The following is a 49,802-nucleotide window of genomic DNA, read 5'->3' as shown; positions in this document are numbered from 1 at the left end:
CTCACTCGTTGTTCAGTTTTCAAAGATCAAACTTCTTTTTTCATCACCATTTTGTCTCAGCGGCGACTTTTATAATATATCATACTTCGTTTGTTTTGGTCAAGCCTTTTTTTGAAATTATTTTTGAAGTTCATAATGAACTTCATTTGTTTCAAGCAAAGCGTGTAACCAAGCAAGCAAAGCAACGAGATATAATGTACCATATATATTGCTCGGTAGTCAACTACCCGAATAAAGAAATTTTCAACCCCAATAACAGACCAACCCCCGGGAGTCCCAGAACAGTAATTGTACCTATTGTTGCAGGATTTAAAGGGATATAAATTCCTGTTATCCAACCCGAGTAATTTACGACATATATCCCAGCAGCCGCAAGCACCACATGAATTCCGATTGATGTAAAGATTGATAACCCTAAGCGTTTTCTAAACAAAACAACAACCAGTGCCAACAGAGAGGCAACCAATATGCTTCCCAGAATAACACCCTTCATACATTCCACCTCCAGCTATATATAAAATCACCTGTATACTCAGCCACCTTACTCTAATTACACACTGAGTCCTCGATCGGTAGTAGTCACATCCATCCCAATCAACCGTTTGGCCCGTTTCAAATGAATTTGATATTTCCTCTCGGCCGCTTCAAGGACATAGATGGCATAATCGATCTCATCCTCTCCCAGAGCATCCTCAAACTGTCGCATCGCACGTTCCCACTCTTGTTTGGCCTTCTGCACATCCACATAAACCAACTCCGCCTCCAGTTTCGCAAGCTCTCTCTTCTTCCCGTCCCTTAAGCTACGCTTTTTTCGCCATATCAACATAAACACCCTCCCTTATCCATCCGTATAGCACACTCTCATACATATCAAGGAAGGGACAAACTTAGAACTCGGAGATCTACTTTTATAATAAAAAAAAGAGAGAGCTCACGGCTCTCTCTTGCAATATAAATCAATTTATTGGATTGTCTTCTATACGAACGACACCCTTATCAAGCTCACACGCAACTAGATACATTAGCGCATCTCTCTGCGTCCTTCCAGCGCCTTCGAAAGTGTAACTTCATCTGCATACTCCAGATCGCCGCCCACGGGTAATCCGTGAGCAATACGGGTCACACTAATTTCAAACGGACGCACTAGGCGGGAAATGTACATCGCCGTAGCTTCTCCCTCAATATTGGGATTAGTCGCCAAAATCAATTCTTTTACCCGCTCATCACTCAAACGAGTTAACAGCTCTTTCAAGCGTATATCATCCGGACCAATTCCCTCCATTGGAGAAATTGCCCCCTGCAACACATGGTAGTACCCATCGAATTCCTTAGTCCGCTCCATAGCTACCAGATCTTTCGAATCTTGGACTACACAGATGACGGACACATCTCTCGACTTATCCTGACATATCCGGCAAGGGTCTGTATCTGTAATATTACAGCACACAGAACAGTAATGGAGATTACGCTTCACACTCACGAGCGCTTTGGCAAAATCAATAACGTCATCTTCCTTCATGTTAAGCACATGAAAAGCTAAACGAGCCGCTGTCTTCGGACCCACCCCAGGAAGACGGGTGAAGGCATCAATCAGCTTGGCTATCGGTTCAGGATAATACAATCGGTTGTGTCTCCTTTTGACAGGATCAGTTTATACTAAAATAACCCCGGAATTTTCATGCCACCCGTGAATTTACCCATATCCTGATTCGCAATTTCATCTGCTTTTGTCAAAGCATCATTCACAGCAGTCATGACAAGGTCTTGAAGCATTTCAACATCATCCGGATCTACGGCTTCAGGCTTGATCGTGATGGCAAGCAGTTTTTTATGCCCGTTAACTTCAGCAGTTACCACTCCGCCGCCAGAAGTACCTTGAACCGTTTTGTCCGCGAGTTCTTCCTGCGCCTTCAGCATTTGCTCCTGCATTTTCTTCACTTGTTTCATCATTTGGTTCATGTTATTCATATCCGTCATCTCCTTTAATATAGTTATCTCAAATTATACACATTACATCGTAATGTACTACTCTTTAATGACTACGAGATCTTCGCCAAATAACTGAATAGCTTCATCAATCCAAGGCTGTTTATCGCCTGAACCACCATCTTCATGCTCTGGTTCAAGCTTAAAATCCTCCTTTGGCGTTTCAGAAGCTCCTTCCATCGCACCAGTCCAGTCCCTAAGCATCATCGTCACAAGTCGAGCCGGACGCCCAAGCTGTTCCGAAAGCACCCGCTCAATGACATCACGATTCGCCTGTTTTTCGGTTGTTTCACGGTGGATGTTGTTCTTAAAAGCAACCAGCACATTGTCTTCGAGCAGTGAAACCGGCTCTCCATCCATAAACCAAGCATGAACCGTAACTTTCTCTTCTTTGACACGTTGCAAAATCTGGCTCCATTTTTTGCTGATCTCCGTGAATTCTGAAGATCCTTTGCGCGCAATATATTGATCCAAATTCGCCGGAAGCTTCACTGGAGCGTTCGCTCTGGACATTGGCGCACGTGTTGCCGGTCGTGCAGGAGCATTTGAAGCCGCATCCCCACCTGACAGACCACTCTTGAGCGCTCGATCTAGCTTTTTCTCCAGCTCAGCAAGCTGCTGTTTCAATCGATTGATCTCTCCAGTATCAGCGGGTGCAGAAGGAGAAGTCACTCCAACCGATGAAGCAGCTCCGCCCATAGCCGGGATACTACACAGTTTAAGCAGAGCCACCTCAAACAATGTCTGCGGCTGAACTGCATATTTCATCTCACTCTGGTACCGATTCAGCGTATCGATCATCTGAAACAACTGTTCCTTCGTAAACGATTCCGCCATATCTCGAAACGATTCCGGGTTCAACACCCGATCCGTCAGTTTGTCCGCATCTGGCACCATCTTGATCATCAGTAAATCCCGGAAATAGTAGAGCAGATTCTCCATACATTTGTCCGCACTCTTGCCTTCATGCATAAAGCCCTCGATCATCTGCAAAATATGACCGACATCCCCTTTGAGCAAGGAGGATGCGAGCTTGGCAAATTGTTCTGAAGGAATACCGCCTGTCATGTCCATAACCTGCTGATACGTTACTTTCCCATCGGTAAATGAAGAGATTTGATCCAGCACACTGAGCGCATCCCTCATCCCACCATCAGATAGACGGGCAATGTACTGCAACGCATCTTGATCCGCTTCCATCCCTTCCTGTTCACAGATCAAAGTCAATCTGGCTGTCTGTTCTTCCAGAGATACGCGGCGAAAATCAAATCGCTGACAACGCGATATAATGGTAGCAGGCAGACGATGCGGTTCTGTCGTTGCTAAAATAAACATTACATGTGGCGGCGGCTCCTCCAATGTTTTGAGCAAAGCATTGAACGCCTCTGTCGTCAACATGTGCACTTCATCAATAATATAAACTTTCTGCCGGACTTCGGTAGGGGCATACTTCACCTTTTCCCGAAGATCACGGATTTCCTCGACGCCCCGATTGGAGGCAGCATCAATCTCCTGCACATCCATAACAGCGCCATTCGTAATTCGGCGGCAAGCCTCACATTCGTTACAAGGCTCAGTTGCAGGTCCGCGTTCACAGTTTACAGCCTTGGCCAATATTTTGGCCGCACTTGTCTTCCCCGTCCCTCGGGGACCGCTAAACAAATAAGCGTGGGAGGTCCGCTGTTCACGAATCGCGTTCTGCAAGGTCTGAATAATATGTTGTTGTCCCACCATATCCTGGAACGACTGAGGACGCCACGCCCGGTATAACGCGATATGCTCCATGATGCGTTACCTTCCTTCCACTTCGCATTCGAGTCCGTTGTCGTCACCCCATTATACTATATTCCAGAGTGAATCCAAACTTTATCTGACTCATTTCATACGCGGTTTTTTAACATATCAAAAAAGACCCCTGCATTTATACTGCTGCAAAGGTCTCTACAATTTAAAAGGTTAAGCCGTGCACCTGCTATCGATATTTGCGATCCAAGCGGCACCCCTGAACAATAGCTCAGGCTAGGCAACCCTCCGGCACAAGAGTGATCTCACTTATGGCTGCTTCCTTCCGGACCTGACCAGGTTCATGAGTACTCATTGCGGAGGACCCAACCGTCAACACCACGTTCAGGGACCAAACCTCACATCGACAAAACCTCTAACAGGAATTCAACCTCGCTATAGCGGATTGCGAGTTACAGGGCACCGCTACCTCCCCATCTAGCACGGTAAGAAATAGTATAACGCAAGGTAGTCCAAAATGCAACCGGCTGGAAAATGGAAACCACACACTTCTCTGTATAAGTAACTAAAAACCCCTGCCAAAATAGCAGGGGTGATTGGGATACAATAATTAGACAATCCACAAGGAATTGTACGATTAGATTCCGTATTTCTTTTTGAAACGGTCCACACGGCCGCCAGCATCGATAAACTTCTGTTTACCTGTGAAGAACGGGTGGCACGCGGAGCAAATCTCTACACGAAGTCCTTCTTTAACCGAACCAGTCTCAAAAGTATTACCGCATGCGCAGGATACTTGACCAATCGTGTATTTAGGATGAATTGCTTCTTTCATTACCTTTCACCTCTTTCCGCCCTGAGCCTCAAGCGGACCCAGAGTAAATGGCACAACACAGCAGATTATAACACGGCCTAAACCCGGTTGCAATCTAATTCATTCAAGAGGTAATTAGCTTTTTGGGACGAGCCATCCCAGCCGGTGGAACATGCGTATACGACCCGATGACAACATCCGGCAACTCTTCCGCAAATATCTCCAGCATCTGCTTCATTCCCAATATATCTCCCTGTGCTGGCGGAATTAACTCCAGATAGCTCTCCGGGTCAATATTCAGGTTACGCATCTGAATCAATCGCAGGTTGGTGCGGCGTGCAAATTCAATCATTGCCTCGATCTCTTCCTCACGATCGGTTACACCCGGGAAGATCAGATAGTTAATGGAGGTATATACCCCTTGCTCCGCAGCGTACTTCATTGATTTCTCTACATTAGCCAATGTATATCCACGAGGTTTGTAATACGCGTTGTAATGATCATCCAATGCACTGATCGTACTCACACGCATCAGATCCAGCCCCGCATCCACAATTCCGCGGATATGATCATTCAATCCAGCATTGGTATTAATGTTGATGTAACCCATATCCGTAATGGAGCGCACTTCGCGAATAGCTTCGATGATCAGCTTGGCCTGTGTGGAAGGTTCACCTTCACACCCCTGTCCGAAGCTAATAATAGATTCGGGTGTTTTCAGATGTTCCAGCATCACTTCAACGATCTCATCTACACGAGGACGGAAATTCATCCGTGTTTGAGGTGATACAAATCCACTGTCATCCGGCTGTTCAGAGATACAACCGAAACAACCAGCATTACATGAGTATGATACAGGAACGCCGCCTTCCCAACGATTCAAGAATGTGTTGGAAGACGTGAGACACTCATAACCCAGTGCACAATTGGACAGGTGGGTGTATAAACGGTTCTCTGGATACTTCTCCGTAAATCGTTTAACCCCAGAGCGCACATCGTCACGATCACAGTTCATCGGATTCCACTTCTCAGGAATATCGGACTGGGAAGCCGTAACGTAGAAACCGCCATCTTTCCAAACGACAGCCGAGTATCCAAACAACGGCAGCTTGTAATCCTTATCCGTTTTTACGTAACCCGGCAAGCACAGACGCGTAAAACCTTGCGGCAACAGAGCCCCTACAGCTTGTGTATCACTCGGCAACGGCAACATCTCGCCTGTATCCGGGTCCATACCGATAGGACGGGTGCTTGGAAGACCAACCAATGTTGCACCGTCCGGCAGAGGAATCAACTCATCCTCCATTATCTCGACAATCATATCTCCACTACGGGCGAGTCCGTACAGGGAGGGATGATCAAAAACATTACCTTTTTCATCTGCGTATACTAAATACATGATGTTCTCCTCACATCTATTGGGTTAAACCTGACGACGAGTATATTATATTGCAGTCAGTTGATTGTACAGTCAGCCACATCTTTATCTTACAACGATCATGGCTACGTTATACGAATTCAAACTGCAGTTCAAATGTTAATTCGATGTTCCTGATGTAGCCGTTTGTCTTGGGGAACGGCGAGTTGTCGTCGTTCCAGCATTGCTGGAGGGCGCATTGCCAGCCGCGTCAAACGCAGCCAGGAACTCGGCATTCGTTTTACTGTTGCGTAGTTTTTTCAGGAAACCTTCAACGAAGTCATGGGAATCATTCATATTTTTACGAATAGCCCAGATCGTATCCAGCTCTTCCTTGCTAAGCAATACCTCTTCACGGCGTGTACCGGAACGGCGAATATCGATGGCAGGGAAAATACGGCGTTCAGCCAATTTGCGATCCAGATGAAGCTCCATATTACCCGTACCTTTAAATTCTTCATAAATGATGTCATCCATACGCGACCCCGTATCAATCAACGCTGTTGCCAAAATAGTCAAGCTACCGCCTTCCTCCACGTTACGAGCAGAACCAAAGAAACGCTTTGGACGATGGAATGCTGCTGGATCAATACCACCACTTAGTGTACGTCCAGATGGTGGAATCACCAGGTTATATGCACGAGCCAGACGTGTGATACTATCGAGCAAAATAACGACATCCTTTTTGGCTTCAACCAAACGCAGAGCGCGCTCCAGCACCAGTTCCGCTACTTTGATATGATTCTCGGGCAACTCATCAAACGTGGAAGCGACAACTTCACCTTTTACCGAACGAGACATATCCGTTACTTCTTCTGGACGTTCATCAATCAACAGGACAAAAAGTTCAATTTCTGGATTGTTAGTTGAGATGCTGTTGGCAATTTCTTTGAGGAGAAGCGTTTTACCGGCTTTGGGAGGTGCTACGATCAATCCACGTTGTCCCAACCCTACAGGGGCAAGCACATCCATAATACGTGTGGATAAATGGCTCGGGGATGTTTCAAGAACCAGTTTCTTCTGCGGATACAATGGGGTTAATGCCGGGAAGTGAAGTCTCTCCGCAGCCGCCGATGGATTCTCACCATTCACAGCGTTAACTTGCAATAAACCGAAATATCTCTCATTTTCTTTTGGCGTTCGACACTTACCTGATACAAGGTCACCCGTTCGTAAATCAAACTTGCGAATCTGTGAGGCCGAGATATAAATATCTTCTGTACTTGGCAAATAGTTGATTGGCCTCAAGAAGCCGTAACCTTCAGGTAAAATCTCGAGCACGCCCTGCATAAACATCAAACCACTTTGTTCCGCTTGCGCACGGAGTATTGCAAAGATTAATTCTTTCTTTTTAAGGGTCCCGTAATAAGGAATCTGGTATTTTTTCGCCAGCTTATAGAGGTCCGTTAATTTCATTTCTTCCAAATCGGAAATTTGCAGATCCATATAATAACCACCTATTCAATTAATGAGTCCGTGAAATGGATAGTTTCGTTAGCTAATTCAAGCCATAGAAAGCAGTTCTACCACAATCTCTTCTATCCATTGTACGGAATGTAACCGTTATAATGCAAATACATGTCTTGGTGTGTAAGTTTCCGGGTGGAATGGCCATTACATGGCATAATCCTTAATGAGTGAACTCCAAACATGGGGCGATCGATCCGGGAAGACCGGCTATGAAGCGCAGGTTCAAACAAATCCGGGGATTGGAGAAAGGGAATGATTTTCAAAAACAATATAAGAAATGATGTGTTCTAAAGCCTTATGATGTTTATTTCAAAAAAAGACCCTCCGAAACGAGAACCTGTTACAGTTCATCATATCCGGAAGAGAATACAAAATCTATTAGAATAGTATACCCTATTCTACTATAGGTTATGCAGCACCGCTACAAAACACGCTTCAAGCGGGAATATTTGCGATGCTGCGCCTTAATCAATACCTATTCGGTTTCCCGCCACACGTCTGCACCAAGCAAACGTAGGTTGGTCACCAAATGATCGTAACCACGATCAATAAACTCAACTCCCGTCACCTCAGTAACTCCTTCACTGACGGTAAGTCCCGCGATGACTAGTGCTGCACCAGCACGAAGATCCGACGCTTTTACTTTAGCCGCATTCAGTGCACTGCCTTCAATAATGGCTGATCGGCCTTCCACACGGATTTTGGCGCCCATACGAACCAGTTCAGGCACATGTTTGAACCGATTGCTGTATACAAAGTCACTCAGTACACTTACACCGTTCGCTTGTGTTAATACACTGGTCATTGGGGACTGCAGGTCGGTAGGGAATCCTGGATATACCAGCGCCTTTACATCAACATGACTGTACTGCGGCTGTCCAATAACCCGAATACTTTCGTCCAGCTCCTCGATACCCACTCCCATCTCCAGCAACTTGGCCGTTAAAGCCTCCAGATGTTTGGGGATGACATTATCAATGAGTACATCTCCGCGCGTGGCCGCCGCAGCGATCATATACGTGCCCGCTTGAATCCGATCCGGAATAATGGAGTGACGGCAACCCTTAAGCTCCGAGACCCCTTCGATTCGAATCGTTTCTGTACCTGCACCTTTGATGCTGGCACCCATAGAATTCAAAAGTGTTGCTACATCTATAATCTCAGGCTCTTTAGCCGCATTTTCAATAATTGTAGAGCCTTTGGCACGAGTGGCCGCCAGCATAATGTTGATGGTTGCACCAACACTGCTTACATCAAGATATATTTTAGCTCCGCGTAGCTCTTTGGCATACAAATGGATAGAGCCATGTTCATTCGTCACGGTTGCGCCAAGCGCTTCAAACCCTTTGATGTGTTGATCAATTGGACGAGGTTCAAAATTACAACCTCCGGGCAAACCTATTGTTGCTTCTTTAAAACGTCCAAGCAGTGCTCCCATCATATAATAAGAAGCACGAAGTTTCTTCACAGGACCGTTTGGCATCGGAATGGATTTAATATCAGAAGGATCAATTTTCATCTGACTACCTTCCCAAGTCACACGCGCCCCAAGTTCCTCCAAAATTTCTGCATATACGGCCACGTCACTGAGTAATGGCAAGTTATCCAACACGACCTCTGACTCGGCAAGCAATGCTGCAGGAATAAGCGCAATGGCGCTGTTTTTGGCACCGCTTATAGTTACAGTTCCCTGTAACGGACGTCCGCCACTAATCATTAATTTTTCCATAAAGCTTAATGTCCCCCTACGTGTTTTGCAGCCGATGAACGGCAATACGTGCTGATGGCTAACGATGTAGAAATAAGGTGTGAAAATGGAAAGACACCGGCTAGGCGGTGTTCTTCCATTTCACAGTATGGAACTTTTAAAGATAAATTACGCTTTGTTGTTGGAACCAAACTCACGGATTTTACCTTTAACAGTTTCTTTGATTGCATCACGGCCTGGTACGATGAACGTACGTGGATCGTAAGCGTTTGGTTTTGCTGCAAGCACTTCACGAACTGCTTTTGTGAACGAGATTTGGTTCTCTGTGTTCACGTTGATTTTGGAAGTACCCAAAGAGATTGCTTTATCGATATCGTGCTTAGGAATACCTGTACCACCGTGCAATACGAGTGGAACTTGTACCGCGTCACGAACTTCTTCCATTTCTTTGAAGCCGAGGTTTGGCTCGCCTTGGTAAGGACCGTGAACGGAACCCAGAGCTGGTGCCAAAGTATCGATACCTGTTTCTTTAACGATGCGGATACATTCGTTCAAGTCAGCGTATTGAATACCACCGATAACGTCGTCTTCTTGTCCGCCTACAGTACCAACTTCAGCTTCTACAGAAACGCCTTTAGCGTGTGCGTATTCAACGACTTTTTTAGTCATTTCGATGTTCTCATCGATGGAGTGATGGGAACCGTCGATCATAACGGATGTAAAGCCAGCATCGATTGCTTCTTTACATTTGTCGAAGCTTGAACCGTGATCCAGATGGATTGCAACTGGTACGGAAATTTTCATGTCAATCAAGAGTCCTTCTACCATTTTAACTACAGTAGTAAAGCCGCCCATGTGACGTGCTGCACCTTCGGATACGCCCAGAATTACTGGGGATTTCTCTTCTTCAGCAGCAGTAAGAATCGCTTGAGTCCACTCAAGGTTGTTGATGTTGTATTGACCAACTGCATATTTTCCTTCAAGTGCTTTGTTCAACATGTCTGTCATAGATACTAATGGCATGGTTTCAATCCTCCTAGGGGTTTGGGTTGTGTCTATGGTTTTTAGCCGAAATCACATACGGGCTTATTATACCACATCCCATGTCAAATACTAAACAAGCTTTTGCAAAAATGCTGTGCTTTGCAGCACAGTTTTCACAGACACGGCATGATGGCGTTACCATTTCCAATATTCCCTACACTAACAGGTGAAATACTCCATTTTCTCATGATTACATGTGGTTGGTGGTTGACGCAAAAAAATCCTGTATCGACAGGATTTAGCTGCATTTGTTCGCAGCGCCATTGCGAAGTTGCATATTAACGGCCACACGCATCTCATCAATATCAAACGGTTTCGTAAAATGCATGAGCGCGCCAAGATCGGTAGCTTCCTTGATCATGTCAAGTTCTCCATACGCCGTCATCATAATAACCTTGATATCAGGGTCAATCTCCTTGATATGCTTCAGTATTTCAAGCCCGTCCATCCCCGGAATTTTCATGTCCAGCAGAACGAGATCCGGCTTGTCCTTATTGACGATTTCGAGCGCAATCTTGCCGTTTGCCGCCTGAAATGTGTTATACCCTTCGCTGCTGAACACTTCCATCAGTAGAATACGAATACCGTTTTGGTCATCGACAATCAGAACTTTTTTCTCTTCCACGCTGTAACCTCCTAGAATTAGGAAAGCATATACACATTACATCTGGATAACTATCCCATAGTCGTCATGATAAGTATTCTACCTCTTCCAGTAAAATCCTTCTATTATCTCAAATTGACAAAGGGTAAATCAATCTACATCTTTATTAAAAAGAAAAGGACGTTTCCGCGCTATAATAGCAGCCAGAAACATCCTCATAATACTAGGGTTTTCAATGATTCAATTTATTATTTCTCCGCGTTCTCCAGAGAAGCTTTCACAAACTCACGGAACAATGGTTGCGGACGGTTCGGACGGGAAGTGAATTCCGGATGGAACTGTACTGCCAAGAACCAAGGGTGTCCAGGAAGTTCCACAATCTCAACCAGGCGTCCATCCGGTGATGTACCGGAAATAACAAGACCTGCTTTTTCAATCGCTTCACGGTATTCGTTGTTAAACTCGTACCGGTGACGGTGTCTTTCGTATACCAACTCATCGTCGTAACATGACATCGCCAAAGAACCTTCCTGCAGCTTACAAGGGTACAGACCAAGACGCATCGTACCGCCCAGATTTTCAATATCTTTTTGCTCAGGCAGCAGGTCAATTACCGGGAACTCGGTAGCCGGGTTAATCTCCGAACTGTTTGCTCCGTTCAAACCAACGATAGAGCGTGCATATTCAATGACAGAAACCTGCATACCCAGGCAAATTCCGAAGAACGGAATATTTTTTTCACGGGCATAACGAATTGCCGATACTTTGCCTTCAATACCGCGATCACCGAAGCCACCAGGAACAAGAATACCACCAATACCATGCAACATGTCGCCTACATTCTCATCGGTAATATCTTCAGAAGGAACCCAGCGGATCTTCACGTCCGCATTGGATGCAAACCCTGCATGTGACAGGGACTCTACAACACTCAGGTACGCATCATGCAATGCCACATATTTACCAACGATTGCAATCTCGACCGTACGCTCCAGCTTGCTGATCCGGTTCACCAGACCTTCCCACTCGCTCATATCCGGTGCAGGAGTAGTCAGTTTCAGATGGTTAACCACGATTTCATCCAGACCCTCTTCACGAAGGTTAAGTGGTACTTCATACAACGTGCTTGCATCACGGCATTCAACGACTGCATTCTCGTCAATATCACAGAAAAGTGCGATTTTGGCCTTCATGTCCTTGGACAGCTCATATTCCGTACGACAAACGATAACGTTTGGTTGGATACCAATGCTACGCAATTCCTTCACACTGTGTTGTGTCGGTTTTGTTTTGACTTCACCCGCTGCTTTGATATATGGAATCAGTGTAACGTGAATGTACATCACGTTGTCACGACCTACATCACTCTTGATCTGACGAATCGCTTCCAGGAATGGCAAACTCTCGATGTCACCCACCGTTCCGCCAATCTCGGTAATAACAACATCCGAACCCGCTTCACGTCCAGCGCGGAATACACGCTCTTTGATCTCGTTTGTGATATGTGGAATGACTTGAACTGTACCGCCCAGATACTCTCCGCGACGCTCTTTGCTGATTACAGAAGAGTACACTTTACCTGTCGTGACATTGCTGTTTTTGGAAAGGTTGATGTCGATAAAACGTTCGTAGTGGCCAAGGTCCAGGTCCGTCTCTGCGCCATCATCCGTTACGAATACCTCACCATGTTGATAAGGACTCATGGTTCCCGGGTCAATGTTGATGTATGGATCGAATTTTTGGATTGTTACTTTGAGTCCTCTGTTCTTCAGCAATCTGCCCAGCGAGGCTGCTGTAATCCCTTTGCCCAGGGAGGACACAACTCCGCCCGTCACGAAAATATACTTTGTCACTGTTATTACCCTCCTAATATAAGTACAGAAATTCAGGCGATATATGGTGTTATCGTAACCCGTTTCCCAGGTAATCATCGTTAAAAAGAGCAATGGCAGAAATTAACTGCATCTGCGAACTGCCCTTTCCAGCGAAGACGGCTTTAACTAACACATCATTCCTGGCAAAAAATAATGCAAACTTTCCGGGAGCCTTCATCCACGCTTGTCCCACTACAAACCTCGTCGGTAGTTCCATTTTCTTTGTTTGAACATACAAAAAAACAGGCCGAAAAGGTTTGGCCGGAAGCAGTCGGAAAAGTAATCGTTTGGCATCATTCTGCCTCTAAAAATACAAAAAGAAAGTACTCCCGCAGGACGGGGCACTTTCTCTAAAAAAACATAAATATATTGTCGCTCATTCATAAGCCCATGCAATAGTTTACCCGTTACCCCGTCTGCTGTCAAGGCTGACTATCGGGGAAAAAACGGGCAATTTTTCGTCAGCAAAAAGGATTACCGATTATCGGAATCGTCGTCAAATTCATCCTCGTCTTCGGACTCTTCTTCGTCTTCTTCGAGGTCTTCGTCTTCCAAATCGTCATCTTCAACCAGCACTTCTTCTTCACTGTCTTCTTCATCAAAGATGTCATCATCATCGTCATCTTCGTCTTCATCTTCGTCTTGATCATCATCTGTGCTGTCGAAGTCTTCGTCACTGTTGTAGCTGTCGTCCTCTTCACCGAAGTCTTCGTCTTCCAGATCATCATCTTCATCGTTGATGATACGCGGACGCTTCGCACCCGTCATGGAATCTTCCGATCCAACAACCGGATACCAGCGTTTCAATCCCCAAAGACTCGTACCGACGCAAGCAAAACGGCCATCGATATTAATTTCGGTATACAGCTGGGCGATATACTCGTTGATCTCTTCATCTGTCATTCCGCGCTGTTTCGCTACCTCATTCATCAAATCCCGGTAGTAATACGGCGTGTTTGCCGCTTTCAGCACCATAAAGGCCAGATCCACCAAAGGGATCTCTCTTACCTTTTCTTTATCAATTTTCAAATTGAGCGAGGTACTCACTGAAGACACTTCCTCTCACACATAATTCACTTTATATCCCCTGCAAACTGGATCGTTACGTATAACATATCCATTAACAAACCTAAGTAAAACCTATTTAGCGTTAAAAAGCAAGTTTTTATGTAAGCATGTCCCATATTTACACATCCGTCCTTTGATCCATATCCCGATCTTCTCACTTCGAGAGACAGAATGATAAGGAAGCAATGAATAATATGTACGCTATCTCTATGAACAAAAGCCCAAACCATATGTAAAAGACGGAGTCCCCTCCGCCTTCTGACTGTATACCCTCGTAGGATTGCTCCTCACCAGGTTCCCCGCAAGAGCCCTCTAGCCCTCCATCCATCATATGTACCTGCGCCCGTTTTGACACGGAGAGAATGTGTTTTTATAAAAAAAGGGCAAGTTCCCCATGCGCCGGGATGAGCGCATTCATAGAATACCTCAGCATGTTCATCCCGAAGGGGGCAGCCCATAATGGACTATACCGGTTTATTGCATCAGTTGATTGACGGAATGAGATGCCCCGAACCTGAACACGGGGGACGTTATCTGATTCGATTCGCCAAACCGCAGCAGTACGAGGCCTGTCTCGTTGAATTATCCCGAATGCGCAATGAATTCACCGATCTGGGAGGCGTTCGAACCTCAAGGCTTGCCAGAACTCTCATCGCTCCTGTCCAGAGCCCGGACGTGTTATATCGATACGGGGACGACATTACGTTAGAGGAAGACACTCCTGTCTCGCTGCATTCTACTGCACTCCACAACAAACCCAGCACCCCTCAAGGCATACCCTGGGGTGTGAAGCAAATTCGAGCCCCTAAAGTATGGTCTGTTTCAACAGGACACCGAATCAAAATTGGTGTTATTGATACAGGAGCAGATTACCATCACCCTGATCTACGATACTCCCTTGCCCGTGGCATTAATCTGTTGAACCGAAGCTTGCTTCCCCATGATGACAACGGTCACGGTACCCATATTGCAGGAACCATTGCCGCAGCCAACAGTACCGAAGGCATGATCGGCGTTGCCCCGCGTTCATTAATCTACCCCGTCAAAGCCTTTGATCACAACGGCTCCGCTTATGTCTCGGACATCGTACTCGGCATCGACTGGTGTGTACGCAACAAGGTGGATATTATCAATATGAGTTTCGGTATGAAAACACGAAGTAAATCTTTGCTTGATGTGGTCAACCGTGCATATCAAGCAGGAATCGTCATTGTGGCTTCGTCAGGAAATGACGGCAAGCGCCGCAGCATCGATTATCCTGCTCGATATCCGCAGACCATCTCGGTTGGGGCTACCGACAAAAACAGACGTATTGCTTCATTCAGCAATCGCGGTGCTTATGTGGACGTCTATGCTCCCGGGGACAAAATTGTGTCCTCCTGGGTGCAAGGCAAGCACCATGAGATGAGTGGAACATCCATGGCCACCTCCCATGTGAGCGGCGCAATCGCATTGCTGCTCGCCAAACATCCCGGCTTGTCTCCAGCCGAGATCAAGACGCTTGTGAAGCGCGCGACGGTTCCGCTGCGCGCCCGTAAAAGCACCACCGCGAAGAGTAAAGTCCGCGGTGGCGAGCTAGACGCCCTCAAGCTGATGCAAGAGGGCGGGGGGTGACTTGGCGGCGCATGCTACACGCCGCCAGCACCTGTGCTGCGCAGCAACGGGTGCCGGCCACTGCCGGGCACGCCTTGCGCAGCAGGCAAGAGCGAGAGCAGGCACAACCGAGCCTGCTCTTGAAGCAGTGCCCTGCGGCTGTGCCGATGGCAGGGCACTGCTGGGTGCCCGCGGCAGGCGGCAAGCCTGAGCCCTTTACGGGTACTTGGCGAGCATCGCCAGTACCCGCAAGGGCCAGGTGCTGGCCACCGCCAGCCACGGGCACAAAAAAGTCTCCATGCCCGCGCGCGTTAGCAACTGCTCGCGCGGGGCATGGAGACTTTGCCTTCGGCCGAGCGGCAGGAAGCTGCCCGCCGCTTGGCCGAAGGGATTACATTTTGTCTGGTGCGGATACGCCCACCAGACGGAGCGCTGTTGCGATGACGGTGCGAACGGCACCGATCAGCGCCAAGCGCGCCTGGGTCTGCTGCGCGTCTTCGGTAATGACGCGATCAGCCCGGTAGTAACTATGGAACAGGGATGCCAGTTCGTAGACATAACGAATGATGCGATGCGGCGCATAACCTGTAGCCGCTGCAGCAATCTCTTCAGGTAATTCTCCCATTTTACGAAGAAGGTCATACTCGTGCTCGGTAGTCAGCTTGGACAGATCGATCTGTGCCAGTGGCAACAACTCGATACCTTGCTCTTCGGCTTGACGATACACACTGCACACACGCGCATGTGCATATTGTACGTAGAATACCGGATTTTCATTGGATGTCGAAATCGCCAAATCCATGTCAAAGTCCAGATGGGAATCCATGCTACGCATCGTGAAGAAATAACGAATGGCATCAATGCCAACCTCATCCATCAGGTCTTCCATCGTTACAGCTTTACCTGTACGTTTGGACATTTTTACTTTCTCGCCATTCTGGAACAAGCTAACCATCTGTGCAATCAAAACTACCAGCTTGTCCGGATCGTTGCCCAGCGCTTGCATTGCTGCTTTCATACGCGGAATATAGCCGTGGTGATCCGCTCCCCAAATGTTGATCATCGTGTCATAACCACGGGAGTATTTATCGCGGTGATATGCAATATCCGGTGTCAGATAGGTATACGTACCGTCGTTTTTGATCAGAACGCGCTCCTTGTCATCACCATATTGCATCGTTTTCAGCCAAGTTGCGCCGTCTTTTTCATAAATCTCGTTGCGGTCACGAAGCTCGTCCAGCACGCGAAGCACTTCACCGTTATCATACAGCGATGTTTCGCTGAACCAGATATCGAAGTTCACACGGAAGCGGTTCAGGTCGCGTTTGATCTTGTCCAGTTCTTTCTCCAGACCATAATCACGGAAGTATGCCGCGCGATCTCCCGGGTGCATAGACAGCAAGCTGTCTCCTTTTTCAGCAACCAGTTCCTTCGCGAAACCTTTAATGTCTTCACCATGGTAGCCATCTTCCGGCATTTCGGCTTCTTGACCCAGCTCTTGCAGATAACGCGCTTCAATAGAACGGGCCAGATTAAATACCTGGTTACCCGCATCATTAATGTAATATTCACGAGTTACATCGTAACCTGCGTAATCGAGGATGTTGCACAGCGCATCCCCTACAGCTGCTCCGCGGGCATGGCCCAGATGCAGACTGCCTGTCGGGTTGGCGCTGACAAATTCCATCTCTACCTTTTTCCCCGCTCCAACTTCAATTCTTCCGTAGTTCTCGCCTTGCTCATGCACCAAGTTAAGCACGGGATAGAGATAACTCTTGTTCAATTTGAAGTTAATGAATCCTGGTCCCGCAATCTCCGCCTTTTCAATTCCGGCTTCTGCAAGATTCAGGTTAGCGATGATTTCCTCGGCAATCTGACGAGGGTTCCGTTTGGCAATCTTGGTCAACTGCATCGCTGCATTGGTAGCCAGATCGCCGTGGGACTTCTCGCGCGGCACTTCAAGTGTAATAGCTGGAAGCTCTTCCTGTGTTACGATACCAGCAGCAACAATCGCATTGCCAATGGCTGTACTTACCCGTTCGTTAATCGTATCTAGTGGATTACGTGTCATGAATTTGGTTCCTCCTGTATATGCAAACTAATCGCAAAATGTCCGGCTTCTTCATCAAAGCGGTAAAAGTCGTAGCTCCACGCTGCGCGTGCGCTCAATCCCTGAATGGAAAGTTCCAGCTTCTGTGTATGCGTGGACAGGGCAAACGACATATATGGTGAACGGTAGAAACCTGGAAGCTTTCGGTTTAATTCAAACGTCTGCTCCGACTCCACCTCACCATGACGTATAATCTTGATGGATTGTCCGCCCAGCTTCAATGTTGTACGAGTGATGCCTCCCTCGGGTCCAGCCTGTGGCTCTTCGTAACGAACATACAAGTATGCTCCCTTGACCACAGCTTCTCCCTGCATTTCCTGCAGTACATCTTCCCCTTCATAACGGCTGTGCAGCCGGATCTGAACCGGTCGCATCTTCGACATGAATGTTAACCTCCATTATATTCGAGGCGACGCAAAATCAGGACAGCTGGTGAGAACAGCCCTTCCTGAATGGTTGTGTCGCTATACACGCTCATATTCCGAATAAACTTGCTCTCCTACACTCTACTGTATAACTATATCCAGTTCACCCGCTCAATTCAAATCCAAATTCAGAGTTTTTTTGTTATGACATCAAAAAGGAGAGCTGCACCCGTATCGTGCAGCCCTCCCTTAATTCACATCTATCTCGTTATCTTGCTTCATCATCTGGCTGTCTGACTTCATTCACTTTGCCACTTTGCTTCATTGGGCTTGCTCTCTTACTACATTATAATGAAACGTATCTAGGCAATATAACAACATACTTGTTTACCCAGTTTCAAACATAAAATGATGAACTCTGTTCATGCCCACTGCGATGCATACGGATAGGGACAGGTGGAGTCGGCCAGTTTCGCGCGCACTTGTACAAGGCAGCCGCAGTGCCGGCATGTTGTTCCATATTGCAGATCAGGGCAGCCTGAGCAGATCGCAAGGCGACGCTCATACTCCTCATCCTCTACCGTAGTGCGTGAGCGTGAAGCGATCTCCACCAGACGGGCCATTTTGGCATCACTGATATGAATATCATACTGGCTGTCACAACCCTTACAGGGTTCGTTTCTTCCCTCACGGGGCTGCTGTTGGTATTGGTGATTGCTAGGCTTCATACCTTAACCCTGAACAGCGACCACACCAACGGAAGCCGGAGGTAACACAAAACGCAATGTATTATTCTCCAAAACAAGCCCTTCCCAAGCTACAAGTTTCACCTGATCTGGCTGTTCAAACGTATTAAATGCCCCAAAGTCAGTGTTATGGAGCAACTGTCCCGATACGCTTGCCGCTTGACCTGCCTCCAGTTGCACGACTACTTCAAGCTCATCCGTATGACTGAGATTACATCCTGTCACATGAATAACGCCATCTTTGTTCCGTGATGCAGACAGACTGAGTTGCGGAATCGTCTCCTCACCAAATGTATACCCCGGGCTCTCATAACTGAGATCCAGGCGCTGTGCATCCATATGGACCTGATACATATCGAACACATGGTACGTCGGCGTCAGGATCATTTTATCCCCTTCAGTAAACACAAGCGATTGAAGTACATTAACGATCTGAGCCAGATTCGCCATATGCACCCGTTTGTTATGCTGATTGAAGATGTTCAGGTTCACCGCCGCAAGTACTGCATCCCGCATGGTATTCTGCTGGTATAGAAAACCCGGATTGGTTCCTGGTTCAACGTTGTACCATGTCCCCCACTCATCTACGATAATGCCTACTCGGCCTTCCGGATCATATTTGTCCATGATCTCGGAGTGCTTTACAAGTAATTCATCCATAAACAGCGTTTTTTTCAATGTAGTGAACCATTCAGCCTCTCCAAAACCGGTAGCATTCCCTTTATCTTCCCATACACCTGTCGGAATCGTGTAATAATGAAGGCTAATGCCATCCATGAAACGGGCTGCTTCTCTCATCAACACTTCCATCCACTCATAGTTGCTGTCATTCGGTCCACAAGCAATTTTGTAAATCTGATTTTCTGAATAATTACGTACATATGTAGCGTAACGACGATATTCATCCGCATAATACTCTGGACGCATGTTTCCACCGCAGCCCCAGTTCTCATTGCCGACGCCAAAATACTTCAGCTTCCACGGTTCTTCCCGGCCGTTCTGCTTCCGCCAGTTCGCCATAGGAGACTCACCATCAAACGTAATGTACTCTACCCACTCCTGCATTTCCTGCACGGTTCCACTGCCTAGGTTGCCGCTGATATAAGGTTCTGTCCCCAGCAGTTCACACAGCCTCATGAATTCATGTGTACCAAAATGGTTATTCTCTTCCACTCCACCCCAGTGGGTATTAATCATGCGTGCACGTTCACTTTTTGGCCCTACACCATCCTTCCAGTGATATTCATCAGCAAAACAACCACCTGGCCAGCGAAGCACAGGAATGTTCAGCTTCTGAAGTGCCGCAAGTACATCGTTCCGAATACCTTCCGTATTTGGAATAGGTGAATCTTCACCCACCCAGAGGCCTTCATAAATACAACGTCCCAAATGCTCGGAAAAGTGACCATATATATTGCGATTTATTAATCCTTTATCTGAATCAGCCTTTAAAATAACATTAACCATTATTTCAACCTCCTTGAAATATGTTGTCAACGCTTACAATAACCTGTTTCGAGACAGGTTTCAAGCCTTTTGTTTCATGAAAAAAAAGCCCTTTTCCATATCAAATCTCAGGAAAAGGGCTCATTATGAGGTTACATCATTTTAATTCAATTAAAAATACACATAGATCGTTTTTACTATGAATTAGCTAATACATTAATTCATTTTATAATTTGTTAATTCTGTTCTGAGCGAAATAAAATTTTCGCTGACCAGGTTATTCCACCATCTGTTGTTGCATAAACGGCAGGTGCGTTCGTACTTGTCACAACAAGCCAGCCGATCTTGGTTGTAGGGAACGAGATACGGGAGCTGTAGCCTTGAGCTTTCAGATCAATGTTTTTCCACGTGGAACCTCCATCAAAGGAATGCCCAATTCCAACCTTGTCTGCCGCTGGCGATCCAGCAGAGAGATAAGCGGTCTTTTTACCAATCAGTGCCATGTTGCCTGGATGTCCACCGGGATTAGCCGGTCCGGTTCCTTTGCCATCTTGATTGGCACCGGGGGCCGGCCCTGCGCCTGCTGTCGATTGAGCGAAAACCTGCCTCCAGTTCTCTCCTTGATCACCACTCGCATACAGGGAGTAGGATTGCTGGGACATGCCCGCATCCCCATATAGGATAGCCCATACCTGAGATCCATTTGCATACAGGTCTGCTCTGTTCCATGTACCGGATTTCACCTGAAGAGCTGTATTCCAACTCTTGCCTCCATTACTCGTCTTCTCGATCTTATAGCCTGTCCCGGGTACAACTACAACAGCATACCCCAACTTATCTGTAATAAATGTAGCGGCTCTAGTGTTGGCTGGTGTATTTATTTCACTCCAATTCACACCGCCATCGACAGTTCGATATGCACCGTTATAGCTGTATCCGTAGCCGTTATTTTTATCCCCGAAATCAATCCGCTTAAACGGCGGAACACCTGGTGTACTCAGTCTCTTCCAGTGTGAACCTCCATCGTCCGTACGTATGAGATACGTTAGTGAGGAGCCCTTTACGCCCGCCAGTGCATATCCTGTAACGTTATTTGGGAAGTTTAATTGTTCAAACTGCCACTGTCCCATGTATATGGGTTGCCAAGTACAGCCCGCATTCGAAGTTCCAATCAAGAACCTTTTACCTGCCGCCCGTCCTGTAGTTTGATTTAGAAAATTGATATCCGTGAATTGCAATTGCTGCTCTTCCACGCCACTGCCTTTTTTCAGTTCTGATGTCAGTCCATGATCTCCTGTGCCACATGTCGCGGTTGAAGGTGCTGCGCTAGCATCAGGTAATGTATGAGCCTGTCCCATTCCCCATAATAGTGTAAGCACTAGAGTTATCGCGCTTGCTTGTTTCCATGTCTTGGTGTTCTTGGTTGTCTTGATTCTCATTGGTAACACCTCCTTCTATCGTTTTACCCCAAATCGCGCATCATAACGTAACAATTCGGGTGAAAGCAGATGACAATTTTGCAAGATAAAAACAAAAACCACCTTTACCCATGACGGAGTTCATCTGGATAAAAGTGGCGTGCCATAAGTTATGTGTCTCTTTCTCCATTCATTCTTTATGACAATGAATAAGACTGAATAGCCAGCATAACAAAACTGATACTTAGGATCAGACATAAAGCGAAAGAGATTTTACTGGATTTATATTCCCTGATGGCATAAGCACCAAATAACGTTACCAGATTTACAAGCATGAAGCTGAAATTAAAATAACCCGTCATGGCTACAACAAGTTGAATTATAAATATGGTTGTAATAGGAACGTATGTGCTATAATTAGAGGTATGGACTTATGATTGAGTGTGGATGTTTTATGATCACGGCGTTGCTGTCCGAAAGGGGGTGACGTCGATGGTCAAACTTGTGGCGTTGCTTGATGTAATCCGGTGGATTGCTGCGATCCTCAGCATTGTGCTGAGTGGACGAAGGCTTTACCGTTGGTTGCGTAAAAAGTTTCGTAACAAGCAAAAACCCACCTCATAAGGTTGATCGCCTGACGGTGGGTTTTGCTTGAATAGCATTATTTAATTCATGCACGCCGTGGCAATCCACAGCCTTTCGGGTCCTAAGAGTCATTATCGCGCCAACGATAATGACTCTTTATTTAGTATATGGTTGAACCCGCAGACCCTATACTTCACGACCACAATATATTAATTAAATATATTACTAACACTTCTGTTTCCAGTATAACATAGCTCGAAACAGAAGTTAAGTTCACTTACTTCACGAATCCAAGCAGCATTTCACGAATCAACTTGGCAGCTACGATCTGTGTCTGTTGTGTCGGATCATAGATTGGTGCTACTTCCACCAAGTCACAGCCAACAACGTTCACATCCGATCCAGCAATCATGTGAACCGCTTCAAGCAGTTCTTTGGATGTGATTCCGCCAGCTTCTGCTGTTCCAGTTCCTGGTGCAGCAGACGGATCAAGCACGTCGATGTCGATCGTTACATAAACTGGACGGTTGCCCATTTTCGGCAGAGCTTCCTTCATTGGAGCCGCTACTTCAAACGGGTAGAAGTTAATGTTCTCACGACCATACTGGAATTCCTCGCGGGAGCCGGAACGGATACCGAATTGATAAATATTTTGACCGCCCATCAGTTCAGCAGCTTTACGCACAGGTGTGGAGTGAGACAGAGGCTCGCCTTCATAGTGTTCACGAAGGTCTGCGTGTGCATCAATGTGGATCAGGATCAGATCCGGGTATTTCTTGTACATCTGTTGAATCACGGGCCATGTCACGAGGTGCTCACCACCAAGGCCAATCGGGAACTTGTCATCTGCCAGCAGGTTGCCGATGTATTCATGGATAACCTCAAGGCTGCGTCCCGCGTTGCCGAACGGCAAAAGCAGGTCTCCCGCATCAAAATAGGTCATATCCACGATACTTTTATCCAGATACGGGCTGTACTCTTCAAGTCCAACCGATGCCTGACGGATATGAGCCGGGCCGAAACGGGAACCCGGGCGGAAGCTGACGGTGTAGTCCATCGGCATACCGTAGATGACCGCTTTCGAATTTTCATAATCCTCAGAGCTGCAAATAAATACGTTTCCTGAATAAGCTTGATCCAGTTTCATTCTTCATTTCCCCTTTATTTCGTTAAATCTTCCACGAATTTTGGAAGTACAAATGCCGCTTTGTGCAGACGTGGAGAGTAATACTTCGTATCCATCTCCGGAATTTGAGTCTCGTCCACCTCAAGTGGATCATGCCTTTTGCTGCCCATGGTAAATGTCCATAGACCACTTGGGTAGGTTGGAATATTACAGCCGTACACATGTACGATCGGGAAGATTTCTTTGACATCTTTGTTCACCTTCTGGATCAGATCCGCCTTAAACCAAGGGTTGTCCGTCTGGGCAACGAAGATCCCGTCTTCTTTGAGTGCTTCATAGATCCCCTGATAGAAACCACGCTCGAAGAGCGGAGCAGCTGGGCCTACAGGTTCTGTTGAGTCCACGATAATAACATCGTACTCATCTTTATGTTCAATGATATGCATGTAACCATCGTTAACGAGCACTTCAACGTTCGGCTCATCAAGCTTGCCGGCGATTTCAGGTAAATACATTTTGGAATATTCGATCACTTTACCGTCAATTTCGACGAGAACTGCTTTTTCTACAGCCGCATGTTTGATGACTTCACGGATTACACCGCCGTCACCGCCGCCAACCACCAGCACTTTTTTCGGATTTGGGTGAGTGTTCAAGGCCGGATGTGCCGCCATTTCATGATATACAAACTCGTCCTTAACCGTCGTCATCACCATGCCGTCCAGTACAAGCATATTGCCGAATTCTTCGGTTTCAACCATCGCGAGATCCTGAAAATCCGTTTGCTCCGTGACGTAAGTCTGCTTAATCTTAGCGGTAATGCCGAACACAGGGGTCTGCTTCTCTGTAAACCACAATTCCATGATCGCTACCTTCTTTCCGTAAAAGTAATGAGTGATCATTTTAAAATGCATAATCACTGGTCTGTTCGTCCACACATGCTTTAGTATGTTGTGCCGAACCCTACCTTTTCATTACCCTTTTGCATTATACGCGATAGACGATTCAACTGTAAAACGGTTTTCAGGCCAAAATTGGCTAGAATTTGTTCACTTCGCAGCCCAATTGAATATCCCGGTTATTCCCGTCCCATACTGGAAAGAAAAGAGAGGAGCCCGTTCCATGAACAAGCCAAGTGTCAAGACCCGCAAACGCGGGTTCCGTGTACTCCAATTCATCAAATATCTATCCATACTTACGGCGCTCGGCCTGATTGCCATAGCTGCCATTTTGGTATATCTATACGCAACCAGTCTGCCCCTTGCTGACTCGGATCGCAACTCAAGATTACTCGACAGTCAAGGTGAAGTCATCGCCACCTTCTCCGCTGGCGGCAAGGATTCGATTCCCGTACAACTTCAGGATATTACCCCTGATTTGGTGAACGCTACACTAGCCGTAGAGGATCGTAAATTCAGGCAGCATTTCGGATTCGACATTCAGGGCATGGGACGAGCTGTCCTTGTCAACATCCAGCACATGCGAATGTCTCAGGGAGCCAGTACGTTAACACAGCAGCTTGCGCGTAACCTCTACCTATCCCATGAGAAAACCTGGACACGCAAAGCCAAGGAAGCAATGTATACCGCTCAGCTTGAGATGAAATACAGCAAAGATGAAATCTTACAGATGTACTTAAATGAAATCTATTATGGTCACGGTGCCTACGGTATTGAGGCAGCTGCGCAGATGTATTTTGGCAAATCCGCAAAGAAACTTGATCTGGCCGAGAGCGCTATGCTTGCGGGTATTCCGAAGGGACCGACTTATTATTCTCCCTACAATCATATGAAAAATGCCAAGGATCGACAGAAGATTGTGCTGAAAGCCATGATTGAAACGGGTAAAATTACGCAAAAACAAGCGGACTCCGCCTACGAAGAAATGCTGAACTTCAAACCCGAGGGCGAGCGCAAGACGGTGGAGAACGCACCGTATTTCCGCGACTACATTCGAAGTCTTGCAGTGAAGGAGCTTGGCATCAGCGAAGCGATGCTGGATCACGGCGGGCTGAACATCTACACGACACTTGATTTACGAGTGCAGAAGGCCGCGGAAATGGCGGTTGCCAAAGGTATGGATGCGAAAAGCGAGCTGGAGACCGCACTCGTGTCGATTGACCCGCGCACCGGTTACATTAAAGCGATGGTTGGTGGCAAAAATTATCGTACCAATCAGATCAACCATGTGCTGACAACAACACGCCAGCCGGGATCAGCCTTTAAGCCGATTATGTATCTCGCTGCTCTCGAATCGAAGCAGCTTACCAGTGCATCTATTTTCAACAGCCAGCCTACCTTGTTCCATTACGATAATGACCGCAAAACGTACAAACCCGGCAACTTCGGCGATAAATATTTAGGTGAGATTGACCTTCGCCAAGCCATTGCTGCATCTGATAACATCTACGCGGTCAACACGATTATGAAGATCAGTCCAGAACAAGTCGTAAACATGGCTCAAAAGCTCGGTATTACAAGCAAGCTGAGTCCTGTCCCTTCTCTTGCACTGGGTACTTCACCTGTCAGTCCGCTGGAGATGGCCTCCGCCTTCTCCGTTATTGCTGCTGGAGGACAACGGACACCACCCGTAGCTATTTTACAAGTGACGGATGCGGCAGGGCGTGTGTTGTATGAATCTCCGCAGACCAAAGCAGACACCGTGGTGGAACCGGCAGCAGCCTACGTACTGACACGTCTGATGGAGAGTGTTTTTGAGAACGGAGGCACAGGCAATCGGGTATCTGCCACCATCAAACGTCCGGTAGCTGGCAAAACAGGAACAACCAATACGGATGCCTGGTTGGTTGGATTCACCCCAGAGCTGTCTACCGCTGTATGGGTGGGCTATGATCAGGGCAAGGCGATCTCGACATCCGATGGCCGCCGCGCAGCCCCGATCTTTGCTCAGTTTACGGAACAAGCCCTTGCAAGTGTCCCCCCAAAAATCTTCTCTGTACCTGATCAGGTCGTGAGTGTCTACATTAACCCTGAAACCGGAAAACTCGCTGGTAACGGCTGCGAAGAGAAACGGCTGGAAGTGTTTATTCAGGGAACGGAGCCGACTGAGGTCTGCCGTGGCGAGACGCAGCCACTGGACAATCCTCAGGACGATAAGGCGCGTGAAGCACAGAACCAAAAAGGGGTACAGGAGCAGAAGCGTTCCTGGTGGAGTGATTTCAAACGCTGGTGGGTAGAATGACAGAATGACGCATATCCGTAATGACTTGATTGCGTCAAGAAGATGGCCGGTTTAACAGACTCCATATATTTACATGGAGGATTCATAAATATGCAGGCGACTGTATGAAGCCTTCGCTACATCTTCATCACAGAAATAAAGCAAGCCCCGAAACCGGATAACCTGCCGGTTCGGGGCTTGTTGCTTTTTTCTTTTTTCCCGTTAGGAAAGTGCCTCTTTCAATTCATCCGGGGAAGCATTCCACCATTCTTCATTATGAGAGATCAGAAGAGTCTTCAGTGCCGCTTTGTCTTCCGGTCCCAGCTCATCCAGCATAAATCGGCGTTTCATCGCATAATCCATCCGGTTGACGTGATCCGCGAGCAGCTTCCACCCCCGTTTGGCTTCCGTGTCAATCCACATCTCACATGCCGTTGCCCCGCCATACAACTGTCCTTGCTCTGTACGATCCACAGCAACCCATACCAGCCATACCTGACGTCCATTCGGAACGTCTTCACGATTCGTTGAAAATTTAATGCCTCGTTCCACTTTACTCTTCGCGTGCATGGCACCGATGTCGATTTTCGCTTCGCCCTGGTCAATGATGACCGGAGAAAGATTGTTCAGATCAATAGAGCCTGAACCAAAGCCTTTATGCTTGCTCTTTGCACTCACGATATTCAAGGCAATCTGTTTCTTGCCGTTTTGCTCATTTTGGTCCATGTTCATAGCCTCCAAGAGTTGATACAAATATTTTAACTAATAATTGGCCCAATGCAAACATATACATGCTGTAGATGCTTGTCAACGGGAGGTATTTAACGATGATTCCACGACGCGCCAAGAGCTGGCTCATCATATCCCTGGCCTTATGCCTGTTTGCCGGAGGGGTATGGATCACACTCGGTTACAATCGCTCCATTTCATCTGAGTTACCCGTACTCGCTCCAGAATCGGGCAAGCCTCCAGCCAAAAACGGAGCGCCCGCCCCCCCGGAAAGTGTACAATCCCCTACAGCCGAGGTATACAGCAAACGTGTGGTTGAATACCACATGGATGTGAAGCTGAACGAGGGGAACAAACTGCAAGGCACACAGACCATAACATGGACTCATCCGGGCAAAAAAACGGTGAACGAACTTTATTTTCATATGTACCCTAATGCATTCTCCTCTGCGGATACTACATTTATGAAAGAATCGGGCGGTAAGCTTCGCGGCGATGTCATGCCTACAGATGGTTATGGCTCCATGAAATTTACTGACATGCAGACGGAGGATGGGCTCTCTCTGCTACACCGGATGCAGTATGTACAGCCGGATGACGGGAACATCAAAGACAAAACGCTGATTAAGGTTCGTCTCCCTAAACCCGTCAAGGGCGGGGAAAGCATCACAATACGCACATCGTTTGAAGTAAGTTTACCCAAAATTTTCGCAAGGATGGGCAAAACAGATGATTTTGTCATGGCAGGCCAGTGGTTTCCTAAACTCAGTGCTTACGAGCCTGTTGGAAGACGGGGCCGTACCATAGAAGGCTGGAACCTGCATCAGTATCACGGGAACTCCGAGTTCTATGCTGACTTCGGTATCTACAGTGTGCGTATCCGAGTACCCGAAACATACAAGGTGGCAGCAACCGGATTCCCCACGCAGCAGGCAGCCTTGAAGAATGGTGAGAAAGTGTATCAATTTTATGCCGATGATGTGCATGATTTCGCTTGGGCAGCCTCACCTGATTTTGTGTATGCAGAGGAACCCTTCTCTGCCCCCAACGTGCCCGGTGTACGCATTAAACTCTACCTTGATCCGGCACATCAGGATCTGAAGGAGCGGTATCTCTTTGCTGCCAAAGCCGCATTAACGAATTACAGCAAGTGGTTTGGTCCCTATCCTTATGCCACCTTATCTATCGTGGTTCCGCCAAAAGCTGCAAACGGGGCCGGAGGCATGGAGTACCCAACTCTCATTACAGCCTTTGGGGCCGATGACACAACACCGGGTTACGATCTGGAACGCACCGTTGTTCATGAAATTGGACATCAATACTTCTACGGCATGGTTGCGAGCAATGAGTTTGAGGAGGCCTGGCTGGATGAAGGGTTCACCTCCTATGCAGAAGATAAACTGATGGAACAGGAATACGGATTGATTCCGAATCTACCGGTACAATCAGGTCTGATCACATCTCCGGCTCCTCTAACACAGCCCTCGTGGAAGTTTGACTCACAGAATCAATATGCTTCCAACGTGTACACAAGGGGCAAACTGGTGCTACTCGGCATTGAACAGCAAGTCGGAGCGAAGACCATGGAACGAATCCTTTCGACGTATGTAAAAAAATATCGTTTTAAACATCCCGCAACGGGTGATTTTCAAAAGGTGGTTGAGCAAGTCACCCGCACCTCCTGGGCGGATTACTTTGACCAATATGTCTACCGGAACGGCATGGCCGATTTTGCTGTAGAGAAGATCAACGTTTCTTCTATAGAGAAGGACGGCAAAAAAATGTACGAGTCCTCTGTCACCATTATCAAAAAAGGCAGTGACTTTCCCAAGGTTCCTGTTCGAATTGCGTTTGAGGACGGCCATACCGTAACCAAACACTGGGATGGCCGCGAGGAGCGCGTCACCTATAAACTGACATATACATCTCCTGTCACCTGGGCCATGACTGACCCTTTGTATGACATCGTGCTCGAAAATCGCCATATGAACAATTTCCTGAGAACCGGACTGGACGAGCAAGTCAAATCCCGCTGGAACATGAGTGCTACGAAACTAATTGAAGCCATATTCGGAGGTCTGTCATGGTGAGGTGGAGACAGTGAAAGCAAAAATTCGTGAAGGCTGGTTTCTTGTCCGTCAGCATATGTTTATTGCCGCACTCTTGTTTATCTATCAATTAACTTGGGGTTATTTCATCTACCGGTTGGTTCAATCGGCTGTCGTTCCTCTATTACTACGTTATCCAACGGATGATGTCGGCGAGCTAAGCACACTTTTATTCAAAATGGAAAGCCAGCTCAGCCTGTCCGGTCCGGAGGTCCAGCGTTATCTGTGGATTTTGGGCGGCATGTTATTGCTTCGCCTGCTGATCAGTCCACTTATTCAGGCCGGGTTACTCTACTCCCTGCAACATTATCAATCTACTGAAGAACGCATTCCTTTTATTCGGGGCATCAAAACGTTATGGAAACCCATGATATTGCTACACACGATACGTACCTTTCTCATGTTCTTGCCTGCATACTGGCTTCTGCCCAAATTGTTTTCTACAATAATGGACAGTTTTCATTCTCTTCATTTATTACTTCCCGGCATTCCATATGTAGCAGGCTGGATTATTTATGGCTGGATTGTACATCATGCAGTGCTCTACATGCAGTTTGGTATTTCTGACCCGGATGCAGAAGGGCGAATCCACGGGACGCTCAAGGGACTGTGGATTGCTGTGCGCCGCATCTTTGCTGTCATCGGCATTGCGCTGGTGCTGGGAGTTGTGCATTTAGTGGTCTTTGGTGCATTCACTTCCGCTTCCTGGTTCTTGACAGGACTATCCGGATTAATCCTGCAACAATCCTATCCGCTTGCCCGAAGCCTACTCAGTATGTGGAAAGTATGTAGTCATTTCCGTTTATGGCAGTCCACATCTACCAGACATGAAAATCATATACGTTGAACTAAAATGTTACACGCCATCTGAGATCGCTTTCAAAAATAAAGAAATGTTACCATCTCATGTTAAACATTTCATTGGTTATTACGTATAAATACGCAAACCTCGACCTTTCCCCGTCAAAGGTCGAGGTTTTTTTTGTTAATTTTACTGCTAAACGTTGCCAAAGTACTAAGCCTCTGGTACAATAAGCGCAGTGAGTTTTTAGTAACAACTTTGTAATCTTTAAATCCTTATTTGTAACAACTTTAAATTAAATCCTTAAAATTAAATTTTCTTTTCATTTTTCAGGTGCATAACTAGCATAGCCAAATTCCTGGCACCTGGGAAGCGGGGGAACCAGTTATGGGTGAATTGATCTTGAAACAGAGGGATCATAGGGGACCTTCAACCGAATCCTTAAGCTAACCTCGCAGGCGTTGGAAGGGGTATATCACTTGTTTAAGAAGAAACTGACCGCAGCAGTACTTAGCCTCACATTTGCATTATCACTTGGAGCAGGCAGCGCATTTGCAGATTCTAAGATGGATAAAGTAATTGATTCAGCAATGGGAACTACATACAAAAGCGGAGGAACAACGCTTGACGGTTTTGACTGCTCCGGATTCACACGGTATGTATTCGACAAATTAGGTATTGATTTGGCTCGTCAATCTAGCTCCCAATACGACATGGGTGATTCCGTATCTCGCATGGAGATGAGACCTGGAGATCTGGTGTTCTTCAACACAACAGGTAAAGGTATATCACACGTAGGCATTTTTGTAGGAAGTGGCAAGTTTGCACATTCTTCTTCTTCCAAAGGTGTAACGATCAGCTCTTTGAGTGAGAACTACTGGGCTAACCGCTACGTTGGCGCTAAACGGATCATGAGCACGGACGATTATGAGTCACTGGCCCTTGACTAGGTACAAGCTGTAATCAACATGATGTTGGAACCATGTAACTCTACTGTAACGAAATACGAAGTATAAACAGAACCGCCCGGTACATTCTCCGCAGGAATGTATCCGGCGGTTTTTTTATGCTTTCTGACTCTGTGTAGTTCCCGATGTTGCAAGTCATGGTGTGTATGTGAACTAACACGTTCGCCTACTTTCGTTTGTCCGTGCCCTTATCATGTTTTTACCCAGCCTGTTATAATATAAACGGAATGATCACGACTTTTGTTTCAATTTTTATCTGATCATATGAAGACTTGCCTAATACACAGCTCTTTTGTAGAGTGAACAATGACACGGATATTGGAGAAAGGAGCATGCACTGTTATATGAAGAATGAAGCCTCTTTGATACTTCATGTTGTACCGATGCAAGAAGAACATGCTGAACTTATATGTGGCTGGAAATACGCCCCACCTTACAATATCTATAGCTGGCTTCCTTGGGAACAGATGAAAGCACTCGAAGTCGAGTTCGGTGATGCACAGCTCAGACAACAACAATATGCGATTATCCTGGATCAACATGACCAGGTTTATGGGTTTGCACAATATTTTCCGCTCCAGCATGTCACACGAATCGGTCTCGGTATGCGCCCCGATCTGTGTGGTCAAGGTCTTGGTAAAGCTTTCGTTACTGCGATCGTACAAGAGGCCATCCGCCGCAATCCATCCAATGAGATTGATCTTGAAGTGCTCACTTGGAATAACCGTGCCATTCAAGTATATCTAAAGAGCGGATTTGTCATCCAGGATACATATGAACGCCAAACTCCTAGTGGTTTAAAGCCTTTCCATTGCATGGTTTATGAAGGCCCAAGAGAGTAAACTCACGATTAAATGGTTTCAATTTGTCTCTCTTTTGTGATTAGTTCAAAAAATTACCACAAAATGCTATGATGTAACGACGGCTTCCGTTATAATGATAGGGATTAGTTTGAGTTAGATGATCTTTCATTCTGGAGGGGACATAAGGGATGCACAAATGGATCATGAGCGGGGTATTTTTTGCAGCATGTGCTTTAGCTATTGTTTTAATGTTTACGCTTCCAGGTAAAGAGGAAGTGGAGCAGGAAGCCAAACCAAGCATGCCTGAAGTGGCTATGGATGCTGGACAGGCTGAGACGTTAGTGAAAGCCAACTGCATTTCCTGTCACGGCGATCAGCTTCAAGGTGGCGTAGGCCCAGCTCTTGCAAACATCGGTAGTAAGGATGATGTGGAGAAAATCTATTCCACCATTGTCAAAGGTAAAGGTGGCATGCCTTCTTTCAAAGGCAGACTGCAGGACGAGGAAATTGCCCACATCGCGATGTGGCTGGCAGAGAAGAAATAAGCATTCTTGCGCGCAAGGCATCAAAGAGGCTCTCATCCTCCCGTTAGGGAGGCAAGAGCCTCTTTTGGTATGCATGACAAACATCATCCTGCAGACGACGTTGGTGCAGATTATTATGTTCTCATTTTCTCAAAAGCTTCGTTGTACTGCTCTGCTTCTTTAATGTCTACCGATGTAATGCCACCTGCATCCCAAGACGTAAGACGCAGTGTAACCGTTGTATAATCAATAGTAATAAAAGGGTGATGATTGAATGCTTCCGAAATCGCAGCGACTTCATCCACAAAAGCAATCCCTTTCATATAGTTAGAAAACACAAATTTGCGGACAATCCACCGTCCCTCTTCCAGTTCCCAGCCTTCAAGCCTTCCCAGATGAGCTTCGACTTCCTCTTGCGTAAAAACCATGCGTTATCTTCCTCCCCATATGATGAGACATCGCGGACTTACATCCACATGACCATCGGCACCTTTACATGCTGCCCATACAGCCTAAAAGGCAGGCCACCGCCCAGCGGCGCCTTTTTCATGAGTATCATCTTACCACGTCAAAGCACCAAAATCCATAGAACAGATGGCTCAGTGCCTTGAAGCGCAAGGTTTTATCGTCACTACACATGTTAAATTAGAGGTACAAAGGTTAGCTCTTCTTCTCCAATCAAAATATGGATCCGGTGTTGTTCTTTGTCATGGATCACCACACCGCTCCCAACCGGAATGACGGATTCCTCTCCAAGCGCGTAGAACAAGTCCTCCGCCAGTGCTTCGTCTACCTCGAGCTGTTCCGGTTCCCCTAGTCTCCCCCACTCTTCCGCATCCATTTCAAAGAAAACATAGCGATCCGGTATGCGTCCTATGGCCACCGTTAAATCTGTCAATATTCCTTCATAATCACGTCCATGCTTTACGCCCATTGACTTCTCACTCCCACTCACCTTGTAAAAGGTGGATTTGATCTTATTATACCTGAAAATAACCCTTAAAAAAAAAGCCCATCTGGTCGATAAATACTATACATGACCGTTTCATTCGTTTTCGGTAGCCATGGAGGTTGCCAGACATGCAACGGATTGCAGCAGAACCTTCGTCTGGAAGCCCGAATTCTGCCGCCTGAAAGGATTCAATTTTATCTCATGGATGAGGTGTATGATGGAAATTTCAACGATTATCGGACTAGTTTTGGGGTTAGTCTCCCTTGTACTCGGTATGTTTTTGAAGGGTGCTCCGCTGATCAACCTCGTTAATAACCCGGCAGCATACGTTATTATCTTCGTTGGTACGGCAGGAACCATCTTTATGGCGTTTCCTATGTCTGAAGTTAAGAAGATTCCGAAGTTATTCGGTATCCTTTTCAAGAAGCAAGAACTGATTGACCGCGTTTCTCTAATTGGCACATTTATGGACTGGGCTTCCACTACCCGTCGTGAAGGTTTGCTCGCTCTGGAATCAAAAGTAGAAGAGATTGATGATCAGTTCCTTCGCAGCGGCATGCGGATGATTATTGACGGTAACGACCAGGAGTTCGTCAGTGATGTACTGATGGAAGATATTCATGCGACCGAAGAACGACATCGCGGCGGCGCACTGATCTTCGCTCAGGCGGGGATGTATGCACCAACCCTCGGGGTTCTAGGGGCCGTCGTAGGCCTGATTGCGGCACTCGCCGACCTCAGTGACATGGAGAAGCTCTCTCATGCGATTGCAGCGGCATTTATCGCAACCCTCCTGGGTATCTTCAGTGGTTACGTGTTATGGCACCCGATGTCCAACAAGCTGAAGCGGATGTCCAAGAAAGAGATGGAAATCAAGTTGATGATGGTTGAAGGACTCTTGTCTATTCAATCTGGCGTATCTACTATTGCCATCAACCAAAAGTTATCCGTATTCCTGACACCTTCCGAACGTAAACAACTGGAAGAGAAGGAGGGATCATCAGGTGAAAAAGGGTAAAAAACACGAACCGCATGAGGAGCATATTGATGAAAGTTGGTTGCTTCCCTATTCCGACTTAATGACCTTGTTGCTCGCCTTGTTCATCACCCTGTTCTCCATGAGTTCACTGGATGCTGCCAAATTCGAGCAAATGGCCTCTGCACTAAGCAGTGCACTCAACGGAGGTTCCGGTGTTCTGGATCACACGTCAATGAATCCAACGGACTCCAGTACAGACTTAGGCAAGAACAAGGAAATACCCAAGGAAATCACAAAGAAAAATCCTGCGCAGATTACGGATGCCCAGATGGCCCAAAAGGAACAGGAAGATCTGGAAAAACTCAAGAAGCGACTCGACAAGTATATTTCTCAGAATGGACTATCAGACCAACTGAATACCAAACTCAACCAGTCTGAACTCAAGATCACCATCAGTGATAAAGCATTGTTCTCCTCTGGGCGAGCAGATGTGAAGCCTGAATCACGTTCACTGGCCAAGGCGATCTCTAGCATGCTGCAAGAGTTCCCTGAGTATGAAGTTGTCGTATCCGGTCATACCGATAATATTCCCATTTCCAATAACCAATATAAGGATAACTGGGATTTGAGTGCAGATCGTGCTCTGAACTTTCTGAAAATCCTGTTGCTGAACCCGCAGCTTGATCCTTCCAAGTTCACACCTAGTGGATACGGGGAGTATCATCCAATCGCTAGCAATGATACAAACATCGGAAGAGCACAGAATCGGCGTGTAGAAGTGTCCATTATCCGGAAGTATCAAAGTAACAATACGAATGTAAAATCCGTGAATGGCGGCAATTAGCAGTCCTTCAGCACGGAATGAGTTTAAGACCGTTCTCCTTGAAACTGATGGAGAGCGGTTTTCCTCTTTTTTGAGGCGTCGAGTATATGGGTGTCCTTCTGTATTTAAACTAAAAAGCATTGTCTCCTCTTAAAGGAAACAATGCTTTTTCATTCGTGCTAATATTAAGGCGGCCTTCACCCGTTTCATATTCAGTATTCCTTATTCTAGTGAATAGTCCAGTAAGCTGCCCAGTTCTGCTTTTTCAGCAGATGTAAGCTCCCGCCATGTTCCTGTTGCCTGCTCTCCAAGATGAATGTTCATGATACGAATCCGCTTCAGCTTGCGAACCTCATATCCGAATGCACTGCACATCCGCCGGATTTGACGGTTCTTGCCTTCCGTCAAAATAATACGGAACACACGGTCTGTCATTCTAGTTACGGTGCAAGGCAGCGTCATTTCACCTAGGATTTTAACACCGGTGCTCATTCCCCTGAGGAAGCTTGGTGTGATTGTCCGATCAACCGTTACAATATATTCCTTTTCATGACGACCTTCGGATCTCAAAATCCGATTCACGATGTCCCCATCATTCGTCATCAGAATTAAACCTTCCGAATCCTTGTCTAGACGTCCGATCGGGAAGATCCGTTCATGATGCCCAACAAAATCAACGATATTCCCCTGAATATGCTGTTCAGTTGTACTTGTGATTCCCACGGGTTTGTTCAACGCAATGTACACATGCTTTTTCTTCTCACTAATCGGCTTCCCGTTGATTCGAACATCGTCGCCTTCTTCTGCTTGACTACCGAGCTCCGCCTTGATGCCATTAATGGTCACCTGACCACTTTCAATTAATTTGTCGGCTGCTCGGCGGGAGCAGTAACCTGTCTCACTAATAAATTTATTAATACGCAAAAGGTCATCTCACCTCATCTAGTTCTCTTCATCTGGTTGTTGTTCTTCCGCTGATGGATCTGCCTCCTGTAACTGTGTCTGCACTTCAGAAGCCGGCAGTTCAATAATGACAGTGGTTCCCCTATTCATAGCACTCTTAATATCCATCATGCCCTTATGGGATTGAATAATTCGCTGACTTACCATGAGGCCGAGTCCCGTGCCGGATTCTTTGTTCGTGAAGAACGGCTCACCAAGCTTTGCCATCATTTCTTCCGGGATGCCAATGCCTTCATCCTTAATTTCAATTCTAACCCGGTTGGCCTGCTCGTTAACCTTCAGCTTGATATGGATGCTTCCTCCATTCGGCATAGCTTCCATACCGTTTTTGAGGACATTGATGAATACTTGCTTTAACTGATTCTCTTCACAGTGTACCATAGCTGAATCCGATGATGCATGCAACACAAACTCAACCCCGTGCAGATGTGCCTGACTATCCAGCAATGAGATAACATCCCCAAGAATGAAACGAATATCCCGCTCTTGAAAATGAACTGCTTGCGGCTTCGCCAGAATCAAAAACTCGCCTACAATCAGGTTGATTCGGTCAAGCTCAGATAACATCAGATCCAGATGGCGATGATTTAGCTTGTTGCTCTCCTGTTGAAGCTGTAGGAAACCGCGCAACGTTGTAAGTGGATTTCGAATCTCATGGGCTACTCCGGCGGCTAGCTGTCCAACCGTCGTTAGCTTCTCCGACCGTCTAAGCAGCTCTTCCATCCGATTACGGCTTGTAATATCCCTTGAGACACTGATGAGAGCTGTAATCTCACCAGCCTCGTCGCGTACAGGTGCCGTACTTACACTGACTTCAACCCGGGTTCCGTCTTTTTTCATCCAGATCGTTTCATTAGACGTAATCGACATGCCTTCAATAAGCTGTGCATGCTGCTGCTTCATTTCTTCTTCCGCTTCAGGAGGAATAATCTTGAGCGAGCGTCCTTCCACCTCACGGCTACGAAAACCATATAATTGTTCAAATGCACGGTTAACCCGTAGCACTTTTCCTTCAAGGTCTGTTATATGAATTGCATCAGCTGTCTGATTAATGATAGACTCCAGATGCTCCTTCACTGCCCGGTTCTCTTCATACATCTGCTTTAGACGACTTGTATAGTGACCCAGATTTCGAATCATCGCATTAATCCGGTTGGCGAGCTGTCCCAGCTCATCCTTGCGTTTAATCTTCAGACGGAAATCAAAATGCCCATCCGCCACATCATTCACCTTGCCCAAGATCGATTGGATGGGACGTGTAATGTAACCAGCAAGCAAGTAACTGCCAAAGATCACAATCTCCAGCAAGACCAGAGATATCGAAGCATGGCTGACCAGCTGTTCAGATACCATCGAGGATATTTGTTTGTAATCCATGACAATACTGATCACATATGAAGACTCATTCGGTGTGAAAATCGGAATAAAACTCTTCAAAACCTTCTGATCATGTGTTTCACTCACGAAAGACACATTCTGCCCTGTGCGAACAGCTCGCACCACAGCACGATGGTCTTCATCTACCGAGCCATACTGATATGTACCAAAACGGATCGGTCTGTTATTCAGTTTGCTGAAGTTCGTATCTCTTCCATCATCGCTCATATCCGGGCTCGCAAACGTCAATGGATTAATGCCTGTAATCTCCAAAATGGAGGGATTGACTTCACGGATTTTATTTAAGATTTCATCCGGGCTAGAGATCTTCACATAGTCATCTACTTCAGTATTATTATAGAAGGGGTTGATTATGTAATTTCTCTTTCCATCATGGTAATAACCCCAGATATCAACATCTGTAGGACTGGACGTCGAATACTCGAAACCATCTGACCAGAAATGATCAAGCTTCTGCCCCTCGGGAATCGTTACCTGATGCTTCTCAAATAACTGCTTAAACGCCTGATACCAGTACGTCATTGATTTCGTGGAGAGCCCTATCTCCCTTGGATCAGAGGACCTGTTAACCACAATGTCATTATCCGTCTGTTCCAGGAGTGAGATATGGGATACACCTACTTTTTTACTCAAACGAACCAGATCTTCATTGGTAATGTTCTTGATGTCTGGATCTAATTCCTCTGCTGCCATAATAGAAGCAAGCCACAGATTGTTTCCAATCTGTCTTTTTACATAATCTGCACTGTACTGATTTTGTTCGACAGAAATTGCGATCTGTTTCGCTGTGAGTACCATCTTGTTCTCACTATCCTGCCTCAAATTCTCTTCTGTAGTATAATAACTCAGTGCGATATTTAATACCAAAATAACGAGCACCGAGCACGACATAATCATGGATAATTTCGTTTTAATAGACAAATTCGTTCTTCACCTCTCGGCTTATGCCCTCTGGCGATATATGGCAAAACCTATACCCATCATAACGCTTGTATGACTATTTGAAAAGGATAATCGCCCTTTGCCCGAAAGTTACCGCTCTGGCTGAATAGATCGAATATTGTTGTATGTTCACTTTTCATGAAATGCAATGAGATGTATCACTTGATTTATTCACAAATCCACAGGGTTGTGGATAGTATGTTCATAACTATGTGATTAACTAATAGTTATCCACAATTCTGTGCACAACATGTTAACAAACCGAATGTTTGTTCGCTGAATAAATGTTGAAGAAGGGAGTTTTACGCCTATGAAGGATGATTTTCCCCAGCCTGATCTCACAGTGCTGCCCGAGGAAGAGCTGCATGAATATTGGATGAGGCAGGCTATTGCAGAAGCCCAGAAAGCAGAGGCGCTTGGTGAGGTACCCATCGGAGCCGTAATTGTGCGTAACAACGAGATTATCGGTCGTGGGTATAATCTGCGGGAAACCACGCTCGATTCTACTGCCCATGCGGAGATGGTAGCCATTCGAGAGGCAAGCGAAGTCATTGGAGCTTGGCGCTTACTGGACTGTTCACTGTACGTTACTCTCGAACCTTGTCCAATGTGTGCCGGTGCGATTGTACAATCTAGGGTTCCACGCGTTATCTTCGGTACTGCGGATCCCAAAGCAGGATGTGCAGGGACATTAATGAATTTACTTCAAGAACCGCGCTTCAACCATAGAACCGAGGTTATCCCTGATGTTCTACAACCGGAGTGTTCTTCCATGCTGACTCAATTTTTCAGACGTTTGCGTAAAAAATAATAACCCTGTAACATAAGAAAACAATATGTGAGAAAGGATGTTTGCTGCAATGGCACTAACACTATACGATACAGCTCATGGCATAAGTCTTCGTTTACTCGACATCAAAGATGCACAAGCCTATCTTGAACTGATTGAGCTTACCCGCATCCCTTATCAAGCAGTTGAACCAATTCGCGAAAATGATTTTTACACGCTTGAAGCTCAGACCCGGCGCATTGAGGATCGCGTGCGAGCTGCTGACGAGGGTACCGGTTATCAGTTCGGTATCTTCACGATTAAGGATGACCTCCTCATCGGGCAAGTCAGTCTGAACAATGTTGTGCTCGGCGTTGCTAATTATGCAGATATGGGTTACTTCATCCATCCGGACTATCAAGGCGGTGGACGAATGACTGCTGCGGTAAAGCTGGCTGTAGCCTATGGATTTCGTGTTCTGAAGTTAAACCGGGTGCAGGCCGCTGTATTGCCATCAAACCAGGGTTCTAAGCGGGTACTGGAGAAGAACGGATTCCAGCATGAGGGGATCGCTCGTAAATATTTGAAAATTAACGGGGTCTATCAGGATCATCAAATCTACGCCGTGCTTGCCGAAGATTTGGGAGATGAATTACAGCGCTAAGCCCATTGCCGCACCCTCAGTGATTGTCTACATAATAAACACATCATTCCTTGTGTACAGGAGCGAGTGGTATTTATACAAATAAAACCCGCCTAGATACTAGCAGGAAAAGAGCTTTCTCTGCTTGAGTATCAGGCGGGTTTTATTTGTAGATCAGGTTTAGATCCTAATATCCGTAAGAGGAGTTCATCAATTGCTCGAACTCTTCCATCGTAATTACATCGTCACCCGTTGGGATGTTGATTTTGAATTCAGGCTTTTCGTTAATTTTAGTGTATGTGTTCGAACCAGTGAAGGCCAATTTCATTTCGTCTTTGGTATCTTCCGGTTTGATCAGCATGTCAGCGACCATTTTTTGATAAACTGGGAAGTCGTTTTTATCCAACGCAAAATCAATGTTGAATGTGTTGATTGTCAGAACGTTTTTCAATTTATCCAGATCTTTAGTCATTTCAGCTTGATCTGCTTCAGAGATTTTCAAATCTTCTTTGGCTTTGTCAATATCTGCTTGGCTCAATTGCAACATATCTCTGTACTCTTCTTTAGAGACAATATCCATCACTTTAGGAAGTGCTTTGGTTACCAGTACAGTAACTGCTTCTTTCACATTGTCATTGTTTACAGAGAATTGTACAACCTGCTTCGCGTCTACACCTTCAGGCAACTTTGCATCTTTGGTGTCGAGGTTTTTGAAGAACTTAGCTTCATCATACTCACCCAGTACCGCATCCATGATTTCGTTGCTCAGCTTTTGTGTTTTGGCTGCGTCCAGTGCATCGGGGTTAAATTCTGTACCCTCTTGCTCCGCCAGCTTTTTCAAGTCGAATTCAATAAATTTGCCCACCATATTTTCCGGAATCGGGAAGAATGGGATGTTTGGCACTTTTATATACAATTTCTCTTTGGTCATTACCATAGGAATGTTAAAAGTCATCCCCATATCGCCTTTAAGCTCGATGCCAACGGTCATCTCTGTCTGCATTGGCTCGCTTTGGTATACACCTGTGACATTCAGTTGTGCGTCCTTCAGCATGCTCATAAACTGGGTCATGCTTTGATCCGTCTGAGATGCATCACCAGGTTTATAGCTCAACTCATTAATTGTAAAGTTGGAACTCATTTCGTACGAAGTTAATTTAGAAGCATTCGCTGCAGCCGTCTTCAATGCCTCTTTTGGTTCTTGCTTGCTACTACATGCTGTTAAAGCCAAAGATACGGTTAACAACAACGTAAGAAGAAGCGCCCCCATGCGTTTAGTCATTTGTTTCTCTCCTCTCGTGATAACCCCAAAAAAATAATTCAATACCAATGATATACCATCTCGGCCGATACTGAAACCTAATTTGGGAAAATTGTGATTTTTCCTCTTGAAAATGGCTAGAAAGACCTATGTCAGGTACGGGATGATCTGACTGCTAGTCTTTCCATATGTATGAATACGCAAAAGCCCCCTGTTAGGTAACAAGGGACTTTCGAAATGAAGTGATTTTTTATGTTTGGTACTTATCTTTTGCACGAGAACATTATAGGTTACCCCTCCGGATTTAGATGATCCACATGATTCTGATTCTTCACTTTTTTAGAGCCAGACAATGGTTCCTGCATGGAAGAACGCTTGGATGAATGACGTTGCTGATGGTTATCCTGAGCTTCGGGTACAGGAATTGCTTTTGGTTTACTCATATAAGTGCCTCCTCATCATAGGTTAGGAATGAGATGGGTCTCTATCTTCCGTTTTATCATGATTTAATGCATCCTGATGGCGGCGATCATTGGAATCTTGCTGTATTTGCTGTGCATGATGGCTGTTAACCACAGTTTGTTCGAGATCTCCAACAACATTTTGCAGGTTTTTATCCACACCCAATTTGGCTTTAGTCATTCCATTCGACCCCTTTTGGTTCGTGTTAAGATTTCGTTATCGATTGCAGTGACTGAGCACACTCGTGAATATGCCGAGTGTAATCATGCGCCAGTTCCTGAATCGGTTCTGTGCGCTCATCCGTTGTTCGCCCATCCCGTTCCACGTCAACTAGCTCTACACTGACCTCACGGGAATCAACATATTGGCATTTAAAATCAAAAGAGTACATTTCGTGACCTGCTGTAGCAATGTGTATCCGAATCGCCTGATGATTTGCTTCGTCTGCCATAACCTGTGCCTGATCACCCACATTCAAGACTTCAGGCAAACGCTCCTGCCAAGCACCTACAAGTTCGTTCTGATCAATGTTTAGTTCGCGGTTCATCTTTACCACCTCCACTTCTATAACGTGCGGAGAAGACGTTGTTTTTATGCATGAATGAATCTGGCCATACCATAAACTTCATTAAAATGATTACAAATTCAATTGTGCATGATACAATCATTTCATTATATAGAGTTAGGAGGGAATCATCTATTGAGAGTTGCCACAGGCATCATCTTCGCGTTTTGGCTTGTATTCATGTTCTTTAAGTTTCTGACAACACAACCTGTAGGTTATGATGGAGAGACTACACGCATATTAAGCGGAGGACTAATCTTCGTTCAATTCATTGCATGGGCTTTTATTTTCACATTACCATTTACAACCTTTTCAATTCTAGTCGTAGCAGAAGTGATAGCTTTGTTATTAGCAATAACGTATCAACCAGGCTATTCGGTCTTTGCGGTCGTTAACCTAATCTTCCTTATTATGAGTTTTGCTGCACATAAAGAATTGCAGAAGAAAATAGCAGTATCTAAAAAGCAAGCCAAAACTACATAGGTTTCGTTTAAAGGCATACCGTTCTAGGTATGCTTTTAATTTTCTTCATAAAAGCACCCCTACGAGTAACTCCCGTTAGATTTATCTCTAAAGGTCACAAACACAAAAAACGCACCAGACCGCTATTCAACAGTCTAGTGCGTTTCAAACATAATCACCGCAAATCCATATGCGGCGTGTCATTTAAAAGTTATGGCGGAGAGGGTGGGATTCGAACCCACGTGGGCTTGCACCCTAACGGTTTTCAAGACCGCCCCGTTATGACCGCTTCGGTACCTCTCCAAAAATATTTTATAAACTTGCCACGAAAAGTATCATACCATAGATTAATGATGGAATGCAAGTATTTTTATTTAAAATTTATAATAGAACTGGATTTAACAGCCTCCAGCACTGTAACACATCACCCATCCCACCCGCCATCCTCAAATGGCGAATGGAGTAAGATGATTTGTTAATTATGCTATCTTAAACATCGTACTATTTACGGCGAGCGATGACTTCAATCCCACCCATATAAGGACGCAATGCTTCTGGAATAATCACCGTTCCGTCTTCTTGCTGATAGTTCTCCAGAATGGCTGCTACTGTACGTCCCACTGCCAGTCCTGAACCGTTCAGTGTGTGTACAAATTCAGGTTTCGCCTTAGGCTCTCTGCGGAAACGGATATTGGCACGACGTGCCTGGAAGTCTTCGCAGTTAGAGCATGATGAAATCTCACGGTAGGTATTGCTCTCAGGCAGCCACACTTCAATATCATATGTTTTAGCCGAAGTGAAACCCATATCTGCCGTACAGAGCGTCAACACACGGTAAGGCAAGCCCAGAAGTTGTAGCACACGCTCTGCGTTTTGTGTCATTTTCTCCAGCTCATCATACGATGTCTCTGGTGAAGATAACTTGAGCAACTCCACCTTGTTGAACTGATGCTGACGAATCAAGCCACGAGTATCCCGTCCAGCCGAACCAGCCTCTGAGCGGAAACAGGAACTATATGCGACAAAATGCTTCGGCAGATCATCGGCATTCAAAATTTCTTCACGGTGGTAGTTCGTTACGGGTACTTCTGCTGTTGGGATCAGATAATACTCGGTATCTCTAAGCTTGAACAGATCTTCCTCGAACTTCGGCAACTGGCCTGTTCCAAACAAGCTGTCCCGGTTCACGATATATGGAGGCAAAATTTCTTCGTATCCGTGCTGATCACTGTGCAAATCCATCATAAAGTTAATCAAAGCACGTTCCAGACGCGCTCCAAGTCCTTTATAAAAGGTAAAACGTGAACCTGTCACTTTGGCTGCTGCTTCAAAATCAAGGATGTCCAGCTCCTGTGCAATCTCCCAGTGCGCTTTTGGCGTGAAAGAGAATGACTTGGGCTCTTCCCAACGGCGAATTTCAACATTATCCTCTTCGGATGTACCTACAGGCACACTTTCATTTGGAATGTTAGGAATCGCCATCGTGAGGTCATTAATTTTAACCTCAAGCTCGCGTACTTCCTCATCCATTGCTTTAATTCGATCGGAGACCTCACGCATCTCGACAATCAAATCATCGGCGTTCTCACGATTTTTCTTCAGTCTGGCTACTTCTGCGGACACGGTGTTACGGCGACTCTTCAGATTCTCACTCTCCTGAAGCAATTCCCGTCGCTTTGCATCGAGCTCCGTAAACCCAGCAATCAGGTCGAGCGATTTGCCACGATTATTTAATGCTTCTTCTACACGTGCATATTCATTCCGCAATATTTTCACATCAAGCACTACGTACCCCTCCTAATAAACCTACATTATAGAGCCTCATGTCAGGCCCGTTCTCGATACATTCATTTAAAAACACAATAATATCTATTATAACCTACAATGTGCTAATAACCGAAAAAACAACCTATGTCCCCGGTTGCCACCTCCGCTGCGATTCCGCTATGCAGCAGTTACAAGCAACATGAGGCATCCGTCCAGATGCAGCTGCCTCAGTAGCCTAGAACAGACAACTGAGGAGTGCTCCGATGACCGGGAGATCATAGGTTGTACATCATACTTTATTTTGCTTCTACCGATTGTTTATATGCCCTTGCCATGTCTACAAAGTAAGCATGTAGACGGTAGTCATCCGTCAACTCTGGATGGTAGGAGCAAGCCAGCAAATGTCCCTGGCGTGCTGTCACAATCTCATCTTTATACGTGGAAAGAACCTCGACCTGTTCGCCAACACTCTCAATTAACGGGGCGCGTATAAATACAGCCCGTACCGTCTCATCGATACCTTTTACAGGTAGGTCTGTCTCAAAGCTCTCTCTCTGTCTCCCAAAAGCATTACGGGAAACGGTCATATCCATAAGCTCCAAATGAGCCTCATCCTGACCTTGAATACGCTTGGCCATAACGATCAGACCCGCACAGGTACCGAATACCGGTTTTCCAGCTGCGGCGAAGGCACGAATGGCTTCCATGAACCCATACTTGCGCATAAGCTTTCCGATGGTTGTGCTCTCTCCACCCGGTAAAATCAAGCCATCCAGCTCGTCTAACTGCTGAACCTGCTTAATGGCTACACCCTCAGCTCCAGCACGTTCAATACTGCGTATATGTTCTGTAACAGCACCCTGAAGTGCCAAAACGCCGATCTTCATGTCTGAATTCCCCTTCTCTTACCAGCCGCGATCCTGCATACGCTCGGAAGGTGCGAGTTTGGAAATTTCGATGCCTTTCATTGGTGCTCCCAGGTTTTTAGAAACCTCGGCAATCAATTTATAATCGGTATAATGTGTTGTTGCTTCAACGATCGCACGTGCGAACTTCTCCGGGCTGTCCGATTTGAAAATACCAGAACCTACAAATACACCGTCTGCTCCAAGGTGCATCATAAGTGCAGCATCTGCTGGAGTGGCTACGCCGCCCGCTGCAAAGTTAACCACTGGCAATTTTCCGTTCTCATGCACATCCAGCAGAAGCTCATAGGCAACGCCCAGATTCTTCGCTTCAGCATACAGCTCGTCTTTTGACATATTGGTTACTTTACGAATTTGGCTGTTAATGAAACGCATATGACGTACCGCCTCAACAATGTTGCCTGTTCCCGGCTCACCTTTTGTACGAATCATAGATGCTCCTTCACCGATCCGGCGAAGTGCCTCACCCAGGTCTTTCGCTCCACATACAAACGGTACAGTAAACTCATGTTTATCAATATGGAATACTTCATCCGCAGGAGTCAGTACTTCACTCTCATCCAGGTAATCCACACCCAGTGACTCAAGTACTTTAGCTTCTACATAGTGACCAATACGTGCTTTGGCCATAACAGGGATCGTAACAACTTTCATTACTTCTTCCACAATCGTTGGATCAGCCATACGAGCTACTCCACCTGCTGCGCGAATATCAGAAGGAACACGCTCAAGTGCCATTACTGCTGTTGCACCTGCTGCTTCCGCAATTTTAGCTTGCTCAGCGTTCATGACGTCCATGATTACGCCGCCTTTTTGCATTTCAGCCATACCTCTTTTAACGCGTGATGTTCCCGTTTCCATATTCCAAGCCCCCCGTAGTGTATGTGTTGTCTCCCATTTTTCAATAAGCATAATAGCGCTTCTATTCAGATGAAAGAACCTTAGACTTTTATACTGTAATACGTAGAATTCTAACTTGATATTTTACCGGAAAAAGCGTAAATATACAATCCACTCATTCAGTATTAGTTTGTATTTTTCGGTTAAAACAAGTTTTTGATTCCATCGAACAGATCAACGAAGAAGTCTTTGATCGCACGGAAGAATAGGCGGAACCAGCCACCCTTCTCAGCCTCTTCGGCTGTAATCAGGTTTACCGTTTTTTCCTGAGGTTCCATTCCCTCTGCTTTGTAGGTGTAAGTGACCGTACCAACCTTAGTACCCGCTTTAATTGGTGCAACCAGTTTGTCCGCTTCAGTTACACTCGCTTTGAATGTTACGTTCAGGTCTTGAGTGCCTTTAGGAACAACAAAGCTCACTGCATTATCGGTTACGACAGGAACTGTTGTCTCTTTCCCTTTTTTCAGAGGTACCGTTTCCCAGCCTTTAACTTTGGTTTTACCTGCAACAGCCTGTTTTACTTCAAAATTATCAAAACCATAATCCAGCACCTTTTTCGTTTCTCTAAAACGTGCGGATTCGGAATCGGTTCCCATCACCACGCTAATCAAACGCATACCGTTACGCTCAGCCGTACCTGTAAAGTTATTGCCTGCGTTGCTCGTATGGCCTGTTTTCATACCATCCAGGCCTTCGTAAGCGTAGCTTTTGAAGTTGGTTATATTTTTATTCGCTTCCAGCATCCAGTTATAATTGATAATAGGTGCTTTGTCGTTCGGACGGAATTTGTAGGATTGAATCGTTGTAAAATCTTTGTAGTCAGGATGATCTCTGACGATATATCTACACAAAATAGCAGCGTCTAAAGCGGACATCACCGTTTCCTTGTCTTCTGCTGGACGGAATTCTGCTGGCATGTCTGCACGATCCAGACCAGTAGAGTTAATGAAGTGGGTATCCTTCATACCCATCCGTTTCGCTTCCTCATTCATCATTTTTACGAATTCAGCTTCCGAACCGGCAACATACTCGGCCAATGCCACGGTAGCATCATTTGCCGATCCAACAGCCATGGCGATATACAGATCTTTTACCGTGTGCTGATCACCTTCAGCCAGGAAAATGCGTGATCCGATACTTTTAGCTGCATTTTTTTTAACAGTAACTACATCGTCCCAGCCAAACTTGCCCTGTTTCACCTGTTCTGCAACAATATACTCTGTCATCATCTTCGTCATACTCGCTGGTGGCATCGCTTTATCCGCGTCAACTGACAGTAAAATCTGGCCTGTAGAAGCTTCCATCAGGACTGCCGATCTTACATCAAGTCCAAGCGAGTCTACTGAAGGGATACTAACGGCCTTTGCTGGCGTTTTCGTTGTTGTAGCTGCCGCAGTCAGAACCTGACCAGAGTCACTGGCAGCGGCCATAACAGGCATCACTGCAGACATGCATAGCATGTTAAGGAGCATAACGGAGGCTACGCTCTTTTTGAGGATCTGACGTTTTTTCTTATTCATGTGTTTGGCTTTCAATGATGAATACTCCCTTCGGTCTGAAGCTTCTGAATAATGCCTCAGTGCAGCTCAAGCTGCTATTTTCATAGTCCCTGTCACTGTGTCAATGGATATGTGGTTCTCTGCTGAATGCGCTGTATCGAAATGAGCAAGTTCGTTGCTCTATTATTCAGATCAATTGTCACTTCGCTCGCATCTTGCTGAATGCTTATCTTATGTAAAACGTAATAAACATTCTTTCTAGTATGATAAGTCATAACTGGCTTACTTTGAATCTCATAAAAAAATCATGGATCACGTCAAAAAATCGCCGCAACGCCCCGTTCCATCCTAGGACGGTCACCGCTTGTTCTATTCTATCACAGGGGTATCCGCAAAAAAAGACAAGCCCGGCGAAAATCGCCGAGCCTGCCTTGGAAATCATTAACTCACTTCAGATTACAACGAGTAGTTAGGTGCTTCTTTCGTAATCTGCACATCATGTGGGTGGCTCTCGCGAAGGCCAGCGCCTGTAATACGGATAAAGCTTGTGTCATTACGCAATTGATCCAGATTACTCGTTCCGCAGTATCCCATACCCGAACGCAATCCGCCGATCAACTGATGAATTGTATCAGACAAAGGACCTTTGTATGCTACTCGACCCTCAATGCCTTCAGGAACCAGTTTTTTGTCATCATCCTGGAAGTAACGGTCTTTACTGCCTTGTTTCATTGCAGCCATTGAACCCATACCACGATATACTTTATAACTACGTCCTTGGAAGATTTCCGTTTCTCCTGGACTCTCCGCTGTTCCTGCAAACAGGCTTCCCAGCATTACCGCATGAGCACCGGCAGCAAGAGCTTTGGTGATCTCCCCAGAGTATTTAATACCGCCGTCAGCAATGATAGGTACGCCGTATTCACGCGCCACGCTTGCACAATCATATACAGCTGTAACTTGAGGAACACCAATACCTGCAATAACACGAGTAGTACAAATGGAGCCTGGCCCAATACCTACTTTAACAACCGAAGCTCCTGCTTCAATCAGATCACGTGTGGCTTCACCCGTAGCAACGTTGCCTGCAATAATGGTGAGCTCAGGGAAACGTTCGCGTAACTTGCGAACCGCTTCAATAATGTTAATATGATGGCCATGAGCTGAATCTACTGTAATCAGATCCACACCCGCTTTGACCAAAGCGTCTGCACGTTCAAAAGTATCTTTGGAGATACCAATGGCTGCACCAACCAAAAGGCGACCTTGCGCATCCTTCGCAGCTTGTGGGAACTGAATGGCCTTCTCGATATCTTTAATTGTGATAAGGCCCTTCAATGTGTTGGACTCATCCACCAATGGAAGTTTTTCAATTTTATGCTTCTGCAAGATACCTTCTGCCTCTTGCAGTGTTGTACCCACAGGAGCTGTAACCAAATTCTCACGCGTCATGACTTCACTAATCTTGATGTTGAAATCATGGATAAATCGCAAGTCACGGTTTGTCAGAATACCTACGAGCTTCTGATCTCCTTCAACGATAGGCACACCAGAAATCCGGTATTTTGCCATAACTGCCTCAGCATCAGATACCAGATGTTCAGCTGTAAGTGAAAAAGGATTGGTGATAACACCGCTCTCCGAGCGTTTAACCCGATCCACTTCTTCAGCTTGTTGTTCAACTGACATATTTTTATGAATAATACCAATACCGCCTTCACGTGCAATGGCAATCGCCAGTGTCGCTTCAGTAACAGTATCCATCCCTGCACTAATCAAAGGAATGTTCAATTTGACGTTATCACTCAAACGAACGGATACGTCTACTTCTTTAGGCAGTGTCTCGGATTTCCGTGGCACTAGCAATACATCATCAAAGGTGAAGCCTTCCTTACCAAATTTATCTTCCCACACGCAAGTGTTCCTCCTTATGTTTGCTCAGCTTTACGGACCAAAACCCGAAGATTCCAGGCTGTATTGTATGCCGAAAATTCGTTTTCTGAAAATATATTATTGTCCATCTTAGCAAAGCGATATTTAGAATGTCAAGGGAAACTCCTTGGAACAATCAGGTGTGCTTCCCCTTGTATACAAATGTGTTTCTTAGGTGGACAAGCCTTGATAATATAATAAAAGGCGTCCTTTTATTCAGATCGGACGCCTGCTTTTGTTTTGAGTGTAGTTTAAGTATTCCTTTAATGAAGATTTTTATGTTCTTCCCTAATTTAAACAAAATAAAAACCACCACCGAACATCATCG

Annotated in this window: 47 protein-coding genes, 1 tRNA gene, 1 other RNA gene and 1 riboswitch; of the genes, 13 read left to right on the top strand and 36 right to left on the bottom strand. The window is 45.9% G+C overall.

Going from position 1 to position 49,802, the window contains the following annotated elements; genetic code table 11:
- Positions 1-223: 223 nt before the first annotated feature.
- The 14 genes from H7T88_RS20590 to rpoE form a co-directional block, all read right to left on the bottom strand.
- A complete protein-coding gene (locus tag H7T88_RS20590) occupies positions 224-493 on the bottom strand; it encodes a pro-sigmaK processing inhibitor BofA family protein (RefSeq protein WP_221790082.1) in 270 nt (89 codons plus the stop codon).
- Between the two features lie 57 nt (positions 494-550).
- Positions 551-826, bottom strand: a complete 276-nt coding sequence (locus H7T88_RS20585) for a YaaL family protein (RefSeq protein ID WP_221790083.1) — start codon at positions 824-826, stop codon at positions 551-553.
- A gap of 195 nt (positions 827-1,021) precedes the next feature.
- Positions 1,022-1,621 carry a recombination mediator RecR gene (recR, locus tag H7T88_RS20580; protein ID WP_062329683.1) on the bottom strand — a complete coding sequence of 200 codons (600 nt, stop codon included), beginning with the start codon at positions 1,619-1,621 and terminating at the stop codon, positions 1,022-1,024.
- A 35-nt stretch (positions 1,622-1,656) separates the two neighbouring features.
- A complete protein-coding gene (locus tag H7T88_RS20575; RefSeq protein ID WP_090924857.1) occupies positions 1,657-1,968 on the bottom strand; it encodes a YbaB/EbfC family nucleoid-associated protein in 312 nt (103 codons plus the stop codon).
- A 57-nt stretch (positions 1,969-2,025) separates the two neighbouring features.
- Positions 2,026-3,771 carry a DNA polymerase III subunit gamma/tau gene (gene dnaX / locus H7T88_RS20570; protein WP_090924858.1) on the bottom strand — a complete coding sequence of 582 codons (1,746 nt, stop codon included), beginning with the start codon at positions 3,769-3,771 and terminating at the stop codon, positions 2,026-2,028.
- A gap of 176 nt (positions 3,772-3,947) precedes the next feature.
- Positions 3,948-4,215: signal recognition particle sRNA large type (ffs, locus tag H7T88_RS20565), an RNA gene on the bottom strand.
- A 151-nt stretch (positions 4,216-4,366) separates the two neighbouring features.
- Complete coding sequence (gene rpmE, locus H7T88_RS20560; protein ID WP_090924859.1) at positions 4,367-4,564, bottom strand: 50S ribosomal protein L31; 198 nt, start codon at positions 4,562-4,564, stop codon at positions 4,367-4,369.
- A 103-nt stretch (positions 4,565-4,667) separates the two neighbouring features.
- Positions 4,668-5,942, bottom strand: a complete 1,275-nt coding sequence (locus H7T88_RS20555; protein WP_090924860.1) for a radical SAM family protein — start codon at positions 5,940-5,942, stop codon at positions 4,668-4,670.
- A 138-nt stretch (positions 5,943-6,080) separates the two neighbouring features.
- Positions 6,081-7,406 carry a transcription termination factor Rho gene (gene rho, locus H7T88_RS20550; protein WP_090924861.1) on the bottom strand — a complete coding sequence of 442 codons (1,326 nt, stop codon included), beginning with the start codon at positions 7,404-7,406 and terminating at the stop codon, positions 6,081-6,083.
- A 499-nt stretch (positions 7,407-7,905) separates the two neighbouring features.
- Positions 7,906-9,159 carry a UDP-N-acetylglucosamine 1-carboxyvinyltransferase gene (gene murA / locus H7T88_RS20545; protein WP_090924862.1) on the bottom strand — a complete coding sequence of 418 codons (1,254 nt, stop codon included), beginning with the start codon at positions 9,157-9,159 and terminating at the stop codon, positions 7,906-7,908.
- Between the two features lie 147 nt (positions 9,160-9,306).
- Positions 9,307-10,161 (bottom strand): class II fructose-1,6-bisphosphate aldolase, encoded by an 855-nt coding sequence (fba, locus tag H7T88_RS20540; protein ID WP_056698160.1) that lies wholly within the window; start codon positions 10,159-10,161, stop codon positions 9,307-9,309.
- 259 nt (positions 10,162-10,420) lie between these two features.
- On the bottom strand, positions 10,421-10,807 hold the full coding sequence (locus H7T88_RS20535) for a response regulator (RefSeq protein WP_090924863.1): 387 nt from the start codon (positions 10,805-10,807) through the stop codon (positions 10,421-10,423).
- A 227-nt stretch (positions 10,808-11,034) separates the two neighbouring features.
- Positions 11,035-12,639, bottom strand: coding sequence for a CTP synthase (gene pyrG / locus H7T88_RS20530; RefSeq protein ID WP_090924864.1), 1,605 nt, complete (start codon positions 12,637-12,639; stop codon positions 11,035-11,037).
- 495 nt (positions 12,640-13,134) lie between these two features.
- Positions 13,135-13,707: a DNA-directed RNA polymerase subunit delta gene (gene rpoE / locus H7T88_RS20525; RefSeq protein ID WP_154892127.1), complete on the bottom strand. Its 573-nt coding sequence runs from the start codon at positions 13,705-13,707 to the stop codon at positions 13,135-13,137.
- Positions 13,708-14,187: 480 nt separating this feature from the next.
- Between rpoE and H7T88_RS20520 the strand changes: the two genes are divergently transcribed.
- Positions 14,188-15,342, top strand: coding sequence for a S8 family peptidase (locus H7T88_RS20520; protein WP_154892128.1), 1,155 nt, complete (start codon positions 14,188-14,190; stop codon positions 15,340-15,342).
- Between the two features lie 370 nt (positions 15,343-15,712).
- On the opposite strand, the gene argS is transcribed toward H7T88_RS20520, so the two are convergent.
- From argS to H7T88_RS20495, 5 genes are all read right to left on the bottom strand, one after another.
- Positions 15,713-17,392 carry an arginine--tRNA ligase gene (gene argS, locus H7T88_RS20515; RefSeq protein ID WP_221790081.1) on the bottom strand — a complete coding sequence of 560 codons (1,680 nt, stop codon included), beginning with the start codon at positions 17,390-17,392 and terminating at the stop codon, positions 15,713-15,715.
- Complete coding sequence (locus H7T88_RS20510; RefSeq protein WP_090924869.1) at positions 17,389-17,814, bottom strand: YwiB family protein; 426 nt, start codon at positions 17,812-17,814, stop codon at positions 17,389-17,391. The genes argS and H7T88_RS20510 overlap by 4 nt, the downstream gene beginning before the upstream one ends.
- Positions 17,815-18,218: 404 nt before the next feature.
- The gene (locus tag H7T88_RS20505) at positions 18,219-18,524 is read right to left on the bottom strand and encodes a DUF6171 family protein (protein ID WP_221790080.1); all 306 of its coding nucleotides are present in this window, start codon (positions 18,522-18,524) and stop codon (positions 18,219-18,221) included.
- Between the two features lie 3 nt (positions 18,525-18,527).
- A complete protein-coding gene (locus H7T88_RS20500) occupies positions 18,528-20,009 on the bottom strand; it encodes an alpha-N-arabinofuranosidase (protein WP_221790079.1) in 1,482 nt (493 codons plus the stop codon).
- Between the two features lie 215 nt (positions 20,010-20,224).
- Positions 20,225-21,427 carry a WD40/YVTN/BNR-like repeat-containing protein gene (locus H7T88_RS20495; protein WP_221790078.1) on the bottom strand — a complete coding sequence of 401 codons (1,203 nt, stop codon included), beginning with the start codon at positions 21,425-21,427 and terminating at the stop codon, positions 20,225-20,227.
- A gap of 471 nt (positions 21,428-21,898) precedes the next feature.
- Between H7T88_RS20495 and H7T88_RS28860 the strand changes: the two genes are divergently transcribed.
- Positions 21,899-22,030, top strand: a complete 132-nt coding sequence (locus tag H7T88_RS28860; RefSeq protein ID WP_260410934.1) for a hypothetical protein — start codon at positions 21,899-21,901, stop codon at positions 22,028-22,030.
- 238 nt (positions 22,031-22,268) lie between these two features.
- On the opposite strand, the gene speB is transcribed toward H7T88_RS28860, so the two are convergent.
- Together speB and speE are read right to left on the bottom strand one after the other, a co-directional pair.
- On the bottom strand, positions 22,269-23,138 hold the full coding sequence (speB, locus tag H7T88_RS20490) for an agmatinase (protein ID WP_090924873.1): 870 nt from the start codon (positions 23,136-23,138) through the stop codon (positions 22,269-22,271).
- Between the two features lie 14 nt (positions 23,139-23,152).
- Positions 23,153-23,980 carry a polyamine aminopropyltransferase gene (gene speE, locus H7T88_RS20485; RefSeq protein WP_221790077.1) on the bottom strand — a complete coding sequence of 276 codons (828 nt, stop codon included), beginning with the start codon at positions 23,978-23,980 and terminating at the stop codon, positions 23,153-23,155.
- Between the two features lie 259 nt (positions 23,981-24,239).
- Between speE and H7T88_RS20480 the strand changes: the two genes are divergently transcribed.
- Positions 24,240-26,318 (top strand): transglycosylase domain-containing protein, encoded by a 2,079-nt coding sequence (locus H7T88_RS20480; RefSeq protein ID WP_221790075.1) that lies wholly within the window; start codon positions 24,240-24,242, stop codon positions 26,316-26,318.
- 201 nt (positions 26,319-26,519) lie between these two features.
- Here the strand turns inward: H7T88_RS20480 and H7T88_RS20475 are convergent, their stop codons facing one another.
- Entirely contained in the window at positions 26,520-27,023 is a 504-nt protein-coding gene (locus H7T88_RS20475) for a YwhD family protein (protein ID WP_154960667.1), read from the bottom strand.
- A 101-nt stretch (positions 27,024-27,124) separates the two neighbouring features.
- Between H7T88_RS20475 and H7T88_RS20470 the strand changes: the two genes are divergently transcribed.
- The 5 genes from H7T88_RS20470 (at position 27,125) to H7T88_RS20450 (ending at position 32,252) form a co-directional block, all read left to right on the top strand.
- Positions 27,125-29,116, top strand: a complete 1,992-nt coding sequence (locus tag H7T88_RS20470; protein ID WP_221790073.1) for a M1 family metallopeptidase — start codon at positions 27,125-27,127, stop codon at positions 29,114-29,116.
- Positions 29,117-29,126: 10 nt separating this feature from the next.
- Positions 29,127-29,981, top strand: coding sequence for a hypothetical protein (locus H7T88_RS20465; protein WP_154960665.1), 855 nt, complete (start codon positions 29,127-29,129; stop codon positions 29,979-29,981).
- Positions 29,982-30,274: 293 nt separating this feature from the next.
- Positions 30,275-30,412, top strand: a riboswitch (cyclic di-AMP (ydaO/yuaA leader).
- Between the two features lie 3 nt (positions 30,413-30,415).
- The gene (locus H7T88_RS20460) at positions 30,416-30,886 is read left to right on the top strand and encodes a C40 family peptidase (protein ID WP_090924879.1); all 471 of its coding nucleotides are present in this window, start codon (positions 30,416-30,418) and stop codon (positions 30,884-30,886) included.
- A 362-nt stretch (positions 30,887-31,248) separates the two neighbouring features.
- On the top strand, positions 31,249-31,746 hold the full coding sequence (locus tag H7T88_RS20455; RefSeq protein ID WP_221790070.1) for a GNAT family N-acetyltransferase: 498 nt from the start codon (positions 31,249-31,251) through the stop codon (positions 31,744-31,746).
- A 149-nt stretch (positions 31,747-31,895) separates the two neighbouring features.
- Positions 31,896-32,252 (top strand): c-type cytochrome, encoded by a 357-nt coding sequence (locus tag H7T88_RS20450; RefSeq protein WP_090924881.1) that lies wholly within the window; start codon positions 31,896-31,898, stop codon positions 32,250-32,252.
- A gap of 113 nt (positions 32,253-32,365) precedes the next feature.
- Here H7T88_RS20450 and H7T88_RS20445 read toward each other — a convergent pair whose 3' ends face one another.
- Complete coding sequence (locus H7T88_RS20445) at positions 32,366-32,659, bottom strand: 4a-hydroxytetrahydrobiopterin dehydratase (RefSeq protein WP_090924882.1); 294 nt, start codon at positions 32,657-32,659, stop codon at positions 32,366-32,368.
- A gap of 212 nt (positions 32,660-32,871) precedes the next feature.
- On the bottom strand, positions 32,872-33,165 hold the full coding sequence (locus tag H7T88_RS20440; protein WP_154960662.1) for a hypothetical protein: 294 nt from the start codon (positions 33,163-33,165) through the stop codon (positions 32,872-32,874).
- A gap of 235 nt (positions 33,166-33,400) precedes the next feature.
- On the opposite strand from H7T88_RS20440, the gene motA reads away from it, so the two are divergent.
- Together motA and motB are read left to right on the top strand one after the other, a co-directional pair.
- The gene (gene motA / locus H7T88_RS20435) at positions 33,401-34,201 is read left to right on the top strand and encodes a flagellar motor stator protein MotA (protein ID WP_090924884.1); all 801 of its coding nucleotides are present in this window, start codon (positions 33,401-33,403) and stop codon (positions 34,199-34,201) included.
- On the top strand, positions 34,188-35,006 hold the full coding sequence (motB, locus tag H7T88_RS20430; protein WP_154960661.1) for a flagellar motor protein MotB: 819 nt from the start codon (positions 34,188-34,190) through the stop codon (positions 35,004-35,006). Before motA ends, motB begins: the two co-directional genes overlap by 14 nt.
- A 201-nt stretch (positions 35,007-35,207) precedes the next feature.
- On the opposite strand, the gene H7T88_RS20425 is transcribed toward motB, so the two are convergent.
- Positions 35,208-35,909 (bottom strand): pseudouridine synthase, encoded by a 702-nt coding sequence (locus H7T88_RS20425; RefSeq protein WP_090924886.1) that lies wholly within the window; start codon positions 35,907-35,909, stop codon positions 35,208-35,210.
- 18 nt (positions 35,910-35,927) lie between these two features.
- Positions 35,928-38,243, bottom strand: a complete 2,316-nt coding sequence (locus H7T88_RS20420; RefSeq protein WP_260511034.1) for a PAS domain S-box protein — start codon at positions 38,241-38,243, stop codon at positions 35,928-35,930.
- 355 nt (positions 38,244-38,598) lie between these two features.
- Between H7T88_RS20420 and tadA the strand changes: the two genes are divergently transcribed.
- Both tadA and H7T88_RS20410 read left to right on the top strand, forming a co-directional pair.
- Positions 38,599-39,099 carry a tRNA adenosine(34) deaminase TadA gene (gene tadA / locus H7T88_RS20415; protein WP_221790069.1) on the top strand — a complete coding sequence of 167 codons (501 nt, stop codon included), beginning with the start codon at positions 38,599-38,601 and terminating at the stop codon, positions 39,097-39,099.
- A 49-nt stretch (positions 39,100-39,148) separates the two neighbouring features.
- Complete coding sequence (locus H7T88_RS20410) at positions 39,149-39,721, top strand: GNAT family N-acetyltransferase (protein ID WP_221790067.1); 573 nt, start codon at positions 39,149-39,151, stop codon at positions 39,719-39,721.
- A gap of 166 nt (positions 39,722-39,887) precedes the next feature.
- Here the strand turns inward: H7T88_RS20410 and H7T88_RS20405 are convergent, their stop codons facing one another.
- The 4 genes from H7T88_RS20405 to H7T88_RS20390 form a co-directional block, all read right to left on the bottom strand.
- On the bottom strand, positions 39,888-40,982 hold the full coding sequence (locus H7T88_RS20405) for a hypothetical protein (RefSeq protein ID WP_090924890.1): 1,095 nt from the start codon (positions 40,980-40,982) through the stop codon (positions 39,888-39,890).
- A gap of 269 nt (positions 40,983-41,251) precedes the next feature.
- Entirely contained in the window at positions 41,252-41,404 is a 153-nt protein-coding gene (locus H7T88_RS20400; protein WP_123067169.1) for a small acid-soluble spore protein P, read from the bottom strand.
- A gap of 22 nt (positions 41,405-41,426) precedes the next feature.
- Positions 41,427-41,603: a hypothetical protein gene (locus H7T88_RS20395; RefSeq protein ID WP_221790065.1), complete on the bottom strand. Its 177-nt coding sequence runs from the start codon at positions 41,601-41,603 to the stop codon at positions 41,427-41,429.
- 25 nt (positions 41,604-41,628) lie between these two features.
- Positions 41,629-41,970 (bottom strand): hypothetical protein, encoded by a 342-nt coding sequence (locus H7T88_RS20390; RefSeq protein WP_090924892.1) that lies wholly within the window; start codon positions 41,968-41,970, stop codon positions 41,629-41,631.
- A 153-nt stretch (positions 41,971-42,123) separates the two neighbouring features.
- Between H7T88_RS20390 and H7T88_RS20385 the strand changes: the two genes are divergently transcribed.
- Complete coding sequence (locus H7T88_RS20385) at positions 42,124-42,471, top strand: hypothetical protein (RefSeq protein ID WP_090924893.1); 348 nt, start codon at positions 42,124-42,126, stop codon at positions 42,469-42,471.
- Positions 42,472-42,664: 193 nt separating this feature from the next.
- Here H7T88_RS20385 and H7T88_RS20380 read toward each other — a convergent pair.
- The 6 genes from H7T88_RS20380 to guaB form a co-directional block, all read right to left on the bottom strand.
- Positions 42,665-42,753, bottom strand: a tRNA-Ser gene (locus tag H7T88_RS20380).
- Positions 42,754-42,951: 198 nt separating this feature from the next.
- Positions 42,952-44,235, bottom strand: coding sequence for a serine--tRNA ligase (gene serS, locus H7T88_RS20375; protein WP_090924894.1), 1,284 nt, complete (start codon positions 44,233-44,235; stop codon positions 42,952-42,954).
- A 278-nt stretch (positions 44,236-44,513) separates the two neighbouring features.
- A complete protein-coding gene (gene pdxT / locus H7T88_RS20370) occupies positions 44,514-45,104 on the bottom strand; it encodes a pyridoxal 5'-phosphate synthase glutaminase subunit PdxT (RefSeq protein ID WP_221790063.1) in 591 nt (196 codons plus the stop codon).
- Between the two features lie 18 nt (positions 45,105-45,122).
- Positions 45,123-46,004, bottom strand: a complete 882-nt coding sequence (pdxS, locus tag H7T88_RS20365) for a pyridoxal 5'-phosphate synthase lyase subunit PdxS (protein ID WP_062329598.1) — start codon at positions 46,002-46,004, stop codon at positions 45,123-45,125.
- Positions 46,005-46,186: 182 nt separating this feature from the next.
- Complete coding sequence (locus H7T88_RS20360; protein WP_154892144.1) at positions 46,187-47,578, bottom strand: D-alanyl-D-alanine carboxypeptidase family protein; 1,392 nt, start codon at positions 47,576-47,578, stop codon at positions 46,187-46,189.
- Positions 47,579-47,998: 420 nt separating this feature from the next.
- Positions 47,999-49,456: an IMP dehydrogenase gene (guaB, locus tag H7T88_RS20355; RefSeq protein WP_090924897.1), complete on the bottom strand. Its 1,458-nt coding sequence runs from the start codon at positions 49,454-49,456 to the stop codon at positions 47,999-48,001.
- Positions 49,457-49,802 lie beyond the last annotated feature (346 nt).

Source organism: Paenibacillus cucumis (ex Kampfer et al. 2016), assembly GCF_019748695.1.
Classification (GTDB): Bacteria; Bacillota; Bacilli; order Paenibacillales; family Paenibacillaceae; genus Paenibacillus; species Paenibacillus polysaccharolyticus.
The sequence above is the reverse complement of the archived record's forward strand: the minus strand, read 5'-3'. Positions and strand labels throughout refer to the sequence as shown.

Excerpts from the sequence above, each read along its gene's own strand:
- H7T88_RS20590 (WP_221790082.1), bottom strand. The coding sequence starts at position 493 with ATGAAGGGTGTTATTCTGGGAAGCATATTGGTTGCCTCTCTGTTGGCA.
- H7T88_RS20585 (WP_221790083.1), bottom strand. The coding sequence starts at position 826 with ATGTTGATATGGCGAAAAAAGCGTAGCTTAAGGGACGGGAAGAAGAGA.
- H7T88_RS20575 (WP_090924857.1), bottom strand. The coding sequence starts at position 1,968 with ATGAATAACATGAACCAAATGATGAAACAAGTGAAGAAAATGCAGGAG.
- dnaX (WP_090924858.1), bottom strand. The coding sequence starts at position 3,771 with ATGGAGCATATCGCGTTATACCGGGCGTGGCGTCCTCAGTCGTTCCAG.
- rpmE (WP_090924859.1), bottom strand. The coding sequence starts at position 4,564 with ATGAAAGAAGCAATTCATCCTAAATACACGATTGGTCAAGTATCCTGC.
- H7T88_RS20555 (WP_090924860.1), bottom strand. The coding sequence starts at position 5,942 with ATGTATTTAGTATACGCAGATGAAAAAGGTAATGTTTTTGATCATCCC.
- rho (WP_090924861.1), bottom strand. The coding sequence starts at position 7,406 with ATGGATCTGCAAATTTCCGATTTGGAAGAAATGAAATTAACGGACCTC.
- murA (WP_090924862.1), bottom strand. The coding sequence starts at position 9,159 with ATGGAAAAATTAATGATTAGTGGCGGACGTCCGTTACAGGGAACTGTA.
- fba (WP_056698160.1), bottom strand. The coding sequence starts at position 10,161 with ATGCCATTAGTATCTATGACAGACATGTTGAACAAAGCACTTGAAGGA.
- H7T88_RS20520 (WP_154892128.1), top strand. The coding sequence starts at position 14,188 with ATGGACTATACCGGTTTATTGCATCAGTTGATTGACGGAATGAGATGC.
- argS (WP_221790081.1), bottom strand. The coding sequence starts at position 17,392 with ATGACACGTAATCCACTAGATACGATTAACGAACGGGTAAGTACAGCC.
- H7T88_RS20510 (WP_090924869.1), bottom strand. The coding sequence starts at position 17,814 with ATGTCGAAGATGCGACCGGTTCAGATCCGGCTGCACAGCCGTTATGAA.
- H7T88_RS20505 (WP_221790080.1), bottom strand. The coding sequence starts at position 18,524 with ATGAAGCCTAGCAATCACCAATACCAACAGCAGCCCCGTGAGGGAAGA.
- H7T88_RS20500 (WP_221790079.1), bottom strand. The coding sequence starts at position 20,009 with ATGGTTAATGTTATTTTAAAGGCTGATTCAGATAAAGGATTAATAAAT.
- H7T88_RS20495 (WP_221790078.1), bottom strand. The coding sequence starts at position 21,427 with ATGAGAATCAAGACAACCAAGAACACCAAGACATGGAAACAAGCAAGC.
- H7T88_RS28860 (WP_260410934.1), top strand. The coding sequence starts at position 21,899 with ATGGTCAAACTTGTGGCGTTGCTTGATGTAATCCGGTGGATTGCTGCG.
- speB (WP_090924873.1), bottom strand. The coding sequence starts at position 23,138 with ATGAAACTGGATCAAGCTTATTCAGGAAACGTATTTATTTGCAGCTCT.
- speE (WP_221790077.1), bottom strand. The coding sequence starts at position 23,980 with ATGGAATTGTGGTTTACAGAGAAGCAGACCCCTGTGTTCGGCATTACC.
- H7T88_RS20480 (WP_221790075.1), top strand. The coding sequence starts at position 24,240 with ATGAACAAGCCAAGTGTCAAGACCCGCAAACGCGGGTTCCGTGTACTC.
- H7T88_RS20475 (WP_154960667.1), bottom strand. The coding sequence starts at position 27,023 with ATGGACCAAAATGAGCAAAACGGCAAGAAACAGATTGCCTTGAATATC.
- H7T88_RS20470 (WP_221790073.1), top strand. The coding sequence starts at position 27,125 with ATGATTCCACGACGCGCCAAGAGCTGGCTCATCATATCCCTGGCCTTA.
- H7T88_RS20455 (WP_221790070.1), top strand. The coding sequence starts at position 31,249 with ATGAAGAATGAAGCCTCTTTGATACTTCATGTTGTACCGATGCAAGAA.
- H7T88_RS20450 (WP_090924881.1), top strand. The coding sequence starts at position 31,896 with ATGCACAAATGGATCATGAGCGGGGTATTTTTTGCAGCATGTGCTTTA.
- H7T88_RS20445 (WP_090924882.1), bottom strand. The coding sequence starts at position 32,659 with ATGGTTTTTACGCAAGAGGAAGTCGAAGCTCATCTGGGAAGGCTTGAA.
- H7T88_RS20440 (WP_154960662.1), bottom strand. The coding sequence starts at position 33,165 with ATGGGCGTAAAGCATGGACGTGATTATGAAGGAATATTGACAGATTTA.
- motA (WP_090924884.1), top strand. The coding sequence starts at position 33,401 with ATGGAAATTTCAACGATTATCGGACTAGTTTTGGGGTTAGTCTCCCTT.
- H7T88_RS20420 (WP_260511034.1), bottom strand. The coding sequence starts at position 38,243 with ATGATTATGTCGTGCTCGGTGCTCGTTATTTTGGTATTAAATATCGCA.
- tadA (WP_221790069.1), top strand. The coding sequence starts at position 38,599 with ATGAAGGATGATTTTCCCCAGCCTGATCTCACAGTGCTGCCCGAGGAA.
- H7T88_RS20410 (WP_221790067.1), top strand. The coding sequence starts at position 39,149 with ATGGCACTAACACTATACGATACAGCTCATGGCATAAGTCTTCGTTTA.
- H7T88_RS20405 (WP_090924890.1), bottom strand. The coding sequence starts at position 40,982 with ATGACTAAACGCATGGGGGCGCTTCTTCTTACGTTGTTGTTAACCGTA.
- H7T88_RS20400 (WP_123067169.1), bottom strand. The coding sequence starts at position 41,404 with ATGAGTAAACCAAAAGCAATTCCTGTACCCGAAGCTCAGGATAACCAT.
- H7T88_RS20395 (WP_221790065.1), bottom strand. The coding sequence starts at position 41,603 with ATGACTAAAGCCAAATTGGGTGTGGATAAAAACCTGCAAAATGTTGTT.
- H7T88_RS20390 (WP_090924892.1), bottom strand. The coding sequence starts at position 41,970 with ATGAACCGCGAACTAAACATTGATCAGAACGAACTTGTAGGTGCTTGG.
- pdxT (WP_221790063.1), bottom strand. The coding sequence starts at position 45,104 with ATGAAGATCGGCGTTTTGGCACTTCAGGGTGCTGTTACAGAACATATA.
- pdxS (WP_062329598.1), bottom strand. The coding sequence starts at position 46,004 with ATGGAAACGGGAACATCACGCGTTAAAAGAGGTATGGCTGAAATGCAA.